Below are 56787 nucleotides of genomic sequence, written 5' to 3' on the forward strand. Positions count from 1 at the left end.
TGTCCACCTAACGAATAAGCGGACACGTGAACACTATCGAATCGGAAGCACTCCCCGAGCGTCGTCGCCGGCAACGGTACAGCGAGGAGTTCAAGGCGCAGGTGGTAGCTGCGTGCCAGGGAATCGGCGTATCGGTTGCTGCGGTCGCGCTGGAACACCGGCTCAACGCGAATCTGCTGCGGCGCTGGATCGATCAGGCGGAGGGGCGACTTCCCAAGAGACCGCTGGGTCGTCCACCGGCCACGCCACCGTCGCTGCCAGCCTTTGTGTCGGTGCCATTGGGAGCGCCGAGTCCGCACTCGGCAGAGATCCGCATCGAGGTGCGCCGGGGCGATCAGTCGATCACGGTCAGTTGGCCCGTGTCCGAAGCCGCCCAGTGTGCCGCCTGGCTGCGCGAGTGGATGCGGTGATCCGCGTCGACGAGATCTGGCTGGCGACCGATCCGCTGGACATGCGTGCCGGTTTCGACACGGCCTTGGCGCGCGTGGTCAAGGTATTCGGTGCCGCGCACCCACACCATGCTTATCTGTTCGCCAATCGCCGCGCCAACCGCATGAAGGTCCTGATCCACGACGGGATCGGCATTTGGTTGGCAGCACGACGTCTGAATCAGGGGCAATTTGCCTGGCCGCACGCCGGCAGCGAACCGAAGCAGCATGAACTGACGCACGAACAACTGGCCGGCCTGGTGCTGGGCCTGCCGTGGCAACGCATTGGCGGAGTGGCGTGATCCGTGTCGTCTGAGTACGACGGAGGCGTAAACAGTTCAGCTTCCACCGCCTACAGCGTTCTGGCAGACTGGCCTGCATGAATCCCGCTGACCTCGACGCACTCACCCCGGAACAGTTGCGCGCCCTGACTGCGCAACTGATTGGAGAGGTCCAGTCGAAGGACCAGGCGATCCACGAGAAGGAGCGGGAAGCCAGTGAACGAGATCGGGAACTCCGCTACAAGCAGACCCGCATCGACCAGCTTACCCATGAGATCTCGATCCTCAAGCGCCAGCAGTTCGGCCGGCGCAGCGAACAACTCAACAGCGAGCAGATGAACCTGCTCGACGAGGCGATCGATGGCGACTTGGTTGCCATCGAGATGGAGCTTGAGCAACTCGAGCCTACGCGAGCTGAACGGCAACGCGAGCAGCCGAAACGGGCACCACTGCCGCCGCAACTGCCACGCACCGACGTCCATCACGAACCGGACAGCACAACGTGCCAGTGCGGTTGCGAACGCATACGGATCGGCGAGGACGTGAGCGAGAAGCTGGACTACACGCCGGGTGTGTTTACGGTGGAACGGCACATCCGCGGCAAGTGGGTGTGCAAAGCGTGCGAGACGCTGATCCAAGCGCCGGTTCCACCGCATGTGATCGACAAGGGCATGCCCACCGCCGGGTTGCTCGCGCAGGTGCTGGTCGCCAAGTACGGCGACCACCTGCCCCTGTATCGCCAGGAACAGATCTTTGGTCGTGCGGGACTGGCCATCCCGAGATCCACGCTGGGTGCCTGGGTGGGCCGGTGTGGCGTGCAGTTGCAGCCGTTGGTCGACGCACTCGGCCAGGCCATCCGGCAACAGGCGGTGTTGCACGCCGACGAGACGCCGGTGCAAATGCTCAGTCCCGGCAAGGGCAAAACGCACCGGGCATACCTGTGGGCGTATACGTCGACTCAGTTCAGCGAACTGCGCGCGGTGGTCTACGACTTCGCCGAGAGCCGCGCCGGTGCGCACGCTCGCACGTTCCTGACGGGCTGGCACGGCAAACTGGTATGCGACGATTACAGGGGGTACAAGGCCTCGTTCCAGCACGGCATCACCGAGATCGGATGCGCGGCCCATGCTCGACGCAAGTTCTTTGAATTGCATGCCAACCACAGCAGCCATGTTGCGGGGCAGGCCCTGCCGTTCTTTACCGCGCTCTACGACATCGAACGCGAGGCCGCAGCACTGGATGTCGACGAACGGCAGCGGCTTCGACAGCGTCGGGCCAAGCCGGTGTGCGACGCCCTCTATGAATGGTTGATGGCGCAGCGCAAACTCGTTGCGGACGGCTCGGCGATTGCGAAGGCGCTGGACTACAGCCTGAAACGATGGGACGCACTCACGCGCTATCTCGATGACGGCAATGTGCCGATCGACAACAACTGGGTCGAAAACCAGATCCGACCGTGGGCAGTCGGTCGGTCCAATTGGTTGTTCGCCGGATCACTGCGTGCGGGTCAGCGCGCGGCCGCCATCATGAGCTTGATTCGATCGGCGCAACTGAACGGGCTCGATCCGCTCGCCTATCTGAAGGACGTCCTCACACGCTTGCCGACCCACAAGGCCAACGACATCGACGCGCTACTGCCGCATCGTTGGCAACCTCTCTCGACTGCCGCCTAAACTCGCTCGTCAAGACGGGTTGGCTGGTCGCTTACCCTTATTCGGTACGGCCACGTAAAATTCGCGAATCTCCATCCCCGCATCCAGAACGATGAACGTCGCCACCCAGATAGCCCGGGCCGTTTGCCCTCACGATTGCCCGGACACATGCGCAATGCGCGTGACTGTCGAGAATGGCAAGGCGATCAAGGTCACCGGTGACCCGGACCATCCGCCCACGCAAGGTGTGTTGTGTACGAAAGTCAGCCGATACGCTGATCGCGTCCATCATCCGGATCGTCTCACCGTTCCGCTCAAGCGCGTCGGTGCGAAGGGGGAAGGGCGCTTCGTGCCGATCAGCTGGAGCGAAGCCTTCGACGAGATCGGTCGCCGCCTCGGAGAAATCGCCGCGCGCGCGCCGGAGGCGATCGTGCCGTACAGCTACGCGGGAACGATGGGGCTCGTGCAGGGCGAAGGCATCGCGCAGCGATTCTTCCACAAACTCGGCGCCTCCCGGCTCGAACGTACGATCTGTGCGGCGGCCGGTGCGGCGGGCCTGCGCTATACGTACGGTGGCAGCGTCGGCATGCATCTCGAGCACTTCGAGGAAAGCGAACTGATCCTGATCTGGGGCGCCAATCCGATCGCATCGAGCCTGCATTTCTGGACTCGGGCGCAGGAAGCCAAGCGTCGCGGCGCACGCCTGGTCGCGATCGACCCTTATCGTTCGCTGACGGCCGAAAAGTGCCATCAGCACATTGCGTTGAAACCGGGCACCGACGGAGCCTTCGCGCTCGGCATGATGCACGTGCTGATCACCGAAGATCTGCTCGATCACGACTACATCGCACAGCATACGCTTGGCTTCGATGCACTCAAGGCGCGAGCCTTGTCCTATCCGCCAGAGCGCGTCGCGCAGATCTGCGGCATCGATGCATCGGAACTCGTCGAACTCGCACGTCGTTACGGCGCGACCCGCAAGGCATCGATTCGCCTCAATTACGGCATGCAGCGCGTGCGCGGCGGCGGCAATGCCGTGCGCGCGATCGCGAGCCTGCCCGCGCTGACGGGCGCATGGCGCGATCGGGCGGGCGGGTTGCTGCTGTCGTCGTCGGAATCCGCGCCGGTCAACCAGGCAGCGCTGCTGCGCCCTGACCTGATGCCCGGATGGCCGCATAAACTGCCGCGCAGCATCAATATGAACGCGATCGGCGACGCGCTGCTGCATTCGGGCGACACAACGTTCGGCCCGAAGGTCGAGGCGGTGATCGTCTACAACTCGAATCCGGTGGCTGTCGCGCCGGACTCGTCGAAGGTTGCAGCGGGTTTCGCCCGTGAAGACCTGTTCACCGTTGTTCTCGAGCACTTCAGGACAGATACGGTCGATTTTGCCGACATTGTGTTGCCTGCCACGACGCAACTCGAACATCTCGATGTCCACAAATCGTACGGTCACACCTACGTGATGGCGAATCTGCCCGCAATTCCGCCGGTGGGCGACGCGCGGCCGAACACCGAGATCTTCCGAGGGATCGCGCGCAGCATGGGGCTCGACGAACCCGCGCTTTATCACAGCGACGAAGACGTCGCGCGCGCGGCACTTCGTTGGGATGACCCGGCGCTCGACAGCGACTGGGAAACACTCAAGCGCGCCGGATGGCTCAAGCTCCACGTGGCCGACGCGCCGTTTGCGAACGGCGGTTTCCGTACGCCGTCCGGCAAGTGCGAGTTCTACAGCGCACGGCTCGAGCAGATGGGCATGGATCCTGTGCCGGACTATCTGCCACCCTTCGAATCGGAGGAAGCGGCGCCCGAACTCGCCGCCCGCTATCCGCTCGCGATGATTTCGCCGCCCGCCCGGCACTTCCTGAACAGCACGTTCGTGAACGTGGACAGCCTGCGCAACACGGAAGGCCAGCCGTATCTCGATATCCATCCGACCGACGCCGACGCGCGAGACATCGGCGACGGCGACGTCGTTCGCGTCTTCAACGACCGCGGATCGATGCAGGCGCTCGCGCGTGTGACCGATCGCGCGCGTGCCGGACTCGTCGTCGGGTTGTCGATATGGTGGAAGAAGCTCTCGCCAGACGGCCGGAACGCAAATGAAGTGACGAGTCAGGCCCTGACCGATCTCGGCAATTCGGCGACGTTTTACGATTGCCTTGTGGAAGTAGAGCGGATTTGACAGAATTTATGAGTATGATCAGACGAATTCGTCTGAAAGTTCGAAGTGGGCATCTAACCCTGTTGTCTCGGGACGGGCGAGCCGCTACGATGCGTTTTAGCACGACCATTCGAAAATCTGTGAGGAGACGCGCGGCATGGACAAAATTTGGCTGAAATCGTACCCACCCGGCGTTCCAGCCGAAATTGACGCGTCCCCGTATCCATCGATTCCGGATCTCCTCGACGAAAGCTTCCGGCAGTATCGCGACCGCAAGGCGTTCGTCTGCATGGGCAAGAGCATCACGTACGGCGAGCTCGATGCGCTGTCGCGCCAGTTCGGCGCGTGGCTGCAGTCGCGCGGTCTGAAGCGTGGTGCGCGCGTCGCGCTCATGATGCCGAATGTGCTGCAGTATCCGGTGGCGATCGTCGCGGTGCTTCGCGCGGGCTACACTGTCGTCAACGTCAATCCGCTCTATACGCCGCGCGAGCTCGAGCACCAGTTGAAGGACAGCGGGGCGGAAGCGATCGTCATTCTCGAGAACTTCGCGTCGACGCTTCAGGCCGTCATCGCTAATACCGCGGTCAAGCATGTCGTGGTCGCGTCGATGGGCGATCTGTTGGGCATCAAGGGCTGGCTTGTCAACTACGTCGTGCGCAACGTGAAGAAGATGGTGCCGGCCTGGCAGCTTCCGTCGTTTACGCGCTTCAAGGCCGCGCTGTCGGAAGGCGCGCGGCAGACGTTCAAGCCGGAAAAACTCGGCCCCGACGACGTCGCGTTCCTGCAATACACGGGCGGTACCACAGGTGTCGCGAAGGGCGCGACGCTGCTGCACCGGAACATCGTGTCGAACGTGCTGCAAGCCGGCGCGTGGCACCATCCGGCACACGAGAAGCATCCCGACGTAAAGCAGTTCGTGACGGTCGTCGCGCTGCCGCTTTACCACGTGTTCGCATTGACCGTCTGCGGCTTCCTGACGATGCGCACGGGCGGGATGGGGATCCTGATCCCGAATCCGCGCGACATCGGCGGCATGATCAAGGAGTTGAAGGGGTACCAGATTTCGACGATTCCGGCCGTCAACACGCTGTACAACGCACTGCTGAATCATCCCGAATTCAGTCAGCTCGACCTGTCGAAGCTCGTGATCGCCAACGGTGGCGGCATGGCGATCCAGGAAGGCGTCGCGAAGCGCTGGTACGAGAGGACCCATACCGCGATCGTCGAAGGGTACGGTTTGTCGGAAACGTCGCCGGTGGCGACCTGCAACCCCGTGACGGCGACCGAGTACAGCGGGACGATCGGGCTGCCGCTGCCGTCGACCGAGGTCGCGATTCGCGACGACGCGGGTAATGATGTCGCGCTCGGCGAGCCCGGCGAGATTTGCATCCGCGGGCCGCAGGTCATGGCTGGCTACTGGAATCGTCCGGACGAAACCGCGAAGGTCATGTTCCCGGACGGTTTCTTCAAGACGGGCGATGTCGGCGTGATGGACGCTCGCGGTTACGTGAAGATCGTCGACCGGAAGAAGGACATGATCCTCGTGTCCGGCTTCAACGTGTATCCGAACGAGGTCGAGGATGTGGTGGCGTCGCACCCGGGCGTATTCGAGGTGGCGGCCGTCGGCGTGCCGGACGAGCATTCGGGCGAAGCGGTGAAGCTGTTCGTCGTAAAGAAGGACCCGGCACTCACCGACAAGGACATCCTCGCTTACTGCAAGGAGCGGCTCACCGGCTACAAGCGTCCGAAACTCGTCGAGTTCCGCACCGAGTTGCCGAAGACGAACGTCGGCAAGATTCTGCGGCGCGAATTGCGCGACGGCCGCGCGTAACACCGAAGTCGAGCGAACGAGCCCGGCATGTGCCGGGCTTTTTCCTTTATGGCGGGCGAGCGACAGATGTCGTTGCCGCCGTCACCTGATGCGACCTGAGCGCCCTGCGTCGGACATGCTCCGACGGCGCTGACGGAACGCACTCCGCCGGAGGGGGCGGCCGCTTCGCCGTCGACGCCGCAGTGCTTCGACGCGTGCGCGGTGCGCAGGTGCAGACGAAGTCGGGCGGACACGCCAAGCGATCGGCGGAGGAGTGCCGCGAGGCGCCACCCCAAGCACTGTTTCAGAACTTTCGGACCGCAAAAGAAAAAGGCGCCCGAAGGCGCCTTCAAGATGCTGCGGCTTGTCAGGCAAGCTGATTAGAACTTGTGACGGATGCCGACGCGAGCTGCGACCTGATTGCTGGTGGTCGACGGATCGAGACCGTTGATCGCTGCCTTCGCCTGAATGACGTTGCCCTCTGCGTCGAGCGTATTGCCGGATGCATGCTGGTACACGCCGATCACGTAGACGTCCGTGCGCTTCGACAGGAAGTAGTCGACGCCCAGCGAGCCCTGGTGATACTTGGCTGCGGAGTTGCCGTCGATCTTGCTGCCTTGCGTGTAGTCGTACGCTGCGCCGAGGATCAACGCCGGGGTCAACTGATACTTGAAGTTGATTTCGCCGTTGTTGAACGTCGCGGTCTGGTTCACGAACGGACCGGCCGAGAAGCCCTTGAACTTCGTGTTCGAGTACGTCGCACCGATCGTCGCTGCGCCGAACGTGTATGCGCCGCCCGCACCGATGACCTGGTACGTGTTGGCACTGTTCGCATAGGTGCCGTAGACCGGCGACGTCACGGCCGTCGTCGCAGCCGACGCACCGGTGTTGAACATGCCGCCGAAGTTGGCCGGCGTGCGTGCGTTCAAGTAGCCGACGCCCAGGACCAGCGGGCCGTTGTTGTAGCCGGCGCCGAGCGACCAGACCTGGTTCTTCGAGAACTGACCGGCTTGACCGCCGAAGCTGTACATGCCGCCGAACGACACGCCGCCGTAGTTCTGGCTCGTGAACTTGACCGCGTTGTTCACGCGATAAGCGTTGTTGAAGTTATCGAGGTCGCCGGGGTGAGCAGCGATATAGCCGCCCCACTGGTCGCCTGCCTCGAGCGGGCCGACGAAGTCGACGACTGAGTCGTACTGGCGACCCAGCGTGACCGTACCGATTTGGCTCGACAGGCCGACGTAAGCCTGACGGCCGAACATCAGGCTGCCCTGGCCGAGCTTGCCGGAGTTGACGTCGAAACCGTTCTCGAGCACGAAGATCGCCTTCAGGCCGCTGCCCAGATCTTCGGTGCCGCGCAGACCGAAGCGGCTGCCTTGCAGCACGCCGCTTGCCAGACCGTACAGGTGACCGCCCTTGGCGTTGTTGTTGAAGATGAGGCCTTCATCGATGATGCCGTAAAGCGTCACGCTGCTTTGCGCATGGGCTGCGCCAGCAAACGCGCCCAGCGCGACGAGCGCGAGAAGCGACTTTTTCATTAACGGATCTCCAAGAATCACTGAATTTTTTTTGACGGGGCAGATAGTTATGTTGTGTCGACAAGCCCCATCAACTTCACAAGAAGTCGCTCGTAATGTAGCAAAACCGTTTTTTGCCACAAAGCGAAATGCCGCACCTCAAGGTCGCCATGTTTCCTTTATGCAACAATGGTTAAAATCACGGGTTAACCGCAATTTCCGCTGAATAATCAAGTCGGTTACGCAGCGGAACACGTGTCCTTGCCGCCCGCGGCAGCACACGCAGCCAGGAGAACAGGATGGTATTGGATGAACTGATCAACGAATTCGATCGCGGCCTGCGATCGCTGACCGGCGTGAGCCGGATGAGCCGCGCGGTACCCGTGCCGGCGGAGCCGCCGGCCGGCGAACTCACGCCCGCGGAGCGCAAGCATGCTGCCGGACTCATGCGCGTGAATCATGTCGGCGAAGTGTGTGCGCAGGCGCTCTACCAGGCGCAGAAGCTGACCGCGCGCTCGTCGTCGTCGAAGGCAATGTTCGAGGAAGCCGCTTGCGAGGAGGAGGACCATCTCGCATGGACCGCGCATCGGCTGAAGGAACTCGATTCGCGCCCGAGCTTGCTCAACCCGCTGTGGTACGTCGGCGCGCTCGCGATCGGCGTGGCAGCCGGTACGCTGGGCGACAAGGTCAGTCTCGGCTTCATGGCGGAGACCGAGCGCCAGGTCGAGAGCCACCTCGACTCTCACTTGTCCGAACTGCCGGCGACCGACACGGCGTCGCGCGCGATCGTCGAGCAGATGCGTGCCGACGAGGTGAAACACGGCAAGGCCGCGACCGACGCCGGCGGAATCGAACTGCCGCTGCCCGCGCGCATGCTGATGCGCGCCGCGTCGAAAGTCATGACGAGCACTGCGTACTATCTCTGAGATTTGGGTCGGGCGGCGCACGACGCCGTCCCGGTCCGTTTTCCTCGATACCGCCCGTTTTTTCCGCGTTTTCCCGCCCCCGAAAGCCCCGTCCGAACGCCAGTCTGGCCCGCCTTTCTCACGTATCACCTTCACAAGTTGCACTAGCTCATTCATTTATAACGGTTTTTGGAATGAGGGGCCGCATGAGCATGTTCGCGTAAGTCCTTGTTCTAACTAACAAAATTCGTCAAAAAACCAGACCGCTCCCTTGACCGTGCCAAACCCTTCCTCTAAAGTGGGAGACAGTGTGAGAAAGTGTATTTTTGTGTGATTTGGCGGGCTATTCCGGCTAAATTCTGAGCGTTGAGCGGGCGCTTCGGTGCCCTGAACGGGAGAGCGGAAAGTGTTCCAAGGGGCGTCGGCGCTGACGCTCGATGCGAAAGGGCGGATGTCGGTGCCGGCTCGCTATCGCGAAGCGCTGCAAGGACAGGCAGAAGGACGGGTGACTGTGACCAAGCACCCGGACGGCTGCCTGTTGCTGTTTCCGCGCCCTGAATGGGAAGTGTTCCGCGCCAAGATCGCCGCGCTGCCGATGGACGCACATTGGTGGCGGCGGATTTTTCTCGGTAATGCGATGGATGTCGATCTCGACAGCGCGGGCCGGATTCTTGTATCGCCCGAGCTGCGAATGGCAGCCGGACTGGAAAAGGAAGTCATGTTGTTGGGAATGGGTAGTCACTTCGAGCTGTGGGATTCGCAGACCTACATCGCGAAGGAGCAGGCAGCGATGGCGCAGGGCATGCCCGACGCGCTGAAGAATTTCACGTTCTGATTGCGGTGACGGAGACGCCCGCGATGGGAAACGAATTGCAGCATCGGACCGTGTTGCTGGACGAAGCGGTCGAGTCGCTCGTGACGCGACCGGACGGCATTTATGTCGACGGCACGTTCGGGCGGGGCGGTCATAGCCGCGCGGTACTCGCGCGGCTCGCGCCCGCCGGGCGGCTGATCGCGTTCGACAAGGATCCGAGGGCGATCGAGACGGCGCAGCGCATCGAGGATGCGCGCTTCTCGATCGTGCATGACAGCTTTGCATCGATGCGCGACGCGCTTGCGGCGCGCGGCGTCGAGAAAGTATCGGGTGTGTTGCTGGACCTGGGCGTGTCCTCGCCGCAGGTGGACGATCCCGCGCGCGGCTTCAGCTTTCGCGCCGATGGTCCGCTGGACATGCGAATGGATCCGACGCGCGGCGAGTCGGCCGCTGAATGGCTCGCACGGGCATCGGTGCAGGAACTGACGGAGGTGATACGGGATTATGGGGAAGAACGGTTTGCTTTTCAGATTGCAAAGGCGCTTGTTGCTCGCCGGGCAGAGTCCGACCGTCTTGGGCCTCTCGACACCACGGGCGAGCTTGCCCAAATCGTGGGTCACGTCGTCAAAACCCGTGAGAAGGGCAAGGATCCGGCAACCCGCACCTTTCAGGCTATACGGATTCACGTCAATCAAGAGCTTGCGGACCTGCAAGTCGTACTAGACGCGGCATTGTCGTTGCTGGAGCAAGGGGGGCGGCTGGTGGTCATCAGCTTTCATTCACTCGAGGACCGGATCGTCAAGCGATTCATGCAGGCGCACGCCAGTGCGCCTGCGGTCGATCGTCGTCTGCCGATCCGTGCCGTCGATCTCCCGAGCCCGCCGCTCAAGATAATCAGCCGTCAGTTTCCGAGCGAAGCGGAAGTCGTCGCGAATCCGCGCGCCCGGTCGGCCGTGATGCGCATCGCGGAGCGCGTCACGCCATGAGCCGCTTCAATATCTTCCTGTTGATCATCGTGATGGGGTGCGCACTGTCGGTCGTCAACTCGACGAATCAGCAGCGCCAGTTCTTCATCCAGCTGCAGCGCGCGCAGTCGCAGGAGCGTCAGCTTCAGCAGGACTATGCGCAGCTTCAGTATCAGCAGAGCGCGCTGTCGAAGACCTCGCGCATCGAGCAACTCGCGAACGATTCGCTGAAGATGCAGCCGATCACGACGGGCCGCACCCAATACCTGACGCTGCCGCCGGGCGCCGTGAAGGCGATCGACGCGCCGATTCCCGCTTCGGCCGATGCGGCCACCAAGGGCAAGGGAGGCGTGCGATGAAACCGTCGCAAAAGCGCCAGGACGTGAAATTTTCGTCGAGCCCGGTGCTCGGCGTGCACCTGCCGATGTGGCGCTCGAAGCTCGTCGTGTTCATGCTGTTCATGGCGTTCGTCGCGCTGGCCGCGCGGGCGTTCTGGATTCAGGGGCCGGGCAACGCGTTCTATCAGAAGCAGGGCGAAAGCCGCTACCAGCGGACGCTCGAGCTGCCGGCCACGCGCGGCAAGATTCTCGACCGTAACGGGCTCGTGCTCGCGACGAGCCTGCCCGTGCGCGCGATCTGGGCAATTCCCGACGCGGTGCCGGACGATCTCGACGCGGACAAGATCAACCAGCTCGGCAAGCTCCTCGGCATGACGCCGAAGGAACTGCGCGTGAAGCTGTCGGAAGACAAGGGTTTCGTCTACGTAAAGCGCCAGGTGTCGATCGACGTCGCGGACAAAGTCGCGGCACTCGATATCCCGGGCATCTACCAGCGCAACGAATACAAGCGCTTCTATCCGGAAGGCGAGATCACCGCCCACCTGATCGGCTTCACGAACGTCGAGGACGAAGGGCAGGAGGGCGTCGAACTGGGCGACCAGAAGATGCTGTCCGGCACGTCGGGCGTGCGCCGCGTGATCAAGGACCGGATGGGGCACATCGTCGAGGACGTCGCCGAACAGATTCCGCCGCACAACGGGACGGACGTCGACCTGTCGATCGACAGCAAGATCCAGTACATCGCGTACGCGAACCTGAAGGCCGCCGTCGAGAAGTTCAAGGCGAAGGCCGGCGCGGCGATGGTCGTCGACGTGCGTACCGGCGAGGTGCTCGCGCTGGTCAACTATCCGACCTACAACCCGAACGACCGCTCGCACCTGACGGGCGAGCAGTTGCGCAACCGGATCCTTACCGACGTGTTCGAGCCGGGCTCGATCATGAAGCCGTTCACGGTATCGCTCGCGCTCGACCTGCATCGCGTGACGCCGAACACGCTCGTCGAAACGGGCAACGGGCACTTCGTGCTCGACGGCGCGCCGATCAGCGACGATGCGGGCTTCGGCACGCTGACGGTCGGTGGCGTGATCCAGAAGTCGAGCAACATCGGCGCGACCAAGATCGCGATGACGATGCGGCCCGAGGAAATGTGGGATATGTATACCAGCATCGGTCTCGGCCAGGCGCCGAAAGTCGGTTTCCCGGGCGCCGCGGCCGGCCGCCTGCGCCCGTGGAAGAGCTGGCGCCGTATCGAGCAGGCGACGATGTCGTACGGCTATGGCCTGTCGGTGTCGCTGTTCCAGCTGGCGCGTGCATATACCGCGATCGCGCACGACGGCGAGCTGATGCCGGTGACCATTTTCAAGACCGACCCCAACCAGAAGATCACCGGCACGCAGGTGTTCTCGGCGAACACCGCGCGTGAAGTGCGCGCGATGCTCGAGACCGTGGTCGCGCCGGGCGGTACGTCGCCGGACGCCGCCGTGCCCGGCTATCGCGTCGGCGGCAAGAGCGGTACCGCGTACAAGCACGAAGGTCACGGCTACACGCGCAAGTACCGTGCGTCGTTCGTCGGGATGGCGCCGATGCCGAATCCGCGTATCGTGGTCGCGGTGTCGGTCGACGAACCGACCGCCGGCAGCCACTTCGGCGGCCAGGTGTCGGGCCCCGTATTCTCGGCGATCGCGGGCGATACGCTGCGCGCACTGAACGTGCCGCCGAACATGCCGATCAAGCAGCTGGTCGTTTCCGACGACACGCCGGGCGCGCCCGCCGACAAGCCCGGTCCGCAGAAGCTGGCGGCAGGTGGCACCGCGAAGCATATGATCGTATCCAGCACGACGCGTAATTCACCAGGAGTTGTTCGATGAGCGCCGCTCGCAGTTCCCATCCGGCGCATCAGCAGATCGCAGCCGCGCTCGCGTGGCTGCGTCAGCATGTGGCCCCCGCGGCGCAACTGCATGCCGACACGCGCAGTCTGCAGGCCGGCGACGTGTTTCTCGGCTATGCGGTCGACGGGGCAGACAATCGCGCTTTCATTTCCGACGCCGTGGCCCGTGGTGCGGCCGCCGTGCTGTATCAGCCGGACGGTCTCGCAGCGGCACCGGCCGCGCCCGTTGCGCTCGCGGTGCCGGCGCTCGACGAGCTTGCCGGGGAGATCGCCAGCGGCTGGTATGGCGATCCGAGCGACAGCCTGCTCGCCGTCGGCGTGACCGGCACGAACGGCAAGACGTCGTGCACGCAATGGATTGCCGCAGCGCTGACGGCGCTGCATCAGCCGTGCGCGCTGATCGGCACCCTCGGAACCGGCATGCCGGGCCAGCTCGTGCCGACGGGCTTCACGACGCCGGACGCCCCACAGCTGCAGCGCAGCCTCGCGCAACTGCGCGACGCGGGCGCGAAGGCCGTCGCGATGGAAGTGTCGTCGCACGCGCTGCATCAGGGGCGCGTGAACGGCACGGCATTCGACATCGCCGTATTCACGAACCTGACCCAGGATCACCTCGACTATCACGGCACGTTCGACGCGTACGAAGCCGCGAAGGCGAAACTGTTCGCGTGGCGTGGGTTGCGCGCGGCGGTCGTCAACCGCGACGACGCAGCCGGCCGCCGCCTGCTCGAGAAGCTGGCCGGCCGCGTGCGCACGATCGCATACGGAATCGGCGACGCGCAGGCGCCTGACGCGGATCGCGAACTGATCGCGCTCGACGTGCGCGCGACCGCCACGGGCACCGCATTTCACCTGCGCTCGTCGTGGGGCGACACGGACGTCGAAGTCGGCACGCTCGGCACGTTCAACGTCAGCAACCTCCTCGCGGTGCTCGGCTCGCTGCTCGCGGCCGACGTGCCGTTCGACGCGGCGGTGGCCGAGATTGCACGGCTCGAGCCTGTCAACGGCCGGATGCAGCGTCTTGGCGGCCGCCTGCAGAACGACGAACCGCTGGTCGTGATCGACTACGCGCATACGCCCGACGCGCTGGAGAAGACGCTCGACGCGCTGCGCCCGATCGCCACGGCGCGCGGCGGCCGGCTCGTCTGCATGTTCGGCTGCGGCGGCGATCGCGATGCGACGAAGCGCCCGCTGATGGGCGCGATCGCCGAGCGGCTCGCCGACGAAATCGTCGTCACGAGCGACAACCCGCGCAGCGAGGATCCGCAGCGCATCATCGACCAGGTCATCGCGGGCATGGCCGCGCCCGACCACGCACGCCGCATCGAGGATCGCGCGAGCGCGATCCTGCAGGCCGTGCGCGGAGCCGCCCGCGAGGATGTCGTTGTGCTGGCCGGCAAGGGCCATGAGGCGACGCAGGAAATCATGGGCAAGAAACGCACGTTCTCCGATCAGGATCACGCGCGGCTCGCACTCGCGGCCCGCGCGACGCACGGCAAGGGAGGCGGCGAATGACGATGCTCAGTCTCGGCGAAGCCGCCCGCCTGATCCCGGGCGCCACCCTTCGCGGCGATCCGGCCACGACGTTCGAGCGCGTCTCGACGGATAGCCGCACGGTCGGCCCGGGCGACCTGTTCGTCGCGCTGAAAGGCGAGCGCTTTGATGCGCACGACTTCCTCTGCGACGTGGCCGCGCGCGGCGCGGCTGCAGCGCTCGTCGCGCATGCGCCGGAGGGCCTCGCGATGCCGGTCATCGAAGGCGGCGAAACGCGTGCCGCGCTCGGCGCGCTCGCGCACGGCTGGCGCAAGCAGTTCGCCGTGCCGCTCGTCGCTGTGACGGGCAGCAACGGCAAGACGACCGTGAAGGAAATGATCGCGTCGATCTTCGCTGCGGCAGTCGGCGCCGACGCAAGACTCGCGACGGCCGGCAACCTGAACAACGACATCGGCGTGCCACTGACGCTGCTGCGCCTGTCGGCCGCGCATCGCATCGCAGTGATCGAGCTCGGGATGAACCATCCGGGCGAGACCGAAATCCTCGCGCGCATCGCGGCGCCGACCGTTGCGCTCGTCAACAACGCGCAGCGCGAGCATCAGGAGTTCATGGCAACGGTCGAAGCCGTCGCGCTCGAACATGCGGCGGTGATTCACGCGCTGACACCGGACGGCGTCGCGGTGTTTCCGGCGGACGATGCGTACGCTGGCATCTGGCGTGTCGCGGCGACCGGCAACCGGATTCTCGATTTCGCACTGCACGAAGCCGATCGGCAGGTCGACGCGCAGGTCACGGGCCGTCTGCAGGGCGGCGAGCTTGCGATCGACACGCCGTCGGGCAGGTTGACGTTGCGGCTGCGCGCGCTCGGCGAGCACAACGCTCGCAACGCGCTGGCGGCTACGGCCGCGGCGCTCGGAGCCGGGATCGGGCTGGCGGCGATCAAGCAGGGGCTCGAATCGTTCGAGCCGGTGAAGGGCCGCTTGCAGGTCCGGAAGGCGAGCGTTGGCAGTCTCGCAGGCGCGACGATCGTTGACGACACCTACAACGCGAACCCCGACTCGATGCGCGCGGCGATCGACGTGCTGGCTGCGCAACCGGCGCCGCGCGTGCTGGTGATCGGCGACATGGGTGAAGTCGGCGACGAAGGGCCGGCATTTCACCGCGAGATCGGCGCATATGCGCGTGAGCGCGGAATCGATGCGCTGTTCGCGCTCGGCGACGCATCGCGTGATGCCTGTACCGCATACGGCGACACGGCTCGCCATTTCGGCGACGTCGGCACGCTGGTCGACGCGCTGCTCGGCGCGGGCTACGGCGCGCAAGCGACGGTGCTCGTGAAGGGCTCGCGGTACATGAAGATGGAGCGCGTGGTCGACGCGCTGACGAACCAACCCGCGACGGGCACGGCGCCCGCCGCACACTGAGTAGAAGGAAGGAAGCATGCTGCTGGCGCTGGCGCAATGGCTGCAAGGAGACGCAAGCTTTTTGCGCTTGTTCACGTACCTGACGTTCCGTGCGGTGATGGCCACCATCACGGCGCTCGGGATCGGGCTCGTGTGCGGACCGTGGGTGATCCGCAAGCTGACGCAAATGAAGGTCGGGCAGGCCGTGCGCAAGGACGGCCCGCAGAGTCACCTCGTCAAGTCCGGCACGCCGACGATGGGCGGCGTGCTGATCCTGATCGGCATCGCGGTCGCGACGCTGCTGTGGGGCGATCTGACTAACCGCTTCATCTGGATCGTGATGCTCGTCACGTTCGGCTTCGGCGTGATCGGCTGGGTCGACGACTACCGCAAGGTCGTCCACAAGGACCCGCGCGGGATGTCGTCGCGCGAGAAGTATTTCTGGCAGTCGGTGATCGGCCTGTTCGCGGCGGTTTATCTCGCCTTCAGCGTGTCCGAGGCGAACAACGTGCGCGTGTTCGACCTGTTCATGGCGTGGGTGAGGAGCGGCCTGTCGATGGGGCTGCCCGCGCGTGCCGACCTGATGTTGCCGTTCCTGAAGTCGATCAGTTATCCGCTCGGTGTCTGGGGTTTCATCGTGCTGACCTATTTCGTGATCGTCGGCGCGAGCAACGCGGTGAACCTGACCGACGGCCTCGACGGTCTCGTGATCATGCCGGTCGTGCTGGTCGGCGCATCGCTCGGCGTGTTCGCGTACGTGATGGGCAGTTCGGTCTATTCGAAATACCTGTTGTTTCCGCATATTCCGGGCGCGGGCGAACTGCTGATCTTCTGTTCCGCGATGGGCGGGGCAGGGCTCGCGTTCCTCTGGTACAACACGCACCCCGCGCAGGTGTTCATGGGCGACGTCGGCGCGCTGGCGCTGGGCGGCGCGCTCGGCACGGTTGCGGTGATCGTGCGCCAGGAAATCGTGCTGTTCATCATGGGCGGCATCTTCGTCGCGGAAACGTTGTCGGTGATGCTGCAGGTGTCGTGGTTCAAGTACACGAAGAAGCGTTACGGCGAAGGGCGCCGCCTGCTGAAGATGGCGCCGCTGCATCACCATTTCGAATTGTCCGGCTGGAAGGAAACGCAGGTAGTGGTGCGTTTCTGGATCATCACGTTGATGCTGTGCCTGTTCGGGCTGTCCACCCTCAAGTTGCGGTAAAGGAAAGGTAACAAGGATGTCTGGCGAGATGTTTGGAGATCGGCAACGGCCGATGGTGCTCGTGCTGGGGCTCGGGGAGTCGGGTCTCGCAATCGCGCGGTGGTGCGCGAGGCACGGGTGCCGGCTGCGTATTGCCGATACCCGCGAGGCGCCGCCGAACCTTGCCGCGCTGCAGGCTGAAGGGATCGATGCCGAGTTCGTCGGCGGGCCGTTTGCGCCCGCGCTGCTCGACGGCGGCGTCGAGATCGTCGGGCTGAGCCCCGGCCTGTCGCCGCTCGAACCGGAGCTCGCGGCGCTGATCGCGGCCGCGAACGAGCGCGGGATCGCGGTGTGGGGCGAACTGGAATTCTTCGCGCAGGCGCTGCGCGCGCTCGGCACGAGCGGCTACCAGCCGAAGGTGCTCGCGATCACCGGCACCAACGGCAAGACGACGACGACGAGCCTCACGGGCCTGCTGTGCCAGCGCTCCGGCAAGAAGGTTGCCGTCGCCGGCAACATCAGCCCGGCGATGCTCGACCGGCTCGCGAGTGCGATCGACGACACCGCGCTGCCCGACGTGTGGGTGCTCGAACTGTCGAGCTTCCAGCTCGAGACCGCGCGCACGTTCGCGCCCGATGCGGCCGCGATCCTGAACATCACGCAGGACCACCTCGACTGGCACGGCAGCTTTGACGCGTATGCGGCAGCGAAGGGCCGGATCTTCGGCGCGACGACGACGCGCGTGCTGAACCGCGACGACGCGGCCGTGATGAAGTTCGCACCGGCGGCGGGCGCTGCCGATGCAGCACGCACGGTCACGTTCGGCCTGAACGAACCGGTGCAGGATGGCGACTACGGGCTGTCGACGCGATAACGGTCCAATATCGTTCCGTATGCCGAAGCGATGGCGCTCGATGACCGGGACGTCGTGATGATGGCTTCGCCGATGGCCCATCAGACGGGCTTCATGTACGGCCTGATGATGCCGATCGCGTTGCATGCGACGGCTGTCCTGCAGGATGTATGGCAACCGAAGAAGGCCCTCGAAGTCATTCGCGCCGAACATGCGACCTTCATGATGGCGTCGACGGTGTTCCTGACCGACCTCGCCAATACGGCGAACGAAACCGGCGAAACGGTGCCGACGCTCCGCACGTTCCTGTGCGCCGGTGCGCCGATCCCGGGGCCGTTGGTCGAACGCGCGCGCAAGGCGCTCGACGTGAAGATCGTGTCGGCCTGGGGTATGACCGAGATGGGAGCCGTCACGCTGACGCGGCTCGACGACGAAGACGAACGGTCGATATCGACCGACGGCCGTCCGCTGCCCGGAGTCGAAGTGCGGATCGTCGACGAAAACGGCGTGCAGCTACCTGCCGATACGGTGGGTCGGCTCATGGCGCGTTCCTGTTCGAATTTCGCCGGCTATCTGGGCCGCCCGGAGTTCAATGCAACCGACGCCGATGGCTGGTTCGAGACGGGCGATCTCGCACACGCCGATGCGCGCGGCTACATCCGCATCGATGGACGCAGCAAAGACGTGATCATCCGCGGTGGCGAGAACATTCCGGTGGTCGAAATCGAGGCGCTGCTGTACCTCCATCCGGCGATCGCGGCGGCGGCGATCGTGGCCTATCCCGACGAACGTCTCGGCGAGCGGGCCTGTGCGGTGGTCGTGCCGCGGGAAGGCGAGTGCGTCGATCTGCCGGGCATCGTCGATTTCCTGAAATCGCACAGGGTCGCGATGCACTACATTCCCGAGCGCTTGCTGGTGCTGGACGCGATGCCCGTCACGCCGGCCGGAAAGATCCAGAAATTCAGGCTGCGCGACGCGTTGCGGGAAGCCGGGAAGTCGAACTGACGCGGTGTCACGCACGGCACCGATCGAAACGGAACAGGATATGCAAGCCATGAACGAGCAACCGGTCTTGACCGAAACCGTGGGACGGGTCGGCATCATCACGCTGAACCGGCCGAGGCAGATGAATGCGCTGAACGATGCGCTGATGGATGCGCTTGGCGACGCATTGCTGTCTTTCGACGGCAACGACGACATCGGCGCAATCGTCGTGACAGGTAACGCACAGGCTTTCGCGGCGGGCGCCGACATTGCCGCGATGGCGGACTGGGACTACATGGATGTGTTCCGCGGCGACTTCATTACCCGCAATTGGGAAACCATTCGCCGCGTGCGCAAGCCGGTCATCGCGTCGGTGGCCGGCGTGGCGCTCGGTGGCGGCTGCGAGTTGGCGCTGGCATGCGACATCGTGATCGCGGCCGACGATGCAAGGTTCGGCTTGCCGGAAATCAAGCTGGCGCTCCTGCCGGGCGCGGGCGGAACGCAGCGCCTGCCGCGTGCGGTCGGCAAGGCCAAGGCGATGGACATGTGCCTGAGCGGACGCCTGATGAGCGCATCCGAAGCGGAACGCAGCGGCCTCGTCTCGCGCATCGTTGCGGCCGATGTGCTGCGTGACGAAAGCATCGCGCTTGCGACGACAGTCGCCGGTTACTCCTCGCCGGCGTTGATGGCGATCAAGGAGTCGATCAATCGCGCATACGAAAGCGCGCTGTCGGAAGGCGTGCTGTTCGAACGCAGGCAATTGCATGCGCGCTTCGCCAGTCAGGATGCCCGGGAAGGGATCAGGGCGTTTCTCGACAAGCGCAAACCGGCCTTCGGGCACCGTTGAACGGGAATTTTTGCGATTGATATACCGGAGAACTTGAATGGCGCTTGATCAGGAGTCGTTCGATCTGCTGCTGGCATCGGTCCAGCGCTTCATTGCCGAGCGGCTGGTGCCGGCGGAAGATCTCGTCGAGGAACTCGACGACGTACCGGTCGATATCGTCGACGACATGAAACGAATGGGGCTGTTCGGCTTGTCGATTCCGGAGGAATACGGCGGCATCGGCCTGTCGATGGCACAGGAGTGCGCGGTGGCTTACGAACTCGGCCAGACGGCCCTTGCTTTCCGCTCGGTGTTCGGCACCAACGTCGGGATCGGGGCGCAAGGCATCCTGATGGATGGTACCGAAGCCCAAAGGCGCGAGATTCTGCCGCGTGTCGCTAGCGGGGAATTGATCATGTCGTTTGCATTGACGGAACCTGATGCCGGCTCGGACGCAGCGGCGCTCCGGACCCGCGCGGAATTCGACAAGGGCGGAGACTGCTACGTCCTCAATGGTTCCAAGCGCTTCATCACCAACGCGCCACGCGCCGGCGCCTTCACGTTGATGGCGCGCACCGGTGACGATGGGGCGAACGGCATCTCGGCATTCGTCGTGCCGTCGCACCTGGCCGGCATCAGCCTGGGCAAGCCGGACCGGAAAATGGGGCAGCGCGGTACCAAAACGTGCGACGTCATTCTTGAAAACGTGCGGGTGCCGGCCGGCAACATCATCGGCGGTATGCCGGGCATGGGTTTCAAGACGGCGATGAAGGTGCTCGATCGCGGGCGTTTGCACCTGTCGGCCCTCGCGTGTGGCGTCGCGCAGCGGGTGCTGAACGAATCCGTCGGGTATGCGCGGGATCGCAGGCAGTTTGGACAGCGCATCGGCGATTTCCAGCTGATTCAGGCGATGCTGGCCGACAGTCAGGCCGAACTGTATGCGGGCTGGTCGATGGTGCAGGACTGTGCGCAACGCTACGACCTGAAACCGTCGGGTCAGAGCGATCCGGACGTCAGCATGCGCGCGTCATGCGCCAAGCTGTTTTGCAGCGAGATGGCGGGCCGCGTGGCGGATCGCGGCGTTCAGATTCACGGCGGTGCCGGCTATATCGCGGAATACAAGGTCGAGCGTCTCTATCGCGACGTGCGTTTGCTGCGTCTTTATGAAGGTACGACGCAGATCCAGCAGCTCATCATCGGTCGGGCGCTGATGCGTGCCGGCTGACGATCCCCTTCCCGCTCCGTCAGTCGATTGGAAAATCATCATGAATTCAGCCACCCAGCATCCTGCGTTTCAGTGGAGTGATCCGTTTTTGCTCGACCAGCAGCTCGACGAGGACGAGCGGCAGGTACGCGATGCCGCGCGTGCCTATTGTCAGGAGCAGCTTGCGCCGCGCGTATTGCAGGCGTTTCGCCACGAGCAGACCGATCCGTCGATCTTTCGGGAGATGGGGGCGCTCGGCTTGCTGGGTTCGACGATCCCCGAGACCTATGGCGGCGCGGGTTTGAACTACGTCTGCTACGGCCTGGTGGCGCGCGAAGTCGAAATGGTCGACTCCGGTTATCGGTCGATGATGAGCGTGCAGAGCTCGCTCGTGATGGTGCCGATCCACGTGTTCGGCAGCGAAGCGACCAGGCAAAAGTATCTGCCCGGGCTCGCGCGCGGCGAATTGATCGGGTGCTTCGGCCTGACGGAGCCGAATCACGGATCGGATCCGGGCAGCATGATCACGCGCGCGAAGAAGGTGGCAGGCGGCTATTCGCTGACCGGCGCGAAGATGTGGATCACCAACAGCCCGATCGCCGACGTATTCGTCGTGTGGGCCAAGGACGACGAAGGCCTCATTCGCGGTTTCGTGCTGGAAAAAGGCTGGAAGGGGCTTTCGGCGCCAGCCATCCACGGCAAGGTCGGGTTGCGCGCGAGCGTGACCGGCGAGATTGTGATGGACGAGGTGTTCTGCCCGGAAGAAAACGCGTTCCCGGATGTCAGGGGCCTGAAGGGGCCATTCACCTGTCTGAATTCCGCGCGCTACGGGATCGCATGGGGGGCGCTGGGCGCTGCCGAAGACTGCTTCCACCGCGCACGCCAATACGTGATCGATCGCATCCAGTTCGGCAGGCCGCTTGCGGCGAACCAGCTGATCCAGAAGAAGCTGGCCGACATGATGTCGGAGATCGCGCTCGGTCTGCAGGGTTGTCTCCGTCTGGGCCGCATGAAGGACGATGGCCCGGCGGCCGTCGAGATCACGTCGATCATGAAGCGCAACAACTGCGGCAAGGCGCTGGATATTGCCCGCACGGCGCGCGACATGCTCGGCGGCAACGGCATCAGCGACGAGTTCGGCATCGCACGTCATCTCGTGAACCTCGAGGTCGTGAACACCTACGAAGGGACGCATGACGTGCATGCTCTCATTCTCGGCCGCGCGATCACCGGCATCGCCGCGTTCTGATCTTGCCTACGCGGCCGCTTCATCATCCACGGGAGAAAGTACGTGAAGGCAGCGTTCCTCACAGGGCATGGCGGCAACGAGGTGGTCGAGATCGGCGAGCGGCCACGGCCGGTGCGAAGCGCCGGCAACGTGCTGATCAGCCTGAAGGCCGCGACGCTCAATCGGGTCGATCTTTACATGCGCGACAGCGGCGCGGGTATCACGCATCGCCTCCCCCAGATCATGGGGATCGACGGCGCCGGGACGGTCGAGGAGGCCGATGAATCGGAAACCCGGCTGTCGCCGGGGCAGCGCGTCGTCGTGCACCCCGGTATCGGGTGCGGGCGCTGTGAATATTGTCTGCGCGGGGAGTCGGTGTTGTGCACGTCGATCCGGTATCTCGGCGAACACCGCGACGGTACGCTGGCCCAATACGTCAGTGTGCCGGCGACGAACGTGTTTCCGATGCCCGCGATGCTGGACTTTGCGGAAGCGGCGGCGCTGGGCGTCGTTCACCTGACGGCGTGGCGGATGCTTTTCACGAAAGCGGCGCTCAAGCCATGGGAAACGGTGCTGATCTTCGGGGTCGGCGGCGGCGTGTCGCTGGCAGCACTGCAACTGGCGAAGCTGGCCGGCAGCCGCGCGATCGTCACGTCGCGCGACGATACGAAACTGCAACGCGCGTTGTCGATGGGCGCCGACCATGCGATCAACGGTTCGACGCAGGATGTCGTCAAGACGATCATGGCACTGACGGACGGACGCGGTGTGGATGTCGTGATCGAGAACGTCGGCGCCGCGGTGTGGTCGAGCGCGTTGAAGTCCGTCGCGCGAGGCGGCCGAATCGTGACCTGCGGCGCGACGACTGGCGATCAGCCCGCTGCGGATCTGCGCCGAATCTTCATCCGGCAGTTGCAGATATTCGGCTCGACCCTGGGCACGCTTGACGAATATCGCGATTTGCTCGCGCTGGCGGCGCGCGGCGGGCTACGCCCGGTGATCGATTCGCGCCATGCGCTGGACGACGTGCATTCGGCGCTCGACCGGCTGGCATCCGGTGCGCAGTTCGGCAAGATCGCGATCGAGATCGCCGCATGACGGAAAACGGGTCGGGATTCCATTCAATGAAGAGGAGACGCACATGAAATTGCTGGTCGCGGTCAAGCGCGTGGTCGATGCGAACGTGAAGGTCGGCGTGAAGTCCGATCAATCGGGCGTCGACATCGCGAACGTGAAGATGTCGATGAACCCGTTCGATGAGATTGCCGTTGAAGAAGCGGTGCGTCTGAAGGAAGCGGGCGTGGCAACGGAAGTGATCGCCGTGTCGGTGGGCGTTGCGCAAGCGCAGGAAACGCTGCGCACGGCGCTGGCGATCGGTGCGGATCGCGCGATCCTCGTCGAATCGACCGACAGCGTCGAGCCGCTGGCGGTCGCGAAGATCCTGAAGGCGCTGGTCGACAAGGAACAGCCGCAACTGGTGATCCTCGGCAAGCAGGCGATCGACGACGATTCGAACCAGACGGGCCAGATGCTGGCGGCGCTCGCAGGCTTGCCGCAGGCGACGTTCGCGTCGAAGGTCACGATTGCAGATGGCAAGGCCACGGTTGCACGCGAAGTCGACGGCGGTGCTGAAACGCTGTCGCTTCAACTGCCGGCAGTCGTGACGACCGATCTGCGCCTGAACGAGCCGCGCTACGTGACGCTGCCGAACATCATGAAGGCGAAGAAGAAGCCGCTGGAAACGGTGAAGCCGGAAGAGCTGGGCGTGGACGTCGCGCCGCGTCTGAAGACGCTGAAGGTGGTCGAGCCGCCGAAGCGTGCAGCCGGCGTGAAGGTGCCGGACGTGAAGACGCTGGTCGAGAAGCTGAAGACCGAAGCCAAGGTGCTGTAAGAGGGAGCGCAAAGAAATGACGATTCTGGTGATTGCAGAACACGACAACGCGTCGATCAAGGCCGCGACGCTGAACGCGGTGGCGGCGGCGGCGAAGATCGGCGGCGACATTCACGTGCTGGTCGCGGGCCACAACGCGCAGGGCGCGGCCGATGCGGCGTCGAAGATTGCGGGCGTATCGAAGGTACTCCTGGCCGACGCGCCGCAACTCGAAGCGGGCCTGGCGGAAAACGTCGAGGCGACCGCGCTGAACATCGCGAAGGATTACTCGCACATCCTCGCGCCGGCGACCGCGTACGGCAAGAACATCGCGCCGCGCATCGCCGCGAAGCTGGACGTCGCGCAGATCTCGGACATCACGGCAGTGGACTCGGCCGATACGTTCGAGCGCCCGATCTACGCGGGCAACGCGATCGCGACGGTGCAGTCGAGCGACCCGATCAAGGTCATCACGGTGCGTGCGACGGGTTTCGATCCGGTAGCCGCGGAAGGCGGCAGCGCATCGGTCGAGAAGATCGAAGCGGCAGCCGACGCAGGCAAGTCGCAATTCGTGAGCCGTGAGGTGACGAAGCTGGACCGTCCGGAGCTGACGTCGGCAAGCATCATCGTGTCGGGCGGCCGCGGTCTGGGCAGCGGTGAAAACTACACGAAGGTGCTGGAGCCGCTGGCGGACAAGCTGTCGGCGGCACTCGGCGCATCGCGCGCGGCAGTGGATGCAGGCTACGTGCCGAACGACTATCAGGTTGGCCAGACCGGCAAGATCGTCGCGCCGCAGCTGTACATCGCGGTGGGCATCTCGGGTGCGATCCAGCACCTGGCTGGGATGAAGGATTCGAAGGTGATCGTCGCGATCAACAAGGATCCGGAGGCGCCGATCTTCAGCGTGGCCGATTACGGTCTCGTCGGCGATCTGTTCGCGCTGGTTCCAGAGGTGGCCGACTGCCTGTGACGGCGCGGCGGAGCGTCTGTACACGCACCAACCGGCTCTGTCACCCAGGAATTCCCATCGAGCCGGCGGGAGCCTGCTGGGTTAGAGGCGGCAAAGAGCGAGATTGAACGCGTCGAGACAAGGTGCTCCGCGCGAGACGATCCAGACTCGGACGAACTGCTGAATACCCACAATTTGCAGGATCGGAGTCGGCCAGGAATTGGTCGCCGCATCTGCGATTAAATTCGGATTCCTACTCTTGAATATGGTGGGTCGAATCGCAGTACTCATGCCGACGATTTTAATTTTCTGCCTGTCCGTGCATCGACAGGAAGCAATCCAGCTGGCGGCTGGAGAACGCTCGGATGCGGCGAGGAACCGTATGAGAGCGGACAGGGAAGTGCGATGACCGTTGGTCGCATTCGAGACGAGAAGGATAGATCGGTTGCCGACCGATGCGAAATAACGAGTCGGCGTGCTTGATAAAAGTAGTTATGCAAATGATGCGAATGCGTCTGAATGTAGCCGCATACAACCTGGAGCAGCACGTGAAATCGAACCAAGTATCAAGAAAAGTTCTGACCAGCCTGGTGTGCGCATCATCTGCCGCCTGCATGGTTCCCCTCGCACACGCGGGCTCGCAACTGCTGCCGGGGATTTCGACCGGTTTGCCGCTGGGCGCGCCGTTGCCGCCGGGTATCTACAGTGTCACGCAGCTCAACTATGGCTGGCGCGGCAGCTCGCCGACGGTCGGCGTCGGTGTCGGCATCCCGAGCTGGCTGATCTGGTCCACGCCGTGGACGGTGGCCGGCGGCCGCCTTCTGCTCGATACGGTGACTGCGGTCGCGAACGTCGACGTGAAGGGCTATCACGGCTATACCGGGGCCGGTAACACCTATATCGACGCTCAGCTCAAGTGGGATCTCGGCGGCGGCCTGTCGGCCGGTGTGCAAAGCGGCGTGTTTCTTCCCGTGCGCAACGACCTGACGTCGCTCGGCGTGACGCGTAATTTCTATTCGCTGATGGAAATCGCTGCCGTGACCTACGAGCATAACGGCTGGGAGTTCGATGCCACGGGCATTTACGGCACCGGCAAGCATGGCAGCGAGCTGGGCGAGAACGCGGCACCGCAGTGGACCAACTTCGATCTGACCGCGTTCAAGCGGGTCGGCAAGTGGGAGCTGGGCGGGATCGCGTTCGGCTCGGACGACCTGACCTCGCCGGTGGCCGGCTACCAGAAGCAATCGCAGGTCGCGCTCGGTGCGCTGGTTGGCTACAGGATCGGCCACGACACGCTGCAGCTCAAGGCGTCGCGTGATGTAACCGAAACCGGCTACACGGGGCACGAGACGCGAGTCTGGATGAACTTCATCGTGCCGTTGTGGAGCCAGAAATAAGCCGATGTGTCGGGTGGCGGGCACATCGGCACTTGCCCGGCACGGCAGCGCCTCGATGGCGATGAAAGCCATCGAGTGTTCGCAGGAGCGTGAACCCATGACTTTACTCGAGCAAATGCGTGTCGCGAGACATGCTGCCGCGCAGGCGGCCAATGTCGTCGATGCGGACATCTGGAGATGGTTCGCAACGGTGATGGAGGATCGACGCATTCGTTGGTGCTTCGATGGCAATGCGTGGCTGGTCAGCGTCGATCATCGGCATGTCGCAACCGACCCGTGCTTTGACAGCGCTATTCGTATTGCCAAGAGCGAGTCCGAGCGTCGCATGCGGCGTTCGGAGCGGTGCCGCAATGAGCCGCAATGCTCCGACGCACCGTCGTCCCTGCCAATCTGAGCGGGTTCGCGACAGGTTTTCGGGAAGCGATCGCCGCCCACGGCCCGGGCGAATTGCGCAGGCGTCAGGTCGCGCCGCGCGTATTCGACTGGCCGACTGCTCGCCGACGCGGGATGCCCGAGGGCGCGCACCGAGCGACGGTTCCGGATTCGAATGCGTCGTTGACAGACGTTCACGCGTTGACTAGATTCGTCACATGAGCGCACTTTTTGTCACGACTGCCACGACCACCACCACGACCGCCAATGGCGGGTCGGGAGGAGGTTGCGCGTCGTAGGTCAGTGCCTCGAGCGATCCCCAGGCCCCGCCGGAAACGGACGGGGCCTTTTTCATGCTCTGTTCGGCCGGTACCCACTGTCAACGGAGAACATCATGGACGAACGCGACCATCGCGTGCTTGGTAACAGGCTGGATCTGTTTCATCAACAGGATGAGAGCCCAGGCGCCATTTTCTGGCATCCGCGCGGCATGGTTTTGTTTCGGGTCGTCGAGGAATATATCCGCGTTCGGATGCGCCAGGCCGGCTTCGCCGAAGTGCGGACACCTCAGATCGTCGCGCGAGGTGTCTGGGAACAGAGCGGCCATTGGGAGAAGTTCGGGCGGAACATGTTTTCGCTCGAAAGTGACGATCATCCGTACTGTCTCAAACCGATGAGCTGCCCGTGCCATGTGCAGGTCTTCAAAAAGGGCACGCGTTCGTACCGCGATCTGCCGATTCGATATGCGGAATTCGGCGCGGTTCACCGGGCCGAACCGTCCGGCGCGCTGCACGGCCTCATGCGTGCCCGTGCGTTCACCCAGGACGATGCCCATGTTCTATGCATGCCCGCTCAGGTGGAGGTTGAAGTCGCACGATTCTGCGTGTTGCTGAAGACGATCTATGCCGATTTCGGATTTGGCGCATTCGACGTGGCGTTGTCGACGCGGCCCGTGATTCGCGCCGGCGACGATGCGGTGTGGGATCGCGCGGAAGCGATGCTGGCGTCTGCTGCGCGGGCGGCAGGGCTGGACTTCTCGATCCAGGCGGGCGAGGGAGCGTTCTACGGTCCGAAGCTCGAATTTCATTTGCTCGACGGTCAGGGACGGACGTGGCAGTGCGGGACGATCCAGCTCGACTTCGTATTGCCGGGGCGGCTCGGCGCCGCCTATGTAGCGGAGGACGGTGCGAAAGCGACGCCCGTGATGTTGCATCACGCGGTGCTCGGCAGCCTCGAGCGGTTCATCGGCATGCTTCTCGAACACTACGCGGGGTGGTTGCCGACGTGGTTGGCGCCGGACCAGATCGTCGTGGCGAACATCGGACAGGACGCCCGCGCATTTGCCGAGAACATGGCGTTCGCCTTCGAAGACATCGGGTGCCGGGTGCGGCGGGATTTTCGTGCCGAACGCCTGCCGCGCAAGATCTTCGATGCAAGGGAGCTGGCAGCACCGATCGTCGCAGTGGCGGGACGGAAGGAGGCGCTGGCCGGTGAGGTATCGCTACGCATGAGGAACGGGGAGCAGCACGTGCTGACGATTACCGATGCGCTCGCCTACCTGACGCAGCAGGCGCGCGTTCCGTCCGCGACGCGGGTGTTCTGACCGGACGGCACGCGCAGGCGTGTTCGAGGTGCGTGCAATGGTCGGGATGCCCGGCTTTGCGCTTTCGCGGGGCAGGCCGGCGCGCTGCTCCATGCGAGCGATTTCCACGACAACCGCGTGCGGGTTGTCGACCGACGGCGGGGCAGTTGCTGATCGGCGACGAAGGCCCCGACATGAACATCAAGCGCTATTCCGTGTCGGGCGGCCCGTGCTAGCCGACACGTTCGGCGTGTGCGCCTGTCGCCCGCTCGAACGGCGAGCATGTGGTCACGAAGAACAACGTGAAGGGGAACCGCATCACCGTCTATCGGTGGGCGCCTTGACGCAGGCTGCGTCGCGCATCGCGGCCGATCCGCGCCAGATCAGGTTCGCGCTCGTTTCCGTTTCCGACGCGACGCTGAAGCCGAGGCGCTCGTAGAGCCGCCGTGCGGGATTGCCGTGCAGCACGCTGAGCGATACGGGTACGTGCTCGCGCGCGGCTTCGGCCAGCAGATCGCGCAACACGGCTTCGCCGATGCCATGCCCTTGCCGCGACGGGTGGATCTGAATCTGGTGAACGTGCCATTCGTCGGCGGCGCGCGTCACTTTCAGCAAGCCGATCGGGTTCGCGTCGGCGCTCGCGCCTTCGCAGACGATCATCGCGTCTTCGAAGTTCGCGAAGATGCGCCGGTGGTGCGCTTCGTCGTCGGTGGGGGCGCCGACCCGTTGCAGATGCCCGGTCATCGTAAGCCGGCGGAGCGTCAGCAGGAACGGCAGGTCGGCGGCGGACGCCGGGCGCAGGCGGATGGCGGAGGGCATGGTCGGCGCACGTTCGCGGGCGGATGCAAGGCACTGACGCGCATGATCCACGAACGCGGCGAACCGGTCAAATTCCGGGCGGCGGGAAGCTGGATTTAACGGGCGACACGCGAACCACGCGCCGCCCCACGGCCAAGGCAGGCCGACGCGCACAAGCGAAGCGCGGACGTGCCCATTCCCCCCTGTCTGCTGTCGATTCGTTGCGCCCGGCATAAAGGCGACCCCACGGGCCGGGTCAAGCCCGTTCACGCAATCCGGTACACGCGCATCGCGTTGCCGTGCCAGATCGCGTCGCGCGCGACGTCGTCGAGGCCGGCCATCGCGCCCGCGAACGTGCGCAGCAGCGCCGGATACGACACGCGCAACCCCGCCACCGGAAAATTGCTCGCGAACAGGCAGCGCTCCCAGCCGAATATCGCGATCGTGTCGCGGATGATCCGCGCGTTGTCCGTGTCGTTCCACACGGCGTCGCGCAACCCGAGCTCGGAGATCTTCACGCTTACGCGCGGCGATGCCGCGAGCGCTTCCATCCCGCCGCGCCAGCGCGCGAGCCCGGCGTCCGACCGATCCCACGGCAACCCGGCGTGTTCGAGCACCACGTCGACACGCGGCGCATCGGCCAGCAGCGCGGCTGCTTCGCCGAGATGCCAGAACGGCACGCGCAGATCCCAGCTCAGGCCGTGCGCGGCGAGCCGTTCGAGCGCGGCCGGCCAGCGCGGATCGCGCAGTGTGCCCGGCCCGTCGACATCGGCATCCGCCGACGCAGCGGTGCGCGGCTTGAAGCGCACGCCCCGCACGCGCGGCCACGCGGCCTGTTCGGCGAGCCGCTCGTCGGCGTCGCCGGCGAGCAGGTCGACCCACGCGACGACCGCCGACGGCAGCCCGTGCGCGGCCGCGACCTGATGCAGCCAGCGTGTTTCCGCGAGCGCTTCGTCGTGCGCGCGTTCGGCCTCGACGTGCACGCTCGCGACGATCGGCGCACCCTGTGCCGCGTGCCGCAAATCGGCCACGCCGAAATCGCGGCACAGCGCCGCGTAGTCGCCGAACATGAAGCGCGCCGGATCGTACTGCGCCTGCAGCCACGGATAATGCGCCCCCGTGCCGAGCTGCCACAGGTGGTGATGCGCGTCGACGAGCCTGGCCGGCAGCGCATCCGGCGACGGCGACGGCCGCGCGTCGCCGCGTGGGTCAGCGCGTGCCTGCGAGCACATACGACGCATCCGGTTCGCGCAGCGTCGGCAGCGCACCGACGAAGCGCCACGCATCGAGATCGAGCTCGCGCACGTAGTCGTCCTGGAACGACACGTACGCGACGCGTCGCGACGGATGGAACGACAGCGCGGTCGGATTCGCGGGCAGCGCGACGCGTTCGATCTCTTCGAGCTGCCGCGCGTCGAACACCGAAATCGACCGTTCGCCGGAATTGGTCAGCAGCAGCAAATCGCGGCCGTCCGGCGCGGTGGTGCGGTAGATGCGGTTCGGATCGCTGCGCGTCTTCACGCGGCGGCCGCAGGTCATCGTGTCGGTGTCGATCTCGACGAGCGTGTCGTCGCCGCGATTCGCGACGAACAGCGTGCGCTCGTCGCTCGACAGCGCATTGCCTTCGGGGCGCGGGCCGGGCATCACCGCGCGCGGCGCGACGGTCGCGTCGCGCGGATGAAACTGCGTGACGGTGTTCGACAGCAGATGCACGCCGTAGGCACGGCTCGCATCGCGGGTGAGCGTCACGAGGTGGGTCTTCACGCCGCCGGACGGCACGGCCATGTTCGGCACGGCCTGCCGGGTCGGTTCGTCGAACACGAGCAGCATGTCGTGCGCCTCGCTCATCGCGTACAGCCGGCCGTCGCGATCGGCGGCCATCCCGTGCGGCCGGTAGTACGGCCACAGGTCGAGCATGCGCGTGTGCGTGCGCTCGACGAGATCGATCTCGGCAATCCGGTGATCGCCTTCATGGCCGCGCGACCACGCGGTTTCGATCCCGAAGATGCCGACGTATGCGTAGCGGTTGTTCACGTCGACGGTGAATTCGTGCGGGAAGTTCGGCAGCACGACATGCTTGAGCGCGGCTTTCGTTTCGAGGTCGTAGAAGCTGAAGGTATGGGCGCATTTCTGCACCAGCAGCAGGATGTCGTTCATGGTGAGTCTCCGTTGTTTCGTGCGCGTGCCGGCTTCCCGGCGCGCGCGTATCAGTCTTCGCAGCGCCTGGGCAGCGTCAGCGCGAGCAGGCCGGCCACCGCGAGCGTGACCGCGAGGCTGTACACGCCGGCCGCGGCGCTCACGTGCTGGGTCAGCACGCCGACCGCATACGGGCCGCAGAAGCCGCCGAGGTTGCCGAGCGCGTTGATCAGGCCGCGCGCGCTGCCCGCCGTCTCGACGCTGCACAGCTTCGGCGGAATCGCCCAGAACACGCCGGCTGCCGCCTGCAGGAAGAAGCCGCAACCGATCAGGAACGCGAACGACACGATCATCGACGCATGGGTGAGTACAGACAGCGCGAGGCACGCGGCGAAGCCGACCAGCGGCAGCAGCACGAACAGGCGGCGCTTGCCGGTTCGGTCGGACAAATACGACGTGCCGAACATCCCGATCATCATCGCGACATACGGCAGCATCGCGAGCAGGCCGACTTTCCCCATCCCGCCGTGCGTGAGGTTTTTGAGCAGCGTCGGCAACCACATCGTATAGCCGTAGATGCCGACCTGATAGCAGAAGTTGATCGCGATCAGCAGCCAGATCGTCGGGTTGCGCAGCATCGCGCCGAACGATGCCGCCGCAGGCGCGCCGGCGGCCTGCTTGCGTTCCTGTTCCTCGCGCAGCGCGTCGAGGATGTACGCCTTTTCGCGCGGCGACACCCAGCGTGCGGTCTCAGGGCCGTCGTCGGCGAACATCATCCACGCGACCAGGCACAGCAGCGACAGCGCGCCGGCGCAGAAGAACAGGTGACGCCAGTCGTACGCGGCGAGGATGAAGCCGGATAGCGGCGCGGTGATCATCCCGGCGAGCGGCACGAACATGATGACCATCGCGTTGGCGCGTCCGCGTTCGCGGTCGGGAAACCAGTGGCTGACCATGGTCAGCACGACCGGCAGCATCCCGCCTTCGGCCACCCCGAGCATGAACCGCAGCGTCAAAAGTTGCCACGTATGGGTGACGAGCCCGGTCAGCACCGACAGCAGCGCCCAGCTCACGAGCGACCACGCGATGAATTTCTTGCCGCTGCCGAGCGCGGCGCGCCGGCCGGCCGGAATCTGCAGGAACAGGTAGCCGAAGAAGAAGATGCCGCCGGCGAGGCCGGCCATGGTCGCGTCCATGCCGAGATCGGCGTTCATCCCGCCGGGCATCGCGAACGCGATGTTCACGCGATCCATGTACGAAATGATGCAGGCGAGCAGCAGCGGCGGAATCACGCGCAGCCAGCGGCGGCGCGGAACGGCTTCGCCGGCTTCATAGGCCGGGTTGGCGGGGTTCAGCAGGTTCATGGTGTCTCCGGATCCATGTGACGGGCGGCGGCGGCCTTCTGTCGGACCGCCGTCACGCCGATGCGCAACGCACGCGCGTTGCGGGTACAGGCAGATGTTGGGTCAGCGTCCCCAGCGCAGCACGAGCGGATCGAGCCGCCGCGCCGCGTCGAGCAGGCCGGCGCGCACCTGCGGGTGCATGTCGGGCCACGGCGCGCGCGGCCGGTCGCACGCGATCACGCCGCCTTCCTTCATCAGCGCCTTCGCGGTCAGGAAGCCCGACTGGCGGTTCTCGTAGTTGATCAGCGGCAGCCAGCGCCCGTACTGCTCGCACGCTTCGTCGCGGCGCCCGGCGAAATACGCGTCGGTGATGCGGCGAATCCCGTCCGGATACCCGCCGCCCGTCATCGCGCCGGTTGCGCCGGCATCGAGATCGGCGAGCAGCGTGATGCCTTCCTCGCCGTCCCAAGGCCCTTCGATCGCGTCGCCGCCGAGCGCGATCAGCTCGCGCAGCTTCGACGCCGCGCCGGGCGTCTCGATCTTGAAGTACGACACCGCGTCGATCTCGCGTGCGAGCGTCGCAAGCAACGACGCAGGCAGCGCGACGCCGCTCGCCGGTGCGTCCTGGATCATCAGCGGAATGTCGAGGCCGTCGGCGACGTCGCGGAAGAAAGCGCGCACCTGCGCTTCCGGCACGCGGAACGTCGCGCCGTGATACGGCGGCATCACCATCACCATCGCGGCGCCGAGCGCCTGCGCGCGCCGGTTGCGTTGCGCGCAGATCCGCGCGCTGAAGTGCGATGTCGTGACGATCACCGGCACGCGGCCGGCGACGTGCTCGAGCGTGGTGCGCGTGATGAGGTCGCGTTCGTCGTCGCCGAGCGCGAACTGCTCCGAGTAGTTCGCGTGGATGCAGATGCCTTGCGAGCCGGCGTCGATCATGAAGTCGAGACAGCGGCGCTGGCCGTCGAGGTCGAGTGCGCCGTGCGCGTCGAAGATCGTCGGCGCGACCGGAAAGACGCCCTGGTAGCGTGCGTTCATGGCGACCCTCACTCGACGATGTCGAACTGGTCGAGGAATTCGGTCTTCAGCGAGAGGCCGAGACCCGGCACGTCGTCGCGCAGTTGCAGGAAGCCGTTCTCGGCCACCGGCTCGCCGTCGAAGATGTAATAGAACAGCTCGTTGCCGACTTCCACGTCGAACATCGGGAAGTACTCGCTCATCGGCGATGCGAGCGTGCTCATCGTCAGGTGATAGTTGTGCATCTGGCCCGCGTGCGGAATCACCGGCACGCTGTATGCCTCGCACAGCGCGTTGATCTTGTGCGCCATCGTGATGCCGCCGACGCGGTTCGTGTCGTACTGGACGACCGACACGGCCTTGCGATCGAGCAGCTGCTTGAAGCCGTAGAGCGAGAACTCGTGTTCACCGCCGGAGATCGGAATGCGCGTGAGCTGGTTCAGTTCCGCGTAGCCGTCGATGTCGTCGGCGATCACCGGTTCCTCGAGCCAGCGCGGCTGGTACTTCTCGAGCTTCGGCAGGATGCGCTTCGCATACTCGAGGTTCCAGCCCATGTAGCACTCGAGCATCAGGTCGTTGTCGTAGCCGATCACCTCGCGGATCGCCGCGACCGACTTGAGGTTCTCGACCACGCCCTGCTGCCCGTGCGCGGGCCCGTAGCCGAAGCGCATCTTGAACGCGCGGAAGCCTTCCTTCAGATACTTTTGCGCTTCCTCCTGCATCGCCTTCAGGTCGGTGCGGTACAGCTTCGAGTAGTAGCAGGGGATCTTTTCCTTGGTGCGTCCGCCGAGCAGCTTGAACACGGGCTTGCCGACGCTCTTGCCGAGGATGTCCCAGATCGCGATGTCGACGGCCGAGATCGCCGCCATGCCGATGCCCTTGCGGCCCCATGCGTGGGTCGCGCGGTACATCCGCTGGTTCAGGTATTCGTAGTCCCACGGATCCTGGCCGATCACGAGCGGCGCGAGGTACTGGTCGATGATCACCTTCGCGACGTGCGGCGCGAGCGCGACGTTGCCGAGGCCGACGATGCCGTCGTCGGTCTCGACTTCGACGACCGTCCACGCATGGAAGCGGAACGTGCTCATCGTCTCCTGCGGCGCGTACAGCAGGTCCATCGCATTCGAGCAGAAGTTGCCTTGCGGCGGGACGGTCTTGCCTTTCCACTGGAATACGCGGGCGCGTACGGAACGGATCTTCATGATGGTGTCTCCGGAATCGATGTTGTCGTGTGTAGAAGGCGTGCGAGGGTCACGCGGAAACGGTGGTCGTGCGGCGCGCGGCGCCCATCCGGCACGCGATCTGCAGCGCCTGCCAGGTCGCGCCGACGTCGGCGCTGCCGCGGCCCGCGATGTCGTACGCGGTGCCGTGCGCGGGCGTCGTGATCGGTACGGGCAGCCCGCCCTGAACGGTCACGCCGCGCGAGAAGCCGAGCAGCTTGATCGCGATCTGCCCCTGGTCGTGGTACATCGTGACGATCGCCTGGTAGTCGCCGGCCTGCGCCTTCAGGAAGATCGTGTCGGCCGGGAACGGGCCGTGGAACGGCGCGTCGGTCGGCCACGCGCGCGCCTGCAGCTTGCGCACCGCCGGCTCGATGATGTCGACTTCCTCGCGGCCGCAACTGCCGCCGTCGCCGCCGTGCGGGTTGAACGCGGCGATCGCGACCTTCGGTGCGGCGACGCCGTTCGCGAGCAGCGACCGGTAGATCAGTTCGGATGCCTGCTCGATGCGCTCGACGCTCAGTTGCGCTGCCGCATCCTTGAGCGGGATATGCGACGAGATCCGCGCGGTCCACAGTTCGCCGAGCGTGTTGAATTCGCAGAAGTAGCCGGTCACGCCGAGCGCGGCGGCGAAGTGATGCAGCTCGTCGTCGTGCTTCAGCCCGCCGAGCTTCATCGCGTACTTGTTCAGCGGCGCAAAGCAGATTGCGTCGATGTCGCCGGCGAGCGCGGCGTCGAGGCATTGGTCGAGCACGGTCAGCGTCGAGCGGCCGCCGGCGGCGCCGGCCTGGCCGACGGTGACCTGGGCGGGATCGATCGTGTCGACCGCGACGAACGCGGCGCGCGCGGTGGACGGCCGGCCGCGCGCGGCGGCGAGCGACGCGACGGGTTCGACGTCGACCGTCACGCCGGCCACGCGCTGGCCGGCTTCCCACAGCCAGCGGTCGCCGATCAGCACGAGGTTCGCGCGGGCGGTCGCGTCGGGCCGCGCAAGTAGTTTCGCGATCAGTTCGGCGCCGATGCCGGCGGGGTCGCCGAGCGTCAGCGCGACGACAGGCAGGGGAGCGGCGGGCGAGGGGGTGTTCATTGCAGTGTCTCCGGTGGCGGCGCGTGGCCGTTCGTGTATGGGGTTCATGCTAGGTAGACGGAATGAGTCGGTAAATTGAAAACTCTTGATGAATCGATAACCTGGAGTAATCGAAATGGGCTCGATCGATCGACGAGACTCGACTCCCCAATTGCTGAACCGGCTGCGGATGCGGCAGATCGCGCTGTTGCTGGCGGTGGACGAATGCTCGACGCTGCGCGCGGCGGCCGGCCAGCTCGGCCTCACGCAGCCCGCCGCGACGAAAATGCTGGCCGAACTGGAAAGCGCGCTCGGCCAGCGGCTGTTCGACCGCGTCGGGCGCGGGCTCGTGCTGAACCCGGCCGGCGAGCGCGTGCTCGGCTATTTCCGAGGGATCCGCGGCAGCGTGGAGGCGCTCAACCGCGAGCTGGGCGAGCTGCAGCTCGGCAGCGCGGGGCGGCTCGCGATCGGCAGCATCATGGCGGCGTCGCCGGGGCGGCTCACCGAGGCGCTGGTGCAGTTGAAGGCGCGCTATCCGCTGCTCGCGATCGACATCGCGGTCGACACCAGCGACCGGCTGATGCCGCAGTTGCGCGAAGGCGTGCTCGAAGTGGTGATCGGCCGTCACGTCGGTAGCGATTGCGATTTCCGCGTGGTGGACGATGAAGCGCTCGCGATCATCGCGGGCCGCGACCATCCGCTCGCGGGCGCGGGGCCGGTCGAATTCGACGCGCTGCTCGATTACGCGTGGATCCTGCAGCCGGCCGGCAGCCCGGCGCGCGAGGTGGTCGAGCGCGAATTCCGTGCGCGTCACCAGCCGATGCCGCGCGGGCTCGTCGAAACGGGCTCGATCCTGACGACGATGAACCTCGTCGACCGTTCGCAGATGCTCGGCGTGATTCCGCTGACGGTTGCCCGGCGCAACGCGGAGCACGGGCTCGTGGCGATCCTCGATTACGAGCTCAAGCAGAAGCTGCCGTCGTACGGCAGCCTCGTGCGGCGCGACCGGCCGCTCAGCATTCCCGCGCAGCAGTTTCTCGCGCTGTTCCATCGGGACGGGGCGGGGGATGACGGCGATGCGTAATGGCGCGGCCTGTCAGCCGAGGCGCCCGAGCCAGCCGCGCCAACCGCGCTGGCCGATCAAGCCGATCAAGCCGATCAAGCCGATCAAGCCGATCAAGCCGAACCAGCCGAACCAGCCGAACCAGCCAAGCACGCCAAGCCACTGCCATCAGGGAACGCGGTTAAGCGTGATGGCGACACCGGCGAGGCGGCTGAGGCAGGCGAACCCGGCGCGCGCCGCTTCAGCGCACCGACGGCGCGGCCGGCGCTTCGGCGAGCGACGGCGCGGCTTCCGACAGCGCGCGATCGGGCCTGATCCGCAGCGCGGCGACGATGCCGATCAGCAGCATCGCGACCGACCCGATGAACGGCACCGTCCAGCTGCCGGTGCGGTCGACGAGATAGCCGAACAGGATCGGCGACAGGATCCCCGAGACCGCCGAGCCGGCGTTCATCATCCCGCTCGCGATGCCGGCGTGCTTCGGCGCGATGTCGCTCGGCACAGCCCAGATCGGCCCGATCGTCAGTTCGAGACACAGGAACGACCCGGACAGGCACAGCGCGACGCCGGCCGTTGAATGCACGAATGCGAGCGGCAGCAGGCACACGAGCGCGCCGGCGAAACTCGCGACGATCACGCTCTGGCGCGACAGCGCGAGGTTGCCGGTCTTGCGGTAGATGCGGTCGCACAGCCAGCCGCCGACCGTGTCGCCGACCACGCCCGCGAAGAACACGCCCGATGCGAACAGCGCGGTCGACTTCAGGTCGAGGCCCTTGCCGTTCAGGAAGAACGTCGGCAGCCACGTGAAGAACAGCCATGCAGTCCAGCCGTAGCAGAAGTACACGAAGATCGTCGGTGCCATCCGGCGGAAGAGCGGCCCCCACGGCGTCGGACCGGACGGCGGCGCGGGCCGCGCGATGGCGCGCGCGCGGCCGTCATCGTCGCCGAGCGGGTATTCGCGGAAGCCTGCGATCCACCACGCGAGCCACACCAGCGTCACCGCGCCGATCACGAAGAACGCCGCGCGCCACGACAGCCACGTCATCAGTGCGGCGACGATCGGCGGCGTGACCGCGTTGCCGAGCCGCGAGAACGAATGCGTGAAACCCTGCACGACGCCGCGCCGTTCGCGCGAGAACCAGTGCGTGATCGCACGCGCCTGCGCGGGCAGCGTCGCGCCTTCGCCGATGCCGAGCAGCAGTCGGGCGGCGAACAGCAGGGCGAGGCTGTGCACGAGGCCCGTCATGAAAGTCGATGCGACCCAGATCAGCCCGCAGCCGATCAGCGTGATGCGTGCGCCGAAGCGGTCGGCGATCCAGCCGCCGAAGACCTGGCAGACGGCGTACGAGTACGCGAAGGCGGAGAAGGCGACGCCGAGTTCGGTGTTCGATAGCCCGAGTTCGGACTTGATCGCACCGGCCGCGGTCGCGAGGTTCACGCGGTCGACGTAGAGGATGAACGAAAGCGCGCACAGCAGCCACAGCGTGTGGCGCCGTTGACGATGATCGGTAGTCATGTGTCTCGCTCCAAGGTCGTGCGCGGCGTTGCAATGACGCCGCGTTCACTGGCGGGGCCAGCATCGCGCGCCGGACGATGCACCGTCTAATGAATCTTTTGGATCAATTGATAACCTGCGGCATTCGGTTTCGCCGCGCCCGGGCGCAGGAGCGGACGTGCCGCGGGTTTTCCACGGGCGCTCACGACATGATGCGGAATGGTCGTGCGGCGGGCGCGCGCATCGACGCGGATGCTGATGCTGCCGGTGCCGCCGCGCTGCGATGATGAAGTGACGAAGCCGTATCGGACAGTCGGGAATGGATGGACATGGAACAACAACTTTCACGCCGCAGGGACAGCCGTTTCTGGCAACTGTCGCCGGTGATACGGTGGATCCGGGGCATGGCCGCAACGGTTATTCGTTCCGGCTGCCGCTGGTGCCGCTCGTTACCGTGTTCGTGCTCGAATTCGTTTGCGTGACGCTGGAAGCGCCGCGTCGGGCGACCCTGCGCACGCGGTTGAAGTTCGACCGGGCCGGCGCGGTGCGGGCCGTCGTCGTACAGGGGCCGGAGGCGAAATCGACCATGCCGGTCGCGGAATACACGCTGCCGGGTTTCGAGCCGCCGCTCGTGCGCGTGGGGCGCGAGACGGGCGCGAGACGGGCGCGAGACGGGCGCGACGACGACTTCGGCGGGATTGAACGGCTTGACCACGTGGTCGCCGGCGCCGATGCGCAGCCCGGTGAGCACTGCCGGGTTTGCCGTTCATCGCTTGCTTTTGTAAAGAAGCCACGACGACGAAAAAGGAAGGCGCGACCGTTCGACGGCACGCGCCCTCCTGCCTAGATGTGCCCCAGCAACACCAGTATCACGACGATGATGACGATGAGCCCGACGCTACCCGATGGCCAGTAACCCCAGCTTCTGCTGTGCGGCCATGAAGGAAATGCTCCGATAAGCATCAGAATCAGGATGATGATAAGGATCGTACCGAGCATCGCACCCCCCCTGGACGTGTTCGACATGACGGTGGCGGCTGTCGCAATTCGCGTGCCTCGACGCGGGGTGCGGTCGAAGGCCGGCGCAAGCGCACTGTCTGTCCGGATGGAATTCATGCGATGAATACTGAATGATTCAGAAAATAAATTTCAAAAATGTAGATCCGGTCGCTATGCTGGGCCTTCGGTTTCCCTCAGGCGGGCAGGGCAGGCAATGGCTGAACTCTTTCTGGTACGGCATGGGCAGGCGTCGTTCGGCACGGACGACTACGACCGGCTGTCTGCCGCGGGCGAGCGGCAAGGCGTCTGGCTCGGTGAATACTTCGCGCGGCAGGGCCTCGCATTCGACCGCGTGATCTGCGGCACGATGAACCGGCACGCGCAGACGGTCGATGCGATCCTGCGCGGGATGGGCCATGAAGGCGCGCCGGTCGACCGCCATCCCGGCCTGAACGAATACGACTTCCACGGGCTGTTCGCGGCAGCCGAGCGCGACTATCCGGAGATCGCGCGGCTCGCGGCCGGCTCGATGAAGGAGCATTTTCGCGCGCTCCGTCAGGTGCTGTACCTGTGGGCCGACGACAAGCTCGGCGACTCGGCCCCCGAAACCTGGGCGCATTTCCGGCAGCGCGTTGCCGACGCGCGCGCCGCGATCCGCCACGGCGGCGGCCAGCGCGTGCTCGCGGTGAGTTCCGGCGGCCCGATCGCGGTGACCGTGCAGCAGGTGCTCGACGCACCGCCGTCGAGCGCGATCGCGCTGAACCTGCAGATCCGCAACAGCAGTCTTTCGCAGTTTTTCTTCAACGCCGATGCGTTCCACCTCGCGTCGTTCAATGGCATCCCGCATCTGGAGGATCCCGAACGACATGCGCTGCGAACCTACGGCTGACCCACGAACGATCGCGACGATGACGACCCTTTCCCAGCCCCTCGACGTAGCCCGCCTCACGCGCTATCTGGAAGCGCACGTAGCGGGTTTCGAAGGCCCGCTCGACATGGAGAAGTTTGCCGGCGGCCAGTCGAACCCGACCTTCCTGCTGCGCGCGAAGAGCGGCCGCTACGTGCTGCGCCGCCAGCCGCCCGGCGAGCTGCTGAAATCCGCGCATGCGGTCGATCGCGAATTCCGCGTGCTGAGCGCGCTGTCGGGCACCGCGGTGCCGGTCGCGCATCCGTATCACCTCTGCGAAGACCGCGACGTGATCGGCAGCCTGTTTTACGTGATGAGCTTCGAGGACGGCCGGATCTTCTGGGATCCGGCGTTGCCGGAACTGCCGAAGGACGAGCGCGCGACCTGCTACGACGCGCTGCTGCGCACGATGGCCGCGCTGCACGACGTGGACGTCGACGCGGTGGGCCTGGCCGACTACGGCCGCCCCGGCAACTACTTCGAGCGTCAGATCGGCGTGTGGACGAAGCAGTATCGCGCGGCGGAAACGGAGCGCCTCGACGCCATGGAGACGCTGATCGACTGGCTGCCGAAAGCGTGCCCCGAGGACACGGGCCGGCCCGCGCTGGTGCACGGCGATTTCCGGATCGACAACCTGATGTTCGCGCGCGAAGGCTATCGCGTGCAGGCCGTGCTCGACTGGGAACTGTCGACGCTCGGCAATCCACTCGCCGATCTCGCGTATTTCTGCATGTGCCTGCGGCTGCCGTCGGGCGGCCAGGTGCGCGGGCTCGCGGGCCAGGATCGCGCGGCACTCGGGATTCCCGACGAAGCGGCGATCGTCGCGCGCTATTGCGAACTGCGCGGGATCGAGCCGATCCGCGACTGGCATTTCTATCTGGCCTTCAGCTTCTTCCGGCTCGCGGCGATCGCGCAGGGCGTGAAGGCACGCGCGCTAAAGGGCAATGCGTCGAGCGAGCAGGCGTTGCGCGTCGGCGCGATGGCCGGCCGGCTGGCCGAAATGGCCGTCGGCGTGATCGGCGCGCAGCGCTGAACACCGGAATCGCCGCAGCCGCCGCGCGGCGGCACGGCCAAACACATCAATGGAGGAGCACGACGACATGGCAACGAACCTGTTCGACCTGACGGGAAAGATCGCATTGGTGACGGGCGCAAGCCGCGGCATCGGCGAGGAAATCGCGAAGCTGCTGGCGCAGCAGGGCGCGCACGTGATCGTATCGAGCCGCAAGCTCGACGATTGCCAGGCAGTTGCGGACGCAATCGTCGCGGCGGGCGGCCGTGCCGAAGCGCTGGCTTGCCACGTCGGGCGGATGGAGGATATCGCGGCGGCGTTCGAGACGATTCGCGGCAAGCACGGCCGGCTCGACATCCTCGTGAACAACGCTGCGGCGAACCCGTATTTCGGGCACATCCTCGATACCGATCTCGCCGCATACGAGAAGACGGTCGACGTGAACATCCGCGGCTACTTCTTCATGTCGGTCGAGGCCGGCAAGCTGATGAAGGCGAACGGCGGCGGTGCGATCGTCAACACCGCGTCGGTGAATGCGCTGCAGCCGGGCGACCGGCAAGGCATCTATTCGATCACGAAGGCCGCGGTGGTCAACATGACGAAGGCGTTCGCGAAGGAGTGCGGGCCGTTCGGCATTCGCGTGAACGCGCTGCTGCCGGGCCTCACGAAGACGAAGTTCGCGGGCGCGCTGTTCGCGGACAAGGAGATCTACGAGACCTGGACCGCGAAGATCCCGCTGCGCCGCCATGCGGAGCCGAACGAGATGGCCGGCACGGTGCTGTATCTCGTGTCGGACGCGTCGAGCTACACGAACGGCGAATGCATCGTCGTCGACGGCGGCCTGACGATCTGAGCGCGCGATGAAACTCGACAGCTACGCCGGGCAGGCCGTGATGATCACCGGCGCCGCGAGCGGCTTCGGCGCGCTGCTCGCGAGCGAGCTGGCCGCGATGGGCGCGCGGCTCGCGCTCGGCGACCTGAACGATGCGGCGCTCGAACGCGTGGCCGCACCGCTGTGCGCGGCCGGCGCCGACGTGATCGCGCAACGCTGCGACGTGCGGATCGAAGCGGAGGTCGCGGCGCTGGTGCAGGCGGCGGTCGCGCACTTCGGGCGGCTCGACGTCGGCATCAACAACGCGGGCATCGCGCCGCCGCTGAAGGCGCTGATCGATACCGACGAAGCCGATCTCGACCTGAGCTTCGCGGTGAACGCGAAAGGCGTGTTCTTCGGGATGAAGCACCAGATCCGCCAGATGCTCGCGCAGCGCGAAGGCGTGATCCTGAACGTCGCGTCGATGGCGGGGCTTGGCGGCGCGCCGAAGCTGGCCGCCTACGCAGCGTCGAAGCACGCGGTGGTCGGGCTCACGAAGACAGCCGCGCTCGAATACGCGCGCCACGGCATTCGCGTGAACGCGGTGTGCCCGTTCTACAGCACGACGCCGATGGTCACCGACAGCGACATCGGCGAGCGCCAGGACTTCCTCGCGCAGGGCTCGCCGATGAAGCGGCTCGGCCGCCCGGAAGAAATCGTCGCGACGATGCTCACGCTGTGCGCGAAGGAAAACACCTATCTGACCGGGCAGGCCGTCGCCGTCGACGGCGGCGTCTCGGCCTTCTGAACCGAACGAACGGAACACGGAATCTCGAGGAGTCGATCATGGACTTTGGCTACACCCCGAAAGTGGAAGAACTGCGCGAACGCGTGAGCGCGTTCATGGATGCGCACATCGTGCCGCGTATCCGTCAGTGGAACGAGGAAGTGCATGCGGGGCAATACCCCGTGTCGTTCATGGAAGAATTGAAGGAGCGCGCGAAGGCCGAAGGGCTGTGGAACCTGTTCCTGCCGCACCTGAAGGACGACGAGCCGGGCATGGGCCTGACGAACCTCGAATATGCGCCGCTCGCCGAGATCATGGGGCGCGTGGGCTGGGCGTCGGAAGTGTTCAATTGCAATGCGCCGGACACCGGCAACATGGAGCTGCTGCACATGTTCGCGACGCCGGAGCAGCGCGAACAGTGGCTGCTGCCGCTGCTGCGCGGCGAGATCCGCTCGGCGTTCGCGATGACGGAACCCGACGTCGCGTCGTCGGACGCGACCAACATCACGACGCGCATCGAGCGCGACGGCGACGACTACGTGATCAACGGCCGCAAGTGGTTCATCACGAACGCCGCGCATCCGAACTGCAGGATCTTCATCGTGATGGGCAAGACCGACCCCGATGCGGAAACGCACCAGCAGCAGAGCATGATCCTCGTGCCGCGCGATACGCCGGGCCTGACGATCGTGCGCAACATCACGGTGGTCAATCACTACGCGCCGGAAGGGCACTGCGAGATCACGTTCGACAACGTGCGCGTGCCGGCGCGCAACCTGCTCGGCGAGGAAGGCAGCGGCTTCGCGCTCGCGCAGGCGCGTCTCGGCCCGGGCCGCATTCACCACTGCATGCGCTCGATCGGCGCGGCCGAGCTCGCGCTGGAGCTGATGATCGACCGCGCGCAGTCGCGCGAGGCGTTCGGCAAGCCGCTGAACCGGCACGGCACGATCGGCGAATGGATCGCGCGCTCGCGCATCGAGATCGACCAGGCGCGCCTGCTGGTGCTGAAGGCCGCGTGGATGATCGACAAGGTCGGCGCGAAGGCGGCGCGCAAGGAGATCTCGATGATCAAGGCGCTCGTGCCGACCGTCTATACGGACGTGTGCGACCGCGCGATGCAGGTGTTCGGCGCGATGGGCCTGAGCCCCGACACGCCGCTCGCCGATCTGTGGACGTGGGGCCGTGCGCTGCGCTTCGCCGATGGCCCGGACGAGGTGCACCTGCAGGCGATCGCGCGCATGGAGATCAAGGATGCCGTGCGCGGGTCGACCGAGCCGTACCTGACGCGTCCGCCGCGCGGTTGAGCGGCGCGCCGCGGGGAAGGGCGACGTGGGCGAACGGGAGGCGCACGCCGTATTAAGATGCCGGCAAGGAGATCCGGCGATGCGCCTTTCGAAGATTGATCTGAACCTGTTCGTCGTATTCGAGGCGATCTACAACAAGCGCAACCTGACGCGCGCGGCGGAGGTGCTGAACCTCACGCAGCCGGCCGTCAGCAACGCGCTGGCGCGGCTGCGCAAGACGCTGAACGATCCGCTGTTCGTCAGCACGCCGGCCGGGATGATGCCGACGCCCATGGCCGAAAACATCGTCGGCCGCGTGCGCGAGGCGCTGCAGCTGCTCGATTCGAGCGCGCACGAAGGCGACGTGTTCGATCCGGCTTCGTCCGAACGCGTGTTCCGGCTCAGCATGAGCGACCTGACCGAGGCGCTGCTGTTGCCGGCGCTCGGCGAACTCCTGCAGACGCATGCGCCCGGCATGCACGTGCGCAGCTATACGATGGACCGCCGCGAAGTCGCGACCGCGCTTGCCAACGGCTCCGTCGACATCGCGATCGACGCGCCGCTGATCGCCGATCCGCACCTGCACCAGGCGCTGCTCGTGCGCGACCGCTACGCGTGCATGATTCGCGATGAACACCCGTTCAAGGGCGACACGCTGACCATGGACGACTACCTGTCGATGGGGCATATCCACGTGTCGAGCCGCCGCAAGGGCAGCGGGTACGTCGACGCGGAACTGACGCGGCTCGGGCTGCGTCGCAATATCCAGATGCGCGTGCAGCACTACATGGTCGCACCGCTGATCGCGATGCGCGGCGATCTGGCGCTGACGGCGCCGCTGCGGCTGCTGCAGCGCTATCCGGCGCGGATTCTCGAATTGCCGTTCGAGATGCCGGGGCTCGAATACTTCTGCTACTGGCACCGCAGCGCCGATCAGGATCAGGGCAGTCAGTGGCTGCGGGAGCAGTTGATGACGCTGATGGGGGGAATGGGCGAGACGCAGTGACGTGAACGGGAGCGCTCAGTACGAATCGTCGCCGAAGCGCGACGATGCGGGCCGCCGCTTCAGATCCTTCAGCCAGTCCCTGACCTGATCCGGATCCTCGAACTCGCGCAGCGCAACGGTCAGGTCCTGGTTGCTGCGCTGCATGCCGGCAATGTCGCGCGTGAGCATGCGCAGGACGGTATCGGGCGCGATCTTGATCGACGACGCGATGCCGTACGTCCGCCGGAAATCGCGCTCGACGTGCTCGATCTCCTGATCGAGCTCGCGCAGTTGTTCCTCCAGGATGCCGTTGTAACGCGTGAGCCGCGCTTCGCTGAGTCCCTCGATCGCACGGCGGTCGATCTGTTCGATCTCCAGCTGCAGTTCGAGCAGTTGCAGCAGATTGCCCTTCGCATAAGCGTGGTTGACCCGCTGCATCAGCACGGTCTTGCGCTGCTGTTCCTGCGGATCGGTTTCGCGATCGGGATGCAGCGCGCTGGCCAGCTTGCGATAGATCTCGCGGATCGACTTGCTCGACTCGGCCTGCTCGGCTTCGATCCGGGCCTGCGCGGCCGATTGCTTCGGTGCTTTCTTGCGCTTCGCGCGCCGGGCCTCGCGGGCCGCGTGAGCGGCCATGTCGCGCTCGAACTGGGCGTCGAGTTCGGCCTGCATTCGCTCGGCGAGTTCGTCGGGCGACAGCGTGTCGAGATCCTCTGTCGGGGCCGGTTCGGGTTCCGGTTTCATCGGCTCAGGATCGGCCGCTGCGTTGCCGACGTTCGCGAAGGCGCGATGCCGGTCGTAAATGGCCTTCAGCCCGGCGTCGTCGCTGACGTTCAGCAAATCGCCGGCCCTGTTCGCGATCAGGTCGGACAGCGTGCGCTGCTCGGCCTTGCTCAAGCCCTTGCGCAGGAACGCGTCGTCGAGCAGATGGATCAGCCGGATCCGCAGCGCAGTCGATTGCTGTTCGAGCGGCAACAGAGCGTCGACGAATTTCTTCTGGAACGCCGGCATGACGGCTTCCCATGCGCCGAGCCGCTCGCGTCGCTTTTCGATCTGCTTGACGAGCGTATTGAACGTTTTCTGGGCTTTCGACAGGCTGGCTGTCTCGTGACCGGGCGCAATGGCGACCTCGGCACCGCGGCGTGCGGTCATGATGAATATCCTCCGGCCGCGGCGGATGGCGCGGCAGGCCGGTATTCTAGCCGGACGGGCGCGTGCGTTCCGGCCCGCGATGCACCGATGCCGCTGCGTTACAGCACCGCCATCGATTCCGGCTTCAACGACCTCTTTGCTCATTTCGGGCCAAGCGGTGTGACTTATCGCCGGGCGCAAGAGCTGGCATGAATGCCGATCAGTGCGGGTGCGCCGCCATGAAGGGCAGGAAGGGCGCGAGGCGGTTGCGAGCGCAACCGTGCGGCGCGATGGGGGCGTCGCGTTGCGATCGCGTCAGTCGCCGAACAACCGCCCCTGCCCCGAAATCACGCGTTCGAAGTCGTCCCGCAGGAACGGCAGGATCGCATCGGCGACCGGCTGCAGCTGGCGGCTCACGTAGAACGCATAGTCGATCGGCGAGCGCATCGTTTCGAGCGGTTCGGGGCCGGCCGTCGTCATCACGTAGCTGATCCAGCCGCCGCGTTGATACTGGAGCGGCCGGCCGCGCGCCTGGTTGAATTCGTCGGCGATCCGCGCGGCGCGCACGTGCGGCGGCACGTTGCGTTGATATTCGCTCAACGGCCGGCGCACGCGCTTGCGATAGATCAGTTGCGCGTCGAATTCCCCGGCGAGCGTGCGGCGCACGTAGTCGCGCACGAAGTCCTGGTAAGGCTCGCGCTTGAACACGCGCCGGTAGAGCTCGCGCTGGAATGCTTGCGCGAGCGGCGTCCAGTCGGTGCGCACCGTCTCGAGCCCCTTGAACACGAGGTCTTCGCCGCCGTTCGCCGCGAGCGCGAGGCCCGCGTAGCGCTTCTTGCTGCCTTCCTCCGCGCCGCGCACGGTCGGCATCAGGAAGCGGCGGTAATGCCGCTCGTACTGCAGTTCGAGCGCGCTCTCCAGCCCGAAGCGATCGTGCAGGTGCGCGCGCCACCAGCGGTTCACGTGCTCGACCAGCGCGCGGCCCTTGCCGGCGGCTTCGTCGTCGTCGTGCGCGCGCCCGAGCCACACGAATGTCGAATCTGTGTCGCCGTAGATCACTTCGTATCCCTGATCTTCGATCAGCTCGCGCGTGCGATGCATGATCTCGTGGCCGCGCATCGTGATCGACGACGCGAGGCGCGGATCGAAGAACCGGCACCCCGTCGAGCCGAGCACGCCGTAGAACGAGTTCATGATGATCTTCAGCGCCTGCGACAGCGGTGCGTTGCGCTGCCGCTTCGCTTCGTCGCGGCCTTCCGACACGCGCCGCACGATGTCGGGAAGGCAATGCGCGGTGCGCGAAAAGCGCGCGCCGAGAAAGCCGGGCACGGAGGTATCGTCGCCCGGATGGGCGAGCCCTTCGATCAGCCCGGCCGGGTCGATCAGGAACGTGCGGATGATCGACGGATAGAGGCTCTTGTAGTCGAACACGAGCACCGAGTCGTACAGGCCGGGCCGCGAATCCATCACGAAGCCGCCGGGACTGTTCTGCCCCGTCACGTCGCCGAGGTTCGGCGCGACGTAGCCGAGCCGGTGCATGCGCGGCAGGTACAGATGCGTGAACGCCGCGACCGAGCCGCCGGTACGATCGGCCGCGAGGCCCGTGACGGTCGCGCGTTCGAGCGCGAAGGACAGCAGGTCGGCCTTGTCGAAAATGCGCGTGACGAGCTCGCAGTCCTTCAGGTTGTAGCGCGCGAGCGCGGGCTTGTCGTGATCGAAGCGGCGCTGGATCTCGTCCATCCGCTGGTACGGATTGTCGATCGACTTGCCTTCGCCGAGCAGCGACTGCGACACGTATTCGAGGCTGAACGACGGGAACGTCCACGTCGCCGATTTCAGCATGTCGATGCCGTCGAGGATCAGCCGGCCGGCTGCGCCCGCGAAGAAGTGGTCGGGCTGCTGGCCGTGCGCGCGCCAGTCGAGCGCGCTGCCGTCGCGCCCGAGCTTCAGCGGCACGCCGTACTGCTCCGCATGAGCGTGCAGGATGCGCAGGTCGAACTGCACGAGATTCCAGCCGATCACGGCGTCGGGATCGTGCTCGTCGAACCACGCATTGAGCCGCGCGAGCATCTCGGGCCGGCTGTCGCAGTAATCGAGCCGGAAGTCGAGCGCGGGCGCGTCGCCGTTCGGCGGGCCGAGCATGTAGACCTGTCGCTGCCCGCAGCCTTCGAGCGCGATCGAATACAGCTCGCCGTGGACGCTCGTCTCGATGTCGAGCGACACGCAGCGCAGCGCCGGGCGATAGCCGGTCGCGCTTTTCAGTTCGCCGTCGGCCAGCGTGCCGTCGCGGCCGGGCACGCCGCGAAACCGCACGGGCGCCGTGATGAAGCGCTCCATCGTGTAGCGGTCGGGCGGCTGCACGTCGGCTTCGTAGACGTCGACGCCGGCCGCGGCGAGGCGCTTCTGGAGTCCGGACAGGTGGCGATAGCGCCGGCAGTAGAGGCCGACGACCGGGCGCTGGCGGAAATCGCGCAGCGCAAGGGGGCGCAGTTCGGCATCGCGTTCGCCGGCCAGTGCACGTTCGGCGAGCGCCTGCTGCTCGGCCGGCACGAACGCGACGGCTTCCTGCGGGCGCAGCCGCACGCGGCGCGGGCCGTGTTCGGTTGCCAGCCAGAACTCGATCTCGATGCCGGATGCGGTGTCCCGCCAGTGGCGGGTGAGGATGAAACCCTGCTCGAACTCCGTCAAAACGCTTGCTCGTCGTGGATGCCCAGGCGGCGGATTTTAGCGCTGTCGCGCGGTTCCCGCCCATGTCCATGCCGATGGCATCAGGTGGCAGGAAGCCGTCGCGCGACGACCGTATGGCGCTTGCTCCTCATGTATTCGTCCACGTCGAGTTCGGGCGCGTCGTGTTCCCGCTGCGATAGCGTTGCCGTCGCACCCGGGCCATCCGCGAATTCGATCACCGCGGGATGCGGTGTCGCGAGGTGCGCAGGCATGTCTGCCGCCGCGACGATGCAGCCGGGGATACAGGTGCGAATGCCCGGCGCGCAACAGGATCGCCCCTGGCGCGCGCATCGTCACGGCCGTCCGCGGCGCCGGCCGCCGCTCAGGCCGTCATCGCCGTGAAATCGCGCTTCAGGTTTTCCGGCCGCTGCGGGCGCTGATACAGATAGCCCTGCGCATACTGGATCCCGACCGCGTGCAGCGCCCGATGTTGTTCTTCTGTTTCCACGCCCTCGGCAATGATCTTCAGGTCGTAGTGGTGCGCGAGCGCCGCGATCCCTTCGATCAGCCTTGCGTTGCCGGTCTTCAACTGCGAGATGAACTGGCGGTCGATTTTCACGTAGTCGAACGGAAAGCGGGACAGCATGTCGAGATTGCTGTGATGCGTGCCGAAGTCGTCGATGGCGAACTTCGCGCCTTTCGCGCGCAGCGCAAGAAACATCGCGGTGGTGCGCGCGTTCTTCTCGAGCAGGATGCGCTCCGTCACTTCCAGCACCAGCGTGAAGCCCGGCGGCAACTGGCGGATCGTCTCTTCGACGATGGACACGAAGCGCGGGCGCTCAAGATCCTTCGGCGCGATGTTGACCGCGATGCGCAGCGGCATCGACGGCGTCAGGCCGGTCAGTTCCGATGCTGCCGTCCGCACCACGAATTCGGTCACCTTCGGCAGGATCGAGCTCGACTCGACCTGCGGGATGAACACGGCCGGGCCGATCGTCCCCCATTTCGGGTGCTGCCAGCGCAGCAGCGCCTCGACGCCTACGGTCCTGCGCGTCTGGACGTCGACGATCGGCTGGTACACCACATGGAATTCGTTGCGCTTGAGCGCGTTGCGCACCGCCTTCAGCAACAGCCGCCGCGGCGCCATCGCGAGCAGGTATGCCGCTGCGACCAGGCCGTCGATCAGCAGCGCGATCGTCACGAAGATCAGCCGGTAGTTCCGCTGCACCTGCGATACGTATTGTTCCGACGAGGTGACCCGGACCGTGAACGGCCAGCGGCTCGATGCGATCACGCTGCCGTTCGGCGGCGTGACGGCGGATTGCGGCACGAACGCGCCCTGCTGATCGAGGCCGCCCGCGCCATTGACCGACAGCGTGGCCGTTTCCGCGCCGAAGCGGGTGCCGTGCGCCAGCATGTCGGACAGATAGTCGCCTTCGACCAGATACAGCACGCCCGATCCCGGCCCGGTCGAGCGCAGCGCCGCGAGTACGGGAACGCCATGCTGAAACGGCGTCTGCGGCAGCAGCGTGACGACCGTGGTGTCCGGCTTCGGCGCGGGCAGGTACGCGTCGAGCGGCAGGTCGATCGCACCCAGTGCGGACGAGCACGACACGCGACCGTCGTTGACCAGTGCGACCGCGCGAAGGTAGCGCAGGCGGGTGCTCACTTCGGCCAGCGTTCTGAAAACCGCCGCGCATGGCTGCCCGACGAGCGCCAGCAGTTCGTCCGGGTTGCGCGTGCGGATCCCGTCCAGGATACGGTCGACCGAGAACACGATGTCGTTCGCGACGACGCGCTCGTGTCGGGCAATCGCTTCGCGCGCGAGCCGATCGGCCACGATGACGCTTGCAGCGAGCACGACCACGCAGACGATCAGGACAATGGAAAAGAGAATGTGGGGCCATGCGCCGCTGCGCTGGAACGCGGGCTTCGGGCTCGGTGTTGACGTTCCTCGGGGCGCGTTTGTTGTTGCATGCATGGGGATGCCTGTCGAACCGGTCGATGAACTGGCGCGGAGCATTCGTCGTGCCTGGCCGGGCCACGGCGGCACGCGTCGATATCGGGACGCAAATCGATTCTATGCGGGTGACGCGCGTGCCGTGGCATCGCGGCGTTTCTCCAGAACATACATTGATTCCGCATGCATATTGAAGTCGCGCATCGAAAAAAACCCGGCCGTATCGTGGTACGGCCGGGACAGAAGACACCTTCTCTTGGCACGAGGATGGTGCGCGGCAAGTATAAGACGCGACGCGCAATTACGAAATGCTGTTACTCAACAAACGGTGTAATTTTGCGATTGACTCTCAACAGGAGATATTCGCGTAGCGCGGCGGCATCGGGATTTGCCGTCAATCTGCAGCGAACGTCGTCCAACCTGCGTTGTGCTGGTTTCTTTTTTTCAGGGTCAGGAGATACCCGAGGGCGGCGGACGTGTCGATTCGCCCGCCGGGCCGCCCGCGCGTCAGAAATCGTCGCGCATCTTGTGGAGCAGGTCGCGCGGCGACTGGCGCGTGTTCACTGCGGTAAGGACGTCGGTCAGAAACCAGGGCAGGTTCAGTTGCGTATCGGAATCGCTGACGCACACGCGAATCGGCGGGGTTTTCGACGTCGGGCTGGCGCTCGAGGACGGCACGCAATTCCGCGCTTCCCGGGCAACCGGTGCGGCGGCATTGCCCGCGCCGGTATCGGCGGCGGCCGGCAAGCTGGCCGCGGCGAGCAGGATCAGGGCGATGAGCGGGGCGGTGCGTTTCATTTGAATCTCCGGCGATGTTCGTTCGACATCGCCGGGCAGGCCGAGTTCGGGGATCGCCGCGCCATTCGTCCCTGTCTTCCGCGTCGTCATCGACGCGGCTTCATCCACGCGCGACGTTCGTGGCGCGTGCCGGTTGGCGGCTGCGCCACTGTTGCGGCGATTCGCCCGTCCAGCGACGAAACGCGCGTGTCAACGCGCTGTGTTCCGAATAGCCGAGCAACCACGCGACTTCCGCGAGCGTCAGGCGCGGATCGTTCAGGTAATCGATCGCGAGCCGCCGCCGCGTGTCTTCGCGCAGCGTCCGGAAATTGAGCCCGAGTTCGGCGAGCCGCCGATGCAGCGTGCGCGACGACACGTGCATGTCGGATGCGACCTGTTCGATGCTTATTTCGCCGCGCGTGAGCAGCCGTGCGACGGCCTCGCGCACCGACTGTTCGAGATCGTCGGTCTGCCGCAACTCGGCGAGCAGCGCGCTCGCCTGCCGTTCCATCATCTGCAGCAGTGCATCGTCGGGCTGGCGTAGCGGTTGCGCAAGCAGGTGCAACGGAAACGCAAGCCGGTTGACCGGCTGCCCGAACCGCACCGGGCAGCCGAAGTAGTCGGCGTAAGGCTGCGTGTCGACGGGCGGCGGATGCACGAAGCACACTTCGGCCGGGCCGTCGTGCGTGCCGGTGATGTTCCGCGCGAACTGGACGATCGCGGTGAGCGCCACTTCGTCGACGAGCGCGCCGAGCGGTTCGGGCGCATCGTGCCATTCGATCGCGACCGATGCCGCTTCGACACGCACTTCCATGCGCGCGACGTTCGCGATCAGATGTTCGTATTGCTGCCAGCGCGCGAGCGCCGCGCCGGCGTCGCGGCACGCATGCAGCGCATAGCCGAGCGCGCCCAGATGCGCGGGCGAGATCCGCTGGCCGACGTGCAGCCCGAGCAACGGATCGCCGAGCGCATCGGCGGCGTGTTCGAGCAGGCGCCGCCAGTGCGCGCTCGCGTACAGCGTGAGGCCGCGATCGTCCTCCGGCGGCCGCGCTTCGCCGAGCACGCGCGCTGCGTCGCGCCCTTGCCCGGACAGATAGTCGAACAGCAGCCGGACGTAGGTGCTCGAGTAGTAGACGCGCTGCGTCGGTAGCGGGGAGGCGGCGGGCATGGCGGAAAGTGTCAAAGAATCGTCCTCAAGTGTCAACGCGGGCCGACCCGTGCAAGACCATACTGCCGGTCAATTCCCGACAGAGGCGATCGATATGCCGGCAGAGTGGATGACGTGGCTGCATGCGTTCATGGGCCACGACGTGGATTGGAAACAGGTGCTGCTGATCGGCATGACGCCGGTGTTCCTGGTCGCGTTCACGATCGAGTTCGCGATTGCGACGCGGCGCGGCCGGCGCGAGCAGTTTCGCTGGAAGGAGATCGTCGCGAACCTGTCGCTCGGCGCCGGCTATCAGGTCGCGGAGACCGTCATGGGGATCCTGTTCACCGGCGCGATCTTCGCATGGGTGTATCGGCATCGCCTGTTCGACGTGCCGGTGAACGGCTTCACGATCGTGCCGATCTTCGTCGTCGTCGAGTTCTGCTACTACTGGTTCCACCGCACGTCGCATCGCGTGCGCTGGTTCTGGGCCGCGCACGTGCCGCATCACAGCGGCGAAGTGATGAACTTCACGACCGCGATGCGGCAGTCGCTGCTGAACGCGTTCGTCGGTGTGTTCGTGTTCTATCTGCCGCCGGTGTGGCTCGGCATTCCGCCCGCGGTCGTGCTGTTCCTGCTTGCCGTCGATCTCGCGTACCAGTACTTCGTGCATACCGAAGCGATCGGTCGGCTGCCGCGCTGGTTCGAATACGTGTTCGACACGCCGTCGAATCATCGCGCGCACCACGGTCGCAATCCGCGCTACATCGACAGGAACTACGGCGGCGTGCTGATCATCTTCGACCGGATGTTCGGCACGTATGTCGAGGAAACGGAGCCGGTCGACTACGGCATCACGCAGCAGATCCGTTCGTACAACTTCCTCGTGCTGAACCTTCACGAGTTCGTCGACATGTGGCGCGACGTGTTCGCGCCGGGGCCGCTTGCGCAACGGATCCGCCATTTGTGGATGCCGCCCGAGTGGGAGCGTCCCGGACATCGGCCGATTCATACATGGAGCGTCGAGCGACGGGGCGGCGGGGAAGAAGATGCGGCCGATGTGGCCGACGTCGCCGAACACCGCGCATGACCGCGATGCGCGGCGGATCGCGCGAAACGTTAAGAATCGTTTGAGTCGCCGGTCCGATGCTTGCGATGCGCAATGCGCTCCTTTACTGTGCCGCCACGACGACGCCGACACCGGGCGTCAAGCCAGATCGCAAGGAGCATTCGTCATTACCGCATCGAATCGTCGCACGCATGTCCGTGCATTTCTCGTGGCGTCGGTCGCCTATCTCAACCTCTCGCACCCTGCGTCGGCGGCCTATACGGAGTCGTGGATGAGCGACCAGGACGTGAAGGCGTACTCGCGGCAGGTCAAGCAGGCGCCCGTTGCGACGCGCCGCTCGGCCGCGGCGAAGCCGGCGCAGCGGCCTGTTGGTTCGCAATCGATCGTGCCGGCTGCCGCGCATGCCGACGCGAAGCCTGCGTCAAAGGCGCCGGCGGCTGCCGCGAAGGCCCGAAAGGTTCCGCATGCGGGCAAGGCCGATCCGAAACAGCAAGTCGCCGTGAAGCCGAAGGGTGCGCGGGCGGCACGCAAGGGCGCAGCCGTCGCGCATTGATGCACACGCGCGGCGCAGCATTGAACGGATGAGGAGCACATCATGTCGCTGATGGATCGCCTGTTGTCACGCGGTGTGCAGAGTGCGTCGTCGCGACGGCGCGTGATCGTGCGTGTCTGGCTCGACGAGCACGGGCGTGTCCGCGATCTCAAGGTCAGGCACAGTTGCGGCGACGCGGCGCTCGACGAGAAGGCGCTCCATGCGATCGCCGTGATGCGCTTCCCCGCCGGTCATCTCGGCTCCGGCGGGAAATCCGCGAAGCGCTGGCACGATCTCGATTACGCGGTTGACTGACGACGCACTGCTGCGCGTCACTGATATCCGTAACAGCGCTTCAGCCCCGCGTAGTCGTAGAAGTGACTCGCCGGCGCGATCTTCGCGCCGTCGCACGCCGCCTGGAAATCCGTCTCGCGCTCGTTGTACAGCATCTTCACGATGAGCCGCGAGCCGTTGCGATACACGTCCCACTGCATGTTCGCAGCCATCGGCGACACCTGGTCGCCGCGCCACGGATTGTTCGCATACGTGTAGGTCTGCGCCTGCGGCGTCGGCACGAACACGTTCTTCAGGTTCATGATCGATGCGAACGGAATCACGATCTCCGCATGCGTGAAGCGCAGCTTCGCGGCATGCGTCAGGTCGCCGCGCGCGATCGCGTCGACTTCGCTGAAGAAGTCGTCCTGCAGCACCTTCGCCATCCGGTACGTGACTGGGTTCGCTTCCTGGATGCCGGGCCCCTTCTGGTAATAGTCCTCGGCATCCTGCAGGTATGCGAGCGTCTGCGCCTGCTCCGCGCCGATATATTTCTCCATCGTGATGCCGCCCGTTTCGGCCGTCATCGCCGGTGCGACCTGCAGCAGGTTGTACAGCACGTTCACGGCGTCGACGGCCGACGCGATCTTCGTCTTGCCGTCGCCCTTCAGCGTATTGGTGAACTTGCCGTCCGACGACGTGAACGCGTAGGTGCCCGTGTTCGCGAACGTGTAGCCGTCCGTGCCGAGCTTCGCGACGAACGCCTGCGACACGAGCGCGGACAACACCGTCTGCGCGACTTGCGCGACCAGCGGATCCGCCTTGATCGTCTTGAGCTTGTCGGCCACCGTCGCATCGCTCGAATAGGCCTGGTACGCCTGGCTTGCCTGATAGGTCGCGTAGTACGGATCGGACGTATCGGTCACGAGATCGGTGGCCGGCTTCAGCGCGTGGAAATACAGCAGGAAGCGGTTGGTGCCTGCGGCCTGCGCGACCGGCGCGCTCGCGGGATAGCCGGCGGGTGCGGCCGGCAGCGTGATCGCGGCGGCCAGTGCCGGTTGCGCGGCGACGAGCGCGGACGAGAAGTAGGTCGAGCTGTCGACCGCGCGGTCCTGCCCCGAGTTGACGACGACGATCTGCCGGCCGCCCGACGAGAACAGCGCCGGCAGCCGCTGCGCGAGACGCGCGGCGAGTTGCTGGTGCTCGCGGATGCCGGTTTGCGTGAGATTGCCGTAGCCGGGCGTCGAGATTCCCTGTACGCCATAGCCGAGCAGCGCGTTGGCCTTCATCATCGCGTACGTGTCGGCTTTCAGTTGCGCGCCGAGCGCGGTCAGCGCGCCGTCGGCCTCGGCCTTGACCAGCATCGAATAGATCGCGCCGTCGTACTTGAAGCCCGACAGCCCGCGCGAGCCGTGTCGCGCGACGAGCTCCGCATAGACCGGCGTGTAGCCGGCCGGCGGCGCTTCGTAGGTGGCCGCGTCCTGCTGCGGACGATACGGCGTCTTCGTCTGGTAGTAGGTCGCGGGTGTCGGTGCGGGCTCCGGCGTGGGCGTCGGCTGCGGTTCGGTCGGCGTGCCGCTGTTGTCGGTCGACGTGGCGGGCGGATTCGACGTCTCGCCGCCGCACGCGGCAAGCAGCAGGCAGGCAAGGGCGACGGCGGAGGCGGTGCAGGAAGGGTGTGTCATCGTGGCTTGAAACGGGCGGGACGGCGCGGATTCGCGTCGTCCCGGTTCCGGGTGGAGTCGGTCGAGCCCGGAAGTGTCGCAAGCGACTTTGACAGCAAAATGTCAGAATTCGTTAAGGCAATCGTCGGCAGGCCGACGGGTGCGACCGGCCGGCGGTCGCCGGCCCGTGTGCAGGTGCTCAGGTCAGTGCATGCCTGCCGACGCGATCGACCGCACCGTGTCGGTGATGCGCACGCAGCGCGACAGGCCGAAGACTTCTGCTTCGCGGCGTTCCGGTTCGCTGCTCGCGACGGCGACTGCACGTTCGGGCGGCACGCCGAGCGCCTGCAGCGCGACGTCGAATGGATGTTGATTTGATATGGAATCCTGCTGGTTTGCATCGCTCACGACGACCGAGAAGCGGTCGAGATTCGCGCGGCCGAACTGGCCTTCGAACATGTCGCTGAGCCGGTCGGCCGGCAGCGTCGTGACGAGACCGAGTCGATAGCCTTGCTCCGATGCGCTGTCG

The 56787-nt window shown here is 65.5% G+C and carries 53 protein-coding genes and 2 pseudogenes (1 of these 55 only partly in view); 35 read left to right on the forward strand and 20 right to left on the reverse strand.

What is annotated here, in order from left to right; translation table 11 throughout:
* The first annotated feature begins 26 nt into the window (after window positions 1-26).
* The 5 genes from tnpA to J7024_RS22710 all read left to right on the forward strand — a co-directional run bounded on the left by tnpA (window position 27) and on the right by J7024_RS22710 (window position 6359).
* Window positions 27-410, forward strand: a complete 384-nt coding sequence (tnpA, locus tag J7024_RS22690) for an IS66-like element accessory protein TnpA (protein ID WP_152778060.1) — start codon at window positions 27-29, stop codon at window positions 408-410.
* Entirely contained in the window at window positions 398-730 is a 333-nt protein-coding gene (tnpB, locus tag J7024_RS22695; protein WP_175752225.1) for an IS66 family insertion sequence element accessory protein TnpB, read from the forward strand. The genes tnpA and tnpB overlap by 13 nt, the downstream gene beginning before the upstream one ends.
* A 77-nt stretch (window positions 731-807) precedes the next feature.
* Window positions 808-2382, forward strand: coding sequence for an IS66 family transposase (gene tnpC / locus J7024_RS22700; RefSeq protein WP_175752227.1), 1575 nt, complete (start codon window positions 808-810; stop codon window positions 2380-2382).
* A 91-nt stretch (window positions 2383-2473) separates the two neighbouring features.
* On the forward strand, window positions 2474-4549 hold the full coding sequence (locus J7024_RS22705; RefSeq protein WP_124831014.1) for a molybdopterin-containing oxidoreductase family protein: 2076 nt from the start codon (window positions 2474-2476) through the stop codon (window positions 4547-4549).
* Window positions 4550-4685: 136 nt separating this feature from the next.
* On the forward strand, window positions 4686-6359 hold the full coding sequence (locus tag J7024_RS22710) for a long-chain fatty acid--CoA ligase (protein WP_124831015.1): 1674 nt from the start codon (window positions 4686-4688) through the stop codon (window positions 6357-6359).
* Window positions 6360-6718: 359 nt separating this feature from the next.
* Here J7024_RS22710 and J7024_RS22715 read toward each other — a convergent pair whose 3' ends face one another.
* Window positions 6719-7876 (reverse strand): porin, encoded by a 1158-nt coding sequence (locus J7024_RS22715; RefSeq protein WP_124827240.1) that lies wholly within the window; start codon window positions 7874-7876, stop codon window positions 6719-6721.
* A 278-nt stretch (window positions 7877-8154) separates the two neighbouring features.
* On the opposite strand from J7024_RS22715, the gene coq7 reads away from it, so the two are divergent.
* The 18 genes and pseudogenes from coq7 to J7024_RS22805 all read left to right on the forward strand — a co-directional run bounded on the left by coq7 (window position 8155) and on the right by J7024_RS22805 (window position 26553).
* Window positions 8155-8781 carry a 2-polyprenyl-3-methyl-6-methoxy-1,4-benzoquinone monooxygenase gene (gene coq7, locus J7024_RS22720; protein ID WP_124827239.1) on the forward strand — a complete coding sequence of 209 codons (627 nt, stop codon included), beginning with the start codon at window positions 8155-8157 and terminating at the stop codon, window positions 8779-8781.
* A gap of 385 nt (window positions 8782-9166) precedes the next feature.
* Window positions 9167-9595 (forward strand): division/cell wall cluster transcriptional repressor MraZ, encoded by a 429-nt coding sequence (gene mraZ, locus J7024_RS22725; protein WP_006400450.1) that lies wholly within the window; start codon window positions 9167-9169, stop codon window positions 9593-9595.
* 23 nt (window positions 9596-9618) lie between these two features.
* A complete protein-coding gene (gene rsmH, locus J7024_RS22730) occupies window positions 9619-10560 on the forward strand; it encodes a 16S rRNA (cytosine(1402)-N(4))-methyltransferase RsmH (RefSeq protein WP_124827238.1) in 942 nt (313 codons plus the stop codon).
* Complete coding sequence (ftsL, locus tag J7024_RS22735) at window positions 10557-10898, forward strand: cell division protein FtsL (protein ID WP_124827237.1); 342 nt, start codon at window positions 10557-10559, stop codon at window positions 10896-10898. The genes rsmH and ftsL overlap by 4 nt, the downstream gene beginning before the upstream one ends.
* Window positions 10895-12745: a peptidoglycan D,D-transpeptidase FtsI family protein gene (locus J7024_RS22740; RefSeq protein WP_124827236.1), complete on the forward strand. Its 1851-nt coding sequence runs from the start codon at window positions 10895-10897 to the stop codon at window positions 12743-12745. Before ftsL ends, J7024_RS22740 begins: the two co-directional genes overlap by 4 nt.
* The gene (locus J7024_RS22745; RefSeq protein ID WP_124827235.1) at window positions 12742-14280 is read left to right on the forward strand and encodes a UDP-N-acetylmuramoyl-L-alanyl-D-glutamate--2,6-diaminopimelate ligase; all 1539 of its coding nucleotides are present in this window, start codon (window positions 12742-12744) and stop codon (window positions 14278-14280) included. Before J7024_RS22740 ends, J7024_RS22745 begins: the two co-directional genes overlap by 4 nt.
* Window positions 14277-15683 (forward strand): UDP-N-acetylmuramoyl-tripeptide--D-alanyl-D-alanine ligase, encoded by a 1407-nt coding sequence (locus J7024_RS22750; RefSeq protein ID WP_124827234.1) that lies wholly within the window; start codon window positions 14277-14279, stop codon window positions 15681-15683. The genes J7024_RS22745 and J7024_RS22750 overlap by 4 nt, the downstream gene beginning before the upstream one ends.
* A 16-nt stretch (window positions 15684-15699) precedes the next feature.
* Window positions 15700-16869, forward strand: coding sequence for a phospho-N-acetylmuramoyl-pentapeptide-transferase (gene mraY, locus J7024_RS22755; protein ID WP_096506148.1), 1170 nt, complete (start codon window positions 15700-15702; stop codon window positions 16867-16869).
* Window positions 16870-16897: 28 nt separating this feature from the next.
* Window positions 16898-17713, forward strand: a pseudogene (locus J7024_RS22760) (Mur ligase family protein); the annotation flags it as partial.
* Window positions 17714-17725: 12 nt separating this feature from the next.
* A pseudogene (locus J7024_RS22765) lies at window positions 17726-18706 on the forward strand (AMP-binding protein); the annotation flags it as partial.
* 49 nt (window positions 18707-18755) lie between these two features.
* Complete coding sequence (locus tag J7024_RS22770; RefSeq protein ID WP_124830885.1) at window positions 18756-19532, forward strand: enoyl-CoA hydratase; 777 nt, start codon at window positions 18756-18758, stop codon at window positions 19530-19532.
* 37 nt (window positions 19533-19569) lie between these two features.
* On the forward strand, window positions 19570-20736 hold the full coding sequence (locus tag J7024_RS22775) for an acyl-CoA dehydrogenase family protein (RefSeq protein ID WP_124830884.1): 1167 nt from the start codon (window positions 19570-19572) through the stop codon (window positions 20734-20736).
* A gap of 40 nt (window positions 20737-20776) precedes the next feature.
* Entirely contained in the window at window positions 20777-21964 is a 1188-nt protein-coding gene (locus tag J7024_RS22780; protein WP_124830883.1) for an acyl-CoA dehydrogenase, read from the forward strand.
* A gap of 42 nt (window positions 21965-22006) precedes the next feature.
* On the forward strand, window positions 22007-23041 hold the full coding sequence (locus J7024_RS22785) for a zinc-binding dehydrogenase (protein ID WP_124830882.1): 1035 nt from the start codon (window positions 22007-22009) through the stop codon (window positions 23039-23041).
* Between the two features lie 43 nt (window positions 23042-23084).
* Window positions 23085-23834, forward strand: a complete 750-nt coding sequence (locus J7024_RS22790) for an electron transfer flavoprotein subunit beta/FixA family protein (protein ID WP_234745524.1) — start codon at window positions 23085-23087, stop codon at window positions 23832-23834.
* A 16-nt stretch (window positions 23835-23850) separates the two neighbouring features.
* The gene (locus J7024_RS22795) at window positions 23851-24783 is read left to right on the forward strand and encodes an electron transfer flavoprotein subunit alpha/FixB family protein (RefSeq protein ID WP_234745525.1); all 933 of its coding nucleotides are present in this window, start codon (window positions 23851-23853) and stop codon (window positions 24781-24783) included.
* Between the two features lie 593 nt (window positions 24784-25376).
* A complete protein-coding gene (locus J7024_RS22800) occupies window positions 25377-26159 on the forward strand; it encodes a transporter (RefSeq protein ID WP_175751122.1) in 783 nt (260 codons plus the stop codon).
* A gap of 97 nt (window positions 26160-26256) precedes the next feature.
* Window positions 26257-26553, forward strand: coding sequence for a hypothetical protein (locus tag J7024_RS22805; protein WP_175691896.1), 297 nt, complete (start codon window positions 26257-26259; stop codon window positions 26551-26553).
* 192 nt (window positions 26554-26745) lie between these two features.
* Here the strand turns inward: J7024_RS22805 and J7024_RS22810 are convergent, their stop codons facing one another.
* Window positions 26746-26886 (reverse strand): hypothetical protein, encoded by a 141-nt coding sequence (locus tag J7024_RS22810; RefSeq protein ID WP_175751123.1) that lies wholly within the window; start codon window positions 26884-26886, stop codon window positions 26746-26748.
* A 39-nt stretch (window positions 26887-26925) separates the two neighbouring features.
* On the opposite strand from J7024_RS22810, the gene thrS reads away from it, so the two are divergent.
* Window positions 26926-28134, forward strand: coding sequence for a threonine--tRNA ligase (thrS, locus tag J7024_RS22815; protein WP_175751124.1), 1209 nt, complete (start codon window positions 26926-26928; stop codon window positions 28132-28134).
* Window positions 28135-28431: 297 nt separating this feature from the next.
* Here the strand turns inward: thrS and J7024_RS22820 are convergent, their stop codons facing one another.
* From J7024_RS22820 to J7024_RS22850, 7 genes are all read right to left on the reverse strand, one after another.
* Complete coding sequence (locus J7024_RS22820) at window positions 28432-28932, reverse strand: GNAT family N-acetyltransferase (RefSeq protein WP_124829763.1); 501 nt, start codon at window positions 28930-28932, stop codon at window positions 28432-28434.
* A 245-nt stretch (window positions 28933-29177) separates the two neighbouring features.
* Window positions 29178-30143 (reverse strand): amidohydrolase family protein, encoded by a 966-nt coding sequence (locus J7024_RS22825; protein ID WP_175761455.1) that lies wholly within the window; start codon window positions 30141-30143, stop codon window positions 29178-29180.
* Window positions 30121-31068 (reverse strand): YncE family protein, encoded by a 948-nt coding sequence (locus J7024_RS22830; RefSeq protein ID WP_124829751.1) that lies wholly within the window; start codon window positions 31066-31068, stop codon window positions 30121-30123. The genes J7024_RS22825 and J7024_RS22830 overlap by 23 nt, the downstream gene beginning before the upstream one ends.
* A 50-nt stretch (window positions 31069-31118) precedes the next feature.
* The gene (locus J7024_RS22835) at window positions 31119-32411 is read right to left on the reverse strand and encodes an MFS transporter (protein WP_124829750.1); all 1293 of its coding nucleotides are present in this window, start codon (window positions 32409-32411) and stop codon (window positions 31119-31121) included.
* A 102-nt stretch (window positions 32412-32513) separates the two neighbouring features.
* Window positions 32514-33431 (reverse strand): dihydrodipicolinate synthase family protein, encoded by a 918-nt coding sequence (locus J7024_RS22840; protein WP_124829749.1) that lies wholly within the window; start codon window positions 33429-33431, stop codon window positions 32514-32516.
* A gap of 8 nt (window positions 33432-33439) precedes the next feature.
* The gene (locus J7024_RS22845) at window positions 33440-34612 is read right to left on the reverse strand and encodes an L-rhamnonate dehydratase (RefSeq protein ID WP_124829748.1); all 1173 of its coding nucleotides are present in this window, start codon (window positions 34610-34612) and stop codon (window positions 33440-33442) included.
* A gap of 49 nt (window positions 34613-34661) precedes the next feature.
* Window positions 34662-35717, reverse strand: a complete 1056-nt coding sequence (locus J7024_RS22850; RefSeq protein WP_175751126.1) for a 4-hydroxythreonine-4-phosphate dehydrogenase PdxA — start codon at window positions 35715-35717, stop codon at window positions 34662-34664.
* Between the two features lie 115 nt (window positions 35718-35832).
* On the opposite strand from J7024_RS22850, the gene J7024_RS22855 reads away from it, so the two are divergent.
* The gene (locus tag J7024_RS22855; RefSeq protein ID WP_124829746.1) at window positions 35833-36780 is read left to right on the forward strand and encodes a LysR family transcriptional regulator; all 948 of its coding nucleotides are present in this window, start codon (window positions 35833-35835) and stop codon (window positions 36778-36780) included.
* A gap of 220 nt (window positions 36781-37000) precedes the next feature.
* Here the strand turns inward: J7024_RS22855 and J7024_RS22860 are convergent, their stop codons facing one another.
* Both J7024_RS22860 and J7024_RS22865 read right to left on the reverse strand, forming a co-directional pair.
* Complete coding sequence (locus J7024_RS22860) at window positions 37001-38275, reverse strand: MFS transporter (RefSeq protein WP_124829745.1); 1275 nt, start codon at window positions 38273-38275, stop codon at window positions 37001-37003.
* An 86-nt stretch (window positions 38276-38361) separates the two neighbouring features.
* Entirely contained in the window at window positions 38362-38595 is a 234-nt protein-coding gene (locus J7024_RS22865) for a hypothetical protein (RefSeq protein WP_175761399.1), read from the reverse strand.
* 113 nt (window positions 38596-38708) lie between these two features.
* Here J7024_RS22865 and J7024_RS22870 point away from each other — a divergent pair, with 113 nt between their 5' ends.
* The gene (locus J7024_RS22870; RefSeq protein ID WP_234745529.1) at window positions 38709-39101 is read left to right on the forward strand and encodes a hypothetical protein; all 393 of its coding nucleotides are present in this window, start codon (window positions 38709-38711) and stop codon (window positions 39099-39101) included.
* Here the strand turns inward: J7024_RS22870 and J7024_RS22875 are convergent.
* On the reverse strand, window positions 39098-39253 hold the full coding sequence (locus tag J7024_RS22875; protein ID WP_234745528.1) for a DUF3309 family protein: 156 nt from the start codon (window positions 39251-39253) through the stop codon (window positions 39098-39100). The genes J7024_RS22870 and J7024_RS22875 overlap by 4 nt on opposite strands.
* Before the next feature lie 214 nt (window positions 39254-39467).
* Here J7024_RS22875 and J7024_RS22880 point away from each other — a divergent pair, with 214 nt between their 5' ends.
* The 6 genes from J7024_RS22880 (at window position 39468) to J7024_RS22905 (ending at window position 45059) form a co-directional block, all read left to right on the forward strand.
* On the forward strand, window positions 39468-40142 hold the full coding sequence (locus J7024_RS22880; RefSeq protein WP_124829744.1) for a histidine phosphatase family protein: 675 nt from the start codon (window positions 39468-39470) through the stop codon (window positions 40140-40142).
* A gap of 19 nt (window positions 40143-40161) precedes the next feature.
* Entirely contained in the window at window positions 40162-41193 is a 1032-nt protein-coding gene (locus tag J7024_RS22885; RefSeq protein ID WP_124829743.1) for a phosphotransferase, read from the forward strand.
* Window positions 41194-41260: 67 nt separating this feature from the next.
* Entirely contained in the window at window positions 41261-42025 is a 765-nt protein-coding gene (locus J7024_RS22890; protein ID WP_124829742.1) for an SDR family oxidoreductase, read from the forward strand.
* A 7-nt stretch (window positions 42026-42032) separates the two neighbouring features.
* Window positions 42033-42791, forward strand: coding sequence for an SDR family NAD(P)-dependent oxidoreductase (locus J7024_RS22895; RefSeq protein WP_175751128.1), 759 nt, complete (start codon window positions 42033-42035; stop codon window positions 42789-42791).
* 38 nt (window positions 42792-42829) lie between these two features.
* On the forward strand, window positions 42830-44074 hold the full coding sequence (locus J7024_RS22900; RefSeq protein ID WP_124829740.1) for an acyl-CoA dehydrogenase family protein: 1245 nt from the start codon (window positions 42830-42832) through the stop codon (window positions 44072-44074).
* Window positions 44075-44153: 79 nt separating this feature from the next.
* Complete coding sequence (locus J7024_RS22905; RefSeq protein WP_124829739.1) at window positions 44154-45059, forward strand: LysR family transcriptional regulator; 906 nt, start codon at window positions 44154-44156, stop codon at window positions 45057-45059.
* A 15-nt stretch (window positions 45060-45074) separates the two neighbouring features.
* Here J7024_RS22905 and J7024_RS22910 read toward each other — a convergent pair whose 3' ends face one another.
* The 6 genes from J7024_RS22910 to J7024_RS22935 form a co-directional block, all read right to left on the reverse strand.
* Window positions 45075-46190, reverse strand: a complete 1116-nt coding sequence (locus tag J7024_RS22910) for a J domain-containing protein (RefSeq protein WP_124829738.1) — start codon at window positions 46188-46190, stop codon at window positions 45075-45077.
* A gap of 294 nt (window positions 46191-46484) precedes the next feature.
* Window positions 46485-48857, reverse strand: coding sequence for a DNA polymerase II (locus tag J7024_RS22915; RefSeq protein ID WP_175751129.1), 2373 nt, complete (start codon window positions 48855-48857; stop codon window positions 46485-46487).
* Window positions 48858-48937: 80 nt separating this feature from the next.
* Window positions 48938-49108, reverse strand: a complete 171-nt coding sequence (locus tag J7024_RS22920; RefSeq protein ID WP_175751130.1) for a hypothetical protein — start codon at window positions 49106-49108, stop codon at window positions 48938-48940.
* Between the two features lie 110 nt (window positions 49109-49218).
* The gene (locus tag J7024_RS22925; RefSeq protein ID WP_124829736.1) at window positions 49219-50859 is read right to left on the reverse strand and encodes an EAL domain-containing protein; all 1641 of its coding nucleotides are present in this window, start codon (window positions 50857-50859) and stop codon (window positions 49219-49221) included.
* A 444-nt stretch (window positions 50860-51303) separates the two neighbouring features.
* Window positions 51304-51594: a hypothetical protein gene (locus tag J7024_RS22930; protein WP_124829761.1), complete on the reverse strand. Its 291-nt coding sequence runs from the start codon at window positions 51592-51594 to the stop codon at window positions 51304-51306.
* 100 nt (window positions 51595-51694) lie between these two features.
* Window positions 51695-52756, reverse strand: a complete 1062-nt coding sequence (locus J7024_RS22935; protein WP_234745526.1) for an AraC family transcriptional regulator — start codon at window positions 52754-52756, stop codon at window positions 51695-51697.
* 79 nt (window positions 52757-52835) lie between these two features.
* Here J7024_RS22935 and J7024_RS22940 point away from each other — a divergent pair, with 79 nt between their 5' ends.
* The 3 genes from J7024_RS22940 (at window position 52836) to J7024_RS22950 (ending at window position 54636) form a co-directional block, all read left to right on the forward strand.
* Window positions 52836-53810 carry a sterol desaturase family protein gene (locus tag J7024_RS22940; protein WP_124829734.1) on the forward strand — a complete coding sequence of 325 codons (975 nt, stop codon included), beginning with the start codon at window positions 52836-52838 and terminating at the stop codon, window positions 53808-53810.
* A 250-nt stretch (window positions 53811-54060) separates the two neighbouring features.
* A complete protein-coding gene (locus tag J7024_RS22945; RefSeq protein WP_124829733.1) occupies window positions 54061-54342 on the forward strand; it encodes a transcriptional regulator in 282 nt (93 codons plus the stop codon).
* 42 nt (window positions 54343-54384) lie between these two features.
* A complete protein-coding gene (locus J7024_RS22950) occupies window positions 54385-54636 on the forward strand; it encodes an energy transducer TonB family protein (protein ID WP_096500845.1) in 252 nt (83 codons plus the stop codon).
* 17 nt (window positions 54637-54653) lie between these two features.
* Here J7024_RS22950 and J7024_RS22955 read toward each other — a convergent pair whose 3' ends face one another.
* Together J7024_RS22955 and J7024_RS22960 are read right to left on the reverse strand one after the other, a co-directional pair.
* A complete protein-coding gene (locus J7024_RS22955) occupies window positions 54654-56279 on the reverse strand; it encodes a histidine-type phosphatase (protein WP_175761443.1) in 1626 nt (541 codons plus the stop codon).
* Between the two features lie 183 nt (window positions 56280-56462).
* A protein-coding gene (locus J7024_RS22960) for a phosphatase (protein WP_124829731.1) crosses the window boundary here: on the reverse strand, window positions 56463-56787 show its 3' portion. The gene runs 110 nt beyond the window's last position; 325 of the gene's 435 nt are visible here — the last part of the coding sequence; the start codon falls outside the window, past its right edge; it ends in the stop codon at window positions 56463-56465.

Origin of the sequence: Burkholderia sp. WTPI3 (assembly GCF_021483755.1) — a bacterium.
Lineage (GTDB): Bacteria > Pseudomonadota > Gammaproteobacteria > Burkholderiales > Burkholderiaceae > Burkholderia.

What these genes read in the sequence shown, in the direction of transcription:
- tnpC (WP_175752227.1), top strand. Translation starts at nt 808, where the DNA reads ATGAATCCCGCTGACCTCGACGCACTCACCCCGGAACAGTTGCGCGCC.
- J7024_RS22705 (WP_124831014.1), top strand. Translation starts at nt 2,474, where the DNA reads ATGAACGTCGCCACCCAGATAGCCCGGGCCGTTTGCCCTCACGATTGC.
- J7024_RS22710 (WP_124831015.1), top strand. Translation starts at nt 4,686, where the DNA reads ATGGACAAAATTTGGCTGAAATCGTACCCACCCGGCGTTCCAGCCGAA.
- J7024_RS22715 (WP_124827240.1), bottom strand. Translation starts at nt 7,876, where the DNA reads ATGAAAAAGTCGCTTCTCGCGCTCGTCGCGCTGGGCGCGTTTGCTGGC.
- coq7 (WP_124827239.1), top strand. Translation starts at nt 8,155, where the DNA reads ATGGTATTGGATGAACTGATCAACGAATTCGATCGCGGCCTGCGATCG.
- rsmH (WP_124827238.1), top strand. Translation starts at nt 9,619, where the DNA reads ATGGGAAACGAATTGCAGCATCGGACCGTGTTGCTGGACGAAGCGGTC.
- ftsL (WP_124827237.1), top strand. Translation starts at nt 10,557, where the DNA reads ATGAGCCGCTTCAATATCTTCCTGTTGATCATCGTGATGGGGTGCGCA.
- J7024_RS22740 (WP_124827236.1), top strand. Translation starts at nt 10,895, where the DNA reads ATGAAACCGTCGCAAAAGCGCCAGGACGTGAAATTTTCGTCGAGCCCG.
- J7024_RS22745 (WP_124827235.1), top strand. Translation starts at nt 12,742, where the DNA reads ATGAGCGCCGCTCGCAGTTCCCATCCGGCGCATCAGCAGATCGCAGCC.
- J7024_RS22750 (WP_124827234.1), top strand. Translation starts at nt 14,277, where the DNA reads ATGACGATGCTCAGTCTCGGCGAAGCCGCCCGCCTGATCCCGGGCGCC.
- mraY (WP_096506148.1), top strand. Translation starts at nt 15,700, where the DNA reads ATGCTGCTGGCGCTGGCGCAATGGCTGCAAGGAGACGCAAGCTTTTTG.
- J7024_RS22770 (WP_124830885.1), top strand. Translation starts at nt 18,756, where the DNA reads ATGAACGAGCAACCGGTCTTGACCGAAACCGTGGGACGGGTCGGCATC.
- J7024_RS22775 (WP_124830884.1), top strand. Translation starts at nt 19,570, where the DNA reads ATGGCGCTTGATCAGGAGTCGTTCGATCTGCTGCTGGCATCGGTCCAG.
- J7024_RS22780 (WP_124830883.1), top strand. Translation starts at nt 20,777, where the DNA reads ATGAATTCAGCCACCCAGCATCCTGCGTTTCAGTGGAGTGATCCGTTT.
- J7024_RS22790 (WP_234745524.1), top strand. Translation starts at nt 23,085, where the DNA reads ATGAAATTGCTGGTCGCGGTCAAGCGCGTGGTCGATGCGAACGTGAAG.
- J7024_RS22795 (WP_234745525.1), top strand. Translation starts at nt 23,851, where the DNA reads ATGACGATTCTGGTGATTGCAGAACACGACAACGCGTCGATCAAGGCC.
- J7024_RS22800 (WP_175751122.1), top strand. Translation starts at nt 25,377, where the DNA reads ATGGTTCCCCTCGCACACGCGGGCTCGCAACTGCTGCCGGGGATTTCG.
- J7024_RS22805 (WP_175691896.1), top strand. Translation starts at nt 26,257, where the DNA reads ATGACTTTACTCGAGCAAATGCGTGTCGCGAGACATGCTGCCGCGCAG.
- J7024_RS22810 (WP_175751123.1), bottom strand. Translation starts at nt 26,886, where the DNA reads ATGAAAAAGGCCCCGTCCGTTTCCGGCGGGGCCTGGGGATCGCTCGAG.
- thrS (WP_175751124.1), top strand. Translation starts at nt 26,926, where the DNA reads ATGGACGAACGCGACCATCGCGTGCTTGGTAACAGGCTGGATCTGTTT.
- J7024_RS22820 (WP_124829763.1), bottom strand. Translation starts at nt 28,932, where the DNA reads ATGCCCTCCGCCATCCGCCTGCGCCCGGCGTCCGCCGCCGACCTGCCG.
- J7024_RS22825 (WP_175761455.1), bottom strand. Translation starts at nt 30,143, where the DNA reads ATGTGCTCGCAGGCACGCGCTGACCCACGCGGCGACGCGCGGCCGTCG.
- J7024_RS22830 (WP_124829751.1), bottom strand. Translation starts at nt 31,068, where the DNA reads ATGAACGACATCCTGCTGCTGGTGCAGAAATGCGCCCATACCTTCAGC.
- J7024_RS22835 (WP_124829750.1), bottom strand. Translation starts at nt 32,411, where the DNA reads ATGAACCTGCTGAACCCCGCCAACCCGGCCTATGAAGCCGGCGAAGCC.
- J7024_RS22840 (WP_124829749.1), bottom strand. Translation starts at nt 33,431, where the DNA reads ATGAACGCACGCTACCAGGGCGTCTTTCCGGTCGCGCCGACGATCTTC.
- J7024_RS22845 (WP_124829748.1), bottom strand. Translation starts at nt 34,612, where the DNA reads ATGAAGATCCGTTCCGTACGCGCCCGCGTATTCCAGTGGAAAGGCAAG.
- J7024_RS22850 (WP_175751126.1), bottom strand. Translation starts at nt 35,717, where the DNA reads ATGAACACCCCCTCGCCCGCCGCTCCCCTGCCTGTCGTCGCGCTGACG.
- J7024_RS22855 (WP_124829746.1), top strand. Translation starts at nt 35,833, where the DNA reads ATGGGCTCGATCGATCGACGAGACTCGACTCCCCAATTGCTGAACCGG.
- J7024_RS22860 (WP_124829745.1), bottom strand. Translation starts at nt 38,275, where the DNA reads ATGACTACCGATCATCGTCAACGGCGCCACACGCTGTGGCTGCTGTGC.
- J7024_RS22875 (WP_234745528.1), bottom strand. Translation starts at nt 39,253, where the DNA reads ATGCTCGGTACGATCCTTATCATCATCCTGATTCTGATGCTTATCGGA.
- J7024_RS22880 (WP_124829744.1), top strand. Translation starts at nt 39,468, where the DNA reads ATGGCTGAACTCTTTCTGGTACGGCATGGGCAGGCGTCGTTCGGCACG.
- J7024_RS22885 (WP_124829743.1), top strand. Translation starts at nt 40,162, where the DNA reads ATGACGACCCTTTCCCAGCCCCTCGACGTAGCCCGCCTCACGCGCTAT.
- J7024_RS22890 (WP_124829742.1), top strand. Translation starts at nt 41,261, where the DNA reads ATGGCAACGAACCTGTTCGACCTGACGGGAAAGATCGCATTGGTGACG.
- J7024_RS22895 (WP_175751128.1), top strand. Translation starts at nt 42,033, where the DNA reads ATGAAACTCGACAGCTACGCCGGGCAGGCCGTGATGATCACCGGCGCC.
- J7024_RS22900 (WP_124829740.1), top strand. Translation starts at nt 42,830, where the DNA reads ATGGACTTTGGCTACACCCCGAAAGTGGAAGAACTGCGCGAACGCGTG.
- J7024_RS22905 (WP_124829739.1), top strand. Translation starts at nt 44,154, where the DNA reads ATGCGCCTTTCGAAGATTGATCTGAACCTGTTCGTCGTATTCGAGGCG.
- J7024_RS22910 (WP_124829738.1), bottom strand. Translation starts at nt 46,190, where the DNA reads ATGACCGCACGCCGCGGTGCCGAGGTCGCCATTGCGCCCGGTCACGAG.
- J7024_RS22920 (WP_175751130.1), bottom strand. Translation starts at nt 49,108, where the DNA reads ATGCCTGCGCACCTCGCGACACCGCATCCCGCGGTGATCGAATTCGCG.
- J7024_RS22925 (WP_124829736.1), bottom strand. Translation starts at nt 50,859, where the DNA reads ATGCTCCGCGCCAGTTCATCGACCGGTTCGACAGGCATCCCCATGCAT.
- J7024_RS22930 (WP_124829761.1), bottom strand. Translation starts at nt 51,594, where the DNA reads ATGAAACGCACCGCCCCGCTCATCGCCCTGATCCTGCTCGCCGCGGCC.
- J7024_RS22940 (WP_124829734.1), top strand. Translation starts at nt 52,836, where the DNA reads ATGCCGGCAGAGTGGATGACGTGGCTGCATGCGTTCATGGGCCACGAC.
- J7024_RS22945 (WP_124829733.1), top strand. Translation starts at nt 54,061, where the DNA reads ATGAGCGACCAGGACGTGAAGGCGTACTCGCGGCAGGTCAAGCAGGCG.
- J7024_RS22950 (WP_096500845.1), top strand. Translation starts at nt 54,385, where the DNA reads ATGTCGCTGATGGATCGCCTGTTGTCACGCGGTGTGCAGAGTGCGTCG.
- J7024_RS22955 (WP_175761443.1), bottom strand. Translation starts at nt 56,279, where the DNA reads ATGACACACCCTTCCTGCACCGCCTCCGCCGTCGCCCTTGCCTGCCTG.